39 protein-coding genes and 1 tRNA gene are annotated in these 42,537 nt (G+C 68.1%); 13 read left to right on the plus strand and 27 right to left on the minus strand.

Annotated elements, in window-relative coordinates; translation table 11 throughout:
• The first annotated feature begins 196 nt into the window (after positions 1-196).
• From tolB to AC07XP_RS26165, 5 genes are all read left to right on the plus strand, one after another.
• Positions 197-1,513, plus strand: coding sequence for a Tol-Pal system beta propeller repeat protein TolB (gene tolB, locus AC07XP_RS26145; protein ID WP_095745431.1), 1,317 nt, complete (start codon positions 197-199; stop codon positions 1,511-1,513).
• 36 nt (positions 1,514-1,549) lie between these two features.
• Positions 1,550-2,068 carry a peptidoglycan-associated lipoprotein Pal gene (gene pal, locus AC07XP_RS26150; protein WP_062470142.1) on the plus strand — a complete coding sequence of 173 codons (519 nt, stop codon included), beginning with the start codon at positions 1,550-1,552 and terminating at the stop codon, positions 2,066-2,068.
• Complete coding sequence (ybgF, locus tag AC07XP_RS26155; protein WP_062470144.1) at positions 2,068-2,820, plus strand: tol-pal system protein YbgF; 753 nt, start codon at positions 2,068-2,070, stop codon at positions 2,818-2,820. The genes pal and ybgF overlap by 1 nt, the downstream gene beginning before the upstream one ends.
• Before the next feature lie 80 nt (positions 2,821-2,900).
• Positions 2,901-3,719, plus strand: a complete 819-nt coding sequence (locus tag AC07XP_RS26160; protein ID WP_495266322.1) for a tRNA threonylcarbamoyladenosine dehydratase — start codon at positions 2,901-2,903, stop codon at positions 3,717-3,719.
• A gap of 51 nt (positions 3,720-3,770) precedes the next feature.
• Positions 3,771-3,846 (plus strand) — tRNA-Lys (locus AC07XP_RS26165).
• A gap of 78 nt (positions 3,847-3,924) precedes the next feature.
• Here the strand turns inward: AC07XP_RS26165 and AC07XP_RS26170 are convergent.
• Positions 3,925-4,791: a type 1 glutamine amidotransferase domain-containing protein gene (locus AC07XP_RS26170; RefSeq protein WP_495266323.1), complete on the minus strand. Its 867-nt coding sequence runs from the start codon at positions 4,789-4,791 to the stop codon at positions 3,925-3,927.
• Positions 4,792-4,806: 15 nt separating this feature from the next.
• Positions 4,807-5,514, minus strand: coding sequence for a type 1 glutamine amidotransferase domain-containing protein (locus tag AC07XP_RS26175; RefSeq protein ID WP_307635747.1), 708 nt, complete (start codon positions 5,512-5,514; stop codon positions 4,807-4,809).
• 121 nt (positions 5,515-5,635) lie between these two features.
• On the opposite strand from AC07XP_RS26175, the gene AC07XP_RS26180 reads away from it, so the two are divergent.
• Complete coding sequence (locus tag AC07XP_RS26180) at positions 5,636-6,538, plus strand: LysR family transcriptional regulator (protein WP_495266324.1); 903 nt, start codon at positions 5,636-5,638, stop codon at positions 6,536-6,538.
• A 15-nt stretch (positions 6,539-6,553) separates the two neighbouring features.
• Here AC07XP_RS26180 and AC07XP_RS26185 read toward each other — a convergent pair whose 3' ends face one another.
• The 3 genes from AC07XP_RS26185 to AC07XP_RS26195 all read right to left on the minus strand — a co-directional run bounded on the left by AC07XP_RS26185 (position 6,554) and on the right by AC07XP_RS26195 (position 9,221).
• The gene (locus tag AC07XP_RS26185) at positions 6,554-7,618 is read right to left on the minus strand and encodes an asparaginase (protein ID WP_495266325.1); all 1,065 of its coding nucleotides are present in this window, start codon (positions 7,616-7,618) and stop codon (positions 6,554-6,556) included.
• A gap of 102 nt (positions 7,619-7,720) precedes the next feature.
• Positions 7,721-7,954 carry a hypothetical protein gene (locus AC07XP_RS26190; RefSeq protein ID WP_070060799.1) on the minus strand — a complete coding sequence of 78 codons (234 nt, stop codon included), beginning with the start codon at positions 7,952-7,954 and terminating at the stop codon, positions 7,721-7,723.
• A gap of 541 nt (positions 7,955-8,495) precedes the next feature.
• Positions 8,496-9,221, minus strand: coding sequence for a helix-turn-helix domain-containing protein (locus AC07XP_RS26195; RefSeq protein ID WP_083259139.1), 726 nt, complete (start codon positions 9,219-9,221; stop codon positions 8,496-8,498).
• A 70-nt stretch (positions 9,222-9,291) separates the two neighbouring features.
• Between AC07XP_RS26195 and AC07XP_RS26200 the strand changes: the two genes are divergently transcribed.
• A complete protein-coding gene (locus tag AC07XP_RS26200; RefSeq protein WP_062470169.1) occupies positions 9,292-9,522 on the plus strand; it encodes a helix-turn-helix domain-containing protein in 231 nt (76 codons plus the stop codon).
• Positions 9,523-9,550: 28 nt separating this feature from the next.
• Here the strand turns inward: AC07XP_RS26200 and AC07XP_RS26205 are convergent, their stop codons facing one another.
• The 11 genes from AC07XP_RS26205 to AC07XP_RS26255 all read right to left on the minus strand — a co-directional run bounded on the left by AC07XP_RS26205 (position 9,551) and on the right by AC07XP_RS26255 (position 22,985).
• Positions 9,551-10,063 (minus strand): hypothetical protein, encoded by a 513-nt coding sequence (locus AC07XP_RS26205; RefSeq protein ID WP_139701662.1) that lies wholly within the window; start codon positions 10,061-10,063, stop codon positions 9,551-9,553.
• 89 nt (positions 10,064-10,152) lie between these two features.
• Positions 10,153-12,156 (minus strand): ABC-F family ATP-binding cassette domain-containing protein, encoded by a 2,004-nt coding sequence (locus tag AC07XP_RS26210; protein WP_495266326.1) that lies wholly within the window; start codon positions 12,154-12,156, stop codon positions 10,153-10,155.
• A gap of 141 nt (positions 12,157-12,297) precedes the next feature.
• Positions 12,298-13,179 (minus strand): 50S ribosomal protein L3 N(5)-glutamine methyltransferase, encoded by an 882-nt coding sequence (prmB, locus tag AC07XP_RS26215; protein ID WP_495266327.1) that lies wholly within the window; start codon positions 13,177-13,179, stop codon positions 12,298-12,300.
• Entirely contained in the window at positions 13,176-14,363 is a 1,188-nt protein-coding gene (dapE, locus tag AC07XP_RS26220) for a succinyl-diaminopimelate desuccinylase (protein ID WP_495266328.1), read from the minus strand. Before dapE ends, prmB begins: the two co-directional genes overlap by 4 nt.
• Positions 14,364-14,388: 25 nt before the next feature.
• Positions 14,389-15,537 carry a PilT/PilU family type 4a pilus ATPase gene (locus AC07XP_RS26225; protein ID WP_495266329.1) on the minus strand — a complete coding sequence of 383 codons (1,149 nt, stop codon included), beginning with the start codon at positions 15,535-15,537 and terminating at the stop codon, positions 14,389-14,391.
• Positions 15,538-15,625: 88 nt separating this feature from the next.
• Positions 15,626-16,459 (minus strand): 2,3,4,5-tetrahydropyridine-2,6-dicarboxylate N-succinyltransferase, encoded by an 834-nt coding sequence (dapD, locus tag AC07XP_RS26230; protein ID WP_062470187.1) that lies wholly within the window; start codon positions 16,457-16,459, stop codon positions 15,626-15,628.
• 49 nt (positions 16,460-16,508) lie between these two features.
• Positions 16,509-17,720 (minus strand): succinyldiaminopimelate transaminase, encoded by a 1,212-nt coding sequence (dapC, locus tag AC07XP_RS26235; protein WP_159271710.1) that lies wholly within the window; start codon positions 17,718-17,720, stop codon positions 16,509-16,511.
• Between the two features lie 58 nt (positions 17,721-17,778).
• Positions 17,779-18,774: a DUF3829 domain-containing protein gene (locus tag AC07XP_RS26240; protein WP_495266330.1), complete on the minus strand. Its 996-nt coding sequence runs from the start codon at positions 18,772-18,774 to the stop codon at positions 17,779-17,781.
• A gap of 120 nt (positions 18,775-18,894) precedes the next feature.
• Entirely contained in the window at positions 18,895-19,542 is a 648-nt protein-coding gene (locus AC07XP_RS26245) for a LysE family translocator (protein ID WP_095745417.1), read from the minus strand.
• A 31-nt stretch (positions 19,543-19,573) separates the two neighbouring features.
• Complete coding sequence (gene argA / locus AC07XP_RS26250) at positions 19,574-20,920, minus strand: amino-acid N-acetyltransferase (protein ID WP_062470199.1); 1,347 nt, start codon at positions 20,918-20,920, stop codon at positions 19,574-19,576.
• A gap of 43 nt (positions 20,921-20,963) precedes the next feature.
• A complete protein-coding gene (locus tag AC07XP_RS26255) occupies positions 20,964-22,985 on the minus strand; it encodes an AAA family ATPase (protein ID WP_495266331.1) in 2,022 nt (673 codons plus the stop codon).
• Positions 22,986-23,337: 352 nt separating this feature from the next.
• On the opposite strand from AC07XP_RS26255, the gene hrpA reads away from it, so the two are divergent.
• Entirely contained in the window at positions 23,338-27,303 is a 3,966-nt protein-coding gene (hrpA, locus tag AC07XP_RS26260) for an ATP-dependent RNA helicase HrpA (protein WP_495266339.1), read from the plus strand.
• 45 nt (positions 27,304-27,348) lie between these two features.
• Here the strand turns inward: hrpA and AC07XP_RS26265 are convergent, their stop codons facing one another.
• The 8 genes from AC07XP_RS26265 to lptF all read right to left on the minus strand — a co-directional run bounded on the left by AC07XP_RS26265 (position 27,349) and on the right by lptF (position 33,305).
• Entirely contained in the window at positions 27,349-27,507 is a 159-nt protein-coding gene (locus AC07XP_RS26265; protein ID WP_082817953.1) for a DUF3309 family protein, read from the minus strand.
• Positions 27,508-27,606: 99 nt separating this feature from the next.
• Positions 27,607-28,056 carry a DUF3592 domain-containing protein gene (locus AC07XP_RS26270; protein WP_307588468.1) on the minus strand — a complete coding sequence of 150 codons (450 nt, stop codon included), beginning with the start codon at positions 28,054-28,056 and terminating at the stop codon, positions 27,607-27,609.
• 11 nt (positions 28,057-28,067) lie between these two features.
• Positions 28,068-28,442, minus strand: coding sequence for a rard protein (locus tag AC07XP_RS26275; protein ID WP_495266332.1), 375 nt, complete (start codon positions 28,440-28,442; stop codon positions 28,068-28,070).
• A 28-nt stretch (positions 28,443-28,470) separates the two neighbouring features.
• A complete protein-coding gene (locus tag AC07XP_RS26280) occupies positions 28,471-29,652 on the minus strand; it encodes a pyridoxal phosphate-dependent aminotransferase (protein ID WP_495266333.1) in 1,182 nt (393 codons plus the stop codon).
• Between the two features lie 31 nt (positions 29,653-29,683).
• The gene (locus tag AC07XP_RS26285) at positions 29,684-30,625 is read right to left on the minus strand and encodes a CysB family HTH-type transcriptional regulator (protein ID WP_062470216.1); all 942 of its coding nucleotides are present in this window, start codon (positions 30,623-30,625) and stop codon (positions 29,684-29,686) included.
• Between the two features lie 63 nt (positions 30,626-30,688).
• Positions 30,689-31,060 carry a sirohydrochlorin chelatase gene (locus AC07XP_RS26290; RefSeq protein WP_495266334.1) on the minus strand — a complete coding sequence of 124 codons (372 nt, stop codon included), beginning with the start codon at positions 31,058-31,060 and terminating at the stop codon, positions 30,689-30,691.
• Positions 31,057-32,163: an LPS export ABC transporter permease LptG gene (lptG, locus tag AC07XP_RS26295; RefSeq protein WP_495266335.1), complete on the minus strand. Its 1,107-nt coding sequence runs from the start codon at positions 32,161-32,163 to the stop codon at positions 31,057-31,059. The genes AC07XP_RS26290 and lptG overlap by 4 nt, the downstream gene beginning before the upstream one ends.
• A complete protein-coding gene (lptF, locus tag AC07XP_RS26300; protein ID WP_062470224.1) occupies positions 32,160-33,305 on the minus strand; it encodes an LPS export ABC transporter permease LptF in 1,146 nt (381 codons plus the stop codon). The genes lptG and lptF overlap by 4 nt, the downstream gene beginning before the upstream one ends.
• A gap of 21 nt (positions 33,306-33,326) precedes the next feature.
• Here lptF and AC07XP_RS26305 point away from each other — a divergent pair, with 21 nt between their 5' ends.
• The 4 genes from AC07XP_RS26305 (at position 33,327) to AC07XP_RS26320 (ending at position 37,096) form a co-directional block, all read left to right on the plus strand.
• Positions 33,327-34,886, plus strand: coding sequence for a leucyl aminopeptidase (locus tag AC07XP_RS26305; RefSeq protein ID WP_495266336.1), 1,560 nt, complete (start codon positions 33,327-33,329; stop codon positions 34,884-34,886).
• A complete protein-coding gene (locus tag AC07XP_RS26310) occupies positions 34,883-35,326 on the plus strand; it encodes a DNA polymerase III subunit chi (protein ID WP_062470228.1) in 444 nt (147 codons plus the stop codon). The genes AC07XP_RS26305 and AC07XP_RS26310 overlap by 4 nt, the downstream gene beginning before the upstream one ends.
• Entirely contained in the window at positions 35,326-35,754 is a 429-nt protein-coding gene (locus AC07XP_RS26315; RefSeq protein ID WP_139701649.1) for a hypothetical protein, read from the plus strand. The genes AC07XP_RS26310 and AC07XP_RS26315 overlap by 1 nt, the downstream gene beginning before the upstream one ends.
• 136 nt (positions 35,755-35,890) lie before the next feature.
• Positions 35,891-37,096: a branched-chain amino acid ABC transporter substrate-binding protein gene (locus AC07XP_RS26320; protein ID WP_062470234.1), complete on the plus strand. Its 1,206-nt coding sequence runs from the start codon at positions 35,891-35,893 to the stop codon at positions 37,094-37,096.
• A 102-nt stretch (positions 37,097-37,198) separates the two neighbouring features.
• Here AC07XP_RS26320 and AC07XP_RS26325 read toward each other — a convergent pair whose 3' ends face one another.
• Positions 37,199-37,588: a response regulator gene (locus tag AC07XP_RS26325; RefSeq protein ID WP_070060783.1), complete on the minus strand. Its 390-nt coding sequence runs from the start codon at positions 37,586-37,588 to the stop codon at positions 37,199-37,201.
• 103 nt (positions 37,589-37,691) lie between these two features.
• Complete coding sequence (locus tag AC07XP_RS26330) at positions 37,692-38,057, minus strand: hypothetical protein (RefSeq protein WP_070060782.1); 366 nt, start codon at positions 38,055-38,057, stop codon at positions 37,692-37,694.
• A gap of 228 nt (positions 38,058-38,285) precedes the next feature.
• Here AC07XP_RS26330 and AC07XP_RS26335 point away from each other — a divergent pair, with 228 nt between their 5' ends.
• Positions 38,286-39,518: an EAL domain-containing response regulator gene (locus AC07XP_RS26335; RefSeq protein WP_495266337.1), complete on the plus strand. Its 1,233-nt coding sequence runs from the start codon at positions 38,286-38,288 to the stop codon at positions 39,516-39,518.
• Positions 39,519-39,536: 18 nt separating this feature from the next.
• Here AC07XP_RS26335 and AC07XP_RS26340 read toward each other — a convergent pair.
• Positions 39,537-42,537 (minus strand): ATP-binding protein (locus AC07XP_RS26340; RefSeq protein ID WP_495266338.1); only part of this gene is annotated, 3,001 nt, incomplete at its 5' end.

Genomic DNA, 42,537 nt, shown 5'->3' on the forward strand with positions numbered 1-42,537 from the left:
GGCGGGCGCTCTCGCTGCCGGGGGATGCTTGCATATGGCGGCGGATTTTACGGGGCGGCTCCGACCGCCTTTTGAGGGGCTGTAGGACCATTTCGCCGGATAAACGTTTTGTGACGGCGGGTTCAACCCAGTGTGTAACATGTGGCCCGTGAAACGCCGGGGAGAAACTTTTTACCCGGAAACCTCTCCGAACCGCATGAACAAGCCGTTGCCAGATCTTTCCCCAACTCCTTCTTCATCGTTGATTGCACGCCGCAGCCTCATCGCGGCCCTTGCTGCCTCTCCCATGCTTCCCGCCATGGCCCAGTTCCGGGTCGAGGTGTCGGGCGTGGGGCTGACGCAGTTGCCGATCGCGCTCGTGCCTTTCCGGGGGCAGGACGCCTCGCCCCAGAAGATTTCCGACATCGTCCAGGCCGACCTCGAACGCAGCGGCCAGTTCCGCGGCGTCGATGCCTCGGGCCAGGCGCTCGACGAGTCCTCGCGCCCCGACCTCGCCCTGTGGCGCCAGCGCACCGCCGACTCGCTCGTGGTGGGCAGCGTGAGCCGGCTGGGCGACGGCCGCTACGACGTGCGCTTCCGCCTGTGGGACGTCGTGAAAGACCGCGACCTCGGCGGCCAGAGCTACACCGTGCCGCAGGGCGACCTGCGCCTGGCGGCCCACCGCATCGCCGACTACGTGTATGAAAAGCTGACCGGCGAGAAGGGCATCTTCTCGACCCGCATCGCCTACGTCACCAAGGGCGGCAGCCGCTACTCGCTGTGGGTGGCCGACGCCGACGGCGAGAACGCACAGGCTGCGCTCGCCAGCCCCGAGCCGATCATCTCGCCCTGCTGGTCGTCCAACGGCCAGCAGCTGGCGTACGTGTCCTTCGAGTCGCGCAAGCCCGTGGTCTACGTGCACAACGTGGCGAGCGGCCAGCGCCGTCTGCTCGCCAACTTCAAGGGCTCCAACAGCGCCCCGGCCTGGGCACCCGACGGCGGTTCGCTGGCCGTCACGCTCAGCCGCGACGGCGGCTCGCAGCTGTACACCATCCCGGCCAGCGGCGGCGAACCGCGCCGCCTCACCCAGAGCTCGAGCATCGACACCGAGCCGGTGTACTCGGCCGACGGCAGCACGATCTACTTCGTGAGCGACCGTGGCGGCGCGCCCCAGATCTACAAGATGAGCGCCAGCGGCGGCAACCCGACGCGGGTCACCTTCAGCGGCACCTACAACATTTCTCCATCTGTCAGCGGCGATGGCCGGTGGTTGGCCTACATCTCGCGGGTCGGCGGTGCGTTCAAACTCCACGTGATGGAGTTGGCCAGCGGCAATGTCGCCGCGATCACCGACACCACGGCCGACGAGAGCCCGAGCTTCGCACCCAACAGCAAGCTGATCGTCTATGCCACGCACCTGCAGGGTCGCGAGGCGCTCATGACGACCACGCTGGACGGAAAGATCAAGGCCCGCCTCGCGGGCCAGGCGGGAGACATCCGTGAACCGGACTGGGGTCCGTTTCAAAAGCAATAAGCATTGACCAGATAAATTTACTTGAGGAGTTCGCAAATGTTGAAACGTACGATCTATTCGCTCGCCATCGTGGCGCTCATCGCCGGTTGCTCGTCGGGCACCAAGCTCAACGAAACGCCGGTCACCGACCGCAGCGGCACGGCCGGCGGCCAGCAAGGCGGCGCAACCGCCGTGGCCCCGGTGACCATCGACCCGAACGCCAACACGGCGCAAGGTCCGGTCGGCGTGGCACGCATCGTGTACTTCGACTACGACAGCTACACGGTCAAGCCCGAGTTCCAGTCGGTGATCGACGGCCATGCGCGCTTCCTCAAGGGCGCCACGCAACGTCGCATCTCGATCGAAGGCCACACCGACGAGCGCGGCGGCCGCGAGTACAACCTGGCCCTCGGCCAGAAGCGTTCCGAAGCCGTGCGCCGCGCGCTCACGCTGCTGGGCGTGAACGACAGCCAGATCGAAGCCGTGAGCTTCGGCAAGGAAAAGCCCGCAGCCCAAGGCTCGGGCGAAGAAGTGTGGGCGCAGAACCGCCGCGCTGAAATCCGCTACACCCGGTGATGCAACCACGTGCCCTGTGGCGAGGCGCGGCCCTCGCCGCCGCCTTGTTCTGCGCGTCGGCCGGCTCGCAGGCGGCGCTGTTCGAGGACGACGAGGCGCGCCGCGCCATCCTCGACCTGCGCCAGCGCGTCGAAGCCATGCGCCAGCAGACCGACCAGCGCCTGGCTGACGAAAACGGCCAGCTGCGTCGCAGCTTGCTCGACCTGCAAAGCCAGATCGAGCAGATGCGCGGCGAACTGGCACGCATGACCGGCCAGAACGAGCAGCTCACGCGCACGCTGAGCGAAATGCAGTCGCGCCAGACCACGATCGACGACAAGCTCAAGCAGAACGAGCCTTCCAAGGTCTCGATCGACGGCCGCGAGTTCAATGCCGATCCGAAGGAAAAGGCCGACTTCGAAGCAGCCCTGGGCGTCTTCCGCTCGGGTCAGTTCGCCCAGGCCCAGACCGCCTTCGCCGAGTTCGTGAAGCGCTACCCGCAAAGCGGCTACAACGCGTCCGCGCTGTTCTGGCTCGGCAATGCGCAGTACGCCACGCGCAACTACAACGAAGCCATCGCCAATTTCCGCTCGATGCTCTCGCTCGCGCCCGACCATGCCAAGGCGCCCGAAGCCGTGCTGTCGATCGCGAACTGCCAGATCGAACTGAAGGACACGCGCGCCGCACGCCGCACGCTGGAAGACCTGACCAAGGCCTACCCGCAGTCGGAAGCCGCACAGGCGGGCCGCGAGCGTCTGTCGCGCCTGCGTTGATGCAATGACCGTTTCGGCGGAGTGTTCCGCTTGAGAGTGCTTCGATGATGCCTTCGGCTGAAGAAGCCTCTTCCCTCCCCATGGCCGCCGCGGATGTCCTCACCGACACCGCGGCGCCTGACTTTGCGCGCCGCTTCGGCGGCCTCGAGCGCCTGTACGGCGTGGCCGGTGCCGCGCGCATCCGCCACGCGCATGTGCTCGTCGTCGGCATCGGTGGCGTGGGCTCGTGGGCCGTGGAGGCGCTGGCACGCAGTGGGGTGGGGCGCCTGACGCTCATCGATCTCGACCACGTGTCGGAGTCGAACATCAACCGCCAGATTCACGCGCTCGACTCGACCGTCGGGCAGGCCAAGGTCGAGGCCATGCGCGAGCGCATCGCGCAGATCAACCCCGACTGCCAGGTGCTCGCCATCGACGAGTTCGTCGAGCCCGACAACTGGGCATCGCTGCTTGAGACCGCACAGGCCGCCCACGGGCCGGTGCATGCGGTCATCGATGCCTGCGACCAGGTGAAGGCCAAGCTCGCCATGGCCGCCTGGGCACGCACCGTGTCGCGCTGCACCGCGTTCATCACGGTCGGTGCGGCGGGCGGCAAGCGGCAGGCGCACAAGGTCGACATCGACGACCTGTCGCTCGTCACCCACGACCCGCTGCTGGCCCAGCTTCGCCAGCGGCTGCGCAAACTGCACGGCGCACCGCGCGAAGGCCGCAAGATCGGCCTGGCCTGCGTGTTCAGTCGCGAGAGCGTGGCACCGCCCGATGCGTCCTGCCAGATCGATGCGGGCGACGGTTCGCTCAACTGCCACGGCTACGGATCGGTGGTCAGCGTGACCGCCACCTTCGGACAATGTGCGGCAGGGTGGGTGCTCGACGAAATTGCGAGAAACACCACGCTATAATCCAAGGCTTTGCTGGATTCAACGTCGGCAAGAAGCAAGAAAAATGGTTCCGGGACGTTAGCTCAGTTGGTAGAGCAGCGGACTTTTAATCCGTTGGTCACTGGTTCGAATCCAGTACGTCCTACCACCGAGCCATGCGAAATATGAAAAGCCAGCTGTCACCCGACAGCTGGCTTTTTTCTTGGGTCCGACGCCAGGCAGGCGGTCAGGACGCCGACTGTTGCCTGAGCCGCTTGAGCCGCTTGAGCAGCTCGCGGCCCACGCCAAGCGCAGACGCCGGGTTCTGCCCGGTGATGAGCTCGCGGTCCATCACCACGTTCGGCGTGAACGGCGCCTGGTTGCTGCTGTAGGCACCGCCGGCTTGCTGCAGCGCGGTCTGCGGGTAGAACTTCATCGTGCCGCCCTGCAGCGCCGCCTTCGCAAGCTCCTCTTCCTGGTTGCTGATCACGGTCATGCGGTAGCCGGCGTAGATCCAGTCGGGGCGTTGCTCGACCGTGCCGCCCGCCGCGAGCCGGTTCGTGAAGCCCTGTGCATCGGGCAAGGTCGAGAGCAGCGCGATCGGGCCGTGGCACACGAGGGCCGTGGTCTTGTGGCGTGCATGGAAGTCCGCGAGCAGCCGGCCCAGCGCGGGGCTGGTCAGCAGGTCCTGCATGGGCGCATGGCCGCCCGGCACGTAGACGGCATCGAAGCGGGCGTAGCCGATCTGCGCCACGCGCGACAGGCTGATCACCGGCGAGTCCGTGCGCGAGGTGAGCTTCAGTTTGTCGAGCAGCGCCTTGTGCCGCTTGAGGGCGGCTTCGTCGCCATCGAAATACATCTTGTCGACCGACGATGCGTCCACGGTGGGCGCGTTGCCCAGGGGCGTGGCGAAGGTCAGCTGGTGACCGGCGTCGAGCAGCAGCTTCACGGGCTGCATCAGCTCGTTCAGATAGAAGCCGGTGGCGAAGACCTTGCCGTCCTTCAGGTCGAGGTGGTCGGCATCCGACAGCACGACCAGCACGTTGGCAGCCTGCGCGCCGAGCGCGGCCATGCCGAGGGTCGCGACGGCGGCGAGTTTGTGGAGCGAGTTCATGGGCGTTCTTTCCTTTCAGTTCTGGCGCAGCAGCAGTTCGCGCATCGCCGCACCGACGCCCGCGGCCGACTGCGGGTTCTGCCCCGTGACGAGCCGGCCGTCGACCACGACCTGGGCGGTCCAGTCGGGCGCCGGGTGGTGGTGCGCACCGCGTTGCACGAGCGTGGTGGCGAGCAGGAAGGGCACGGTCTGCGCGAGGCCGACGGCGCGTTCTTCGTCGTCGGTGAAGGCGCTGAGGTTCTTGCCCGCGACCAGGTAGGCGCCGTTGCCCAGCGTCACGTTGACCAGCGCCGCCGGGCCGTGGCACACCGCGCCGACCACGCCGCCCGCTTCGTAGACCTCGCGGGTCACGCGCGCCGCGTCGGGGCTGGTCGGAAAGTCCCACATCGCGCCGTGTCCGCCGGCAAAGAAGATCGCGCTGTACTTCGACGCATCGACATCGCCCAGGCGCTGCGTGTGGCGCAGGGCCTCGCGAAAGGCGCTGTCGTTCCAGTAGCGCGCATTGACCGCATCGCCGAGGTCCAGGCCATCGACTGGCGGCTCGCCGCCCTGGATGGACGCGAGTTCGAAGGGGATGCCGGCCGCTTCGAGCTCGGCCAGCGGGTGGGTCAGTTCGCCGAGGTAGAAGCCCGTCGGCTCGCCGCCGGTGGCGCCCTTGGTGCCATGGCTGGTGAGCACCATGAGCACGGGGCGGATCGACGGGGCGGTGGTGGTGGAAGTCATCTGTAGCTCCTGGAGAAAGGTGAAGAGGCCGGGCCCTGTGGCCCTCGAGATCGAATGTATTGATTGCCTCTCCGGCGATAAACTGGCCAGTCAGGAAAACATTTGTTCTTCAGGAGACAAGATGAGCCGACGATTCGATCACCTCGGAGATGTGGAAACCTTCGTCACCGTGGTCGAGAAGGGCTCGATGACGGCCGGCGCCGTGGCGCTGGCGACGACGCCCTCGGTGCTCAGCCGCGCGATCACGCGCCTGGAGGCGCGGCTGGGCGTGCAGCTGCTGCGCCGCACGACGCGGCGCCTGAGCCTCACCGAGCAGGGGCGGCTGTACCTGGAGCAGTCGCGTGCGGCCTTCGCGCTCATCGACGATGCCGAGCGCGCGATACAGGGGCAGGGCGACGAGCTGACCGGCAGCGTGCGCTTGAGCGTGCCCACCACCTACGCCCATCACCGGTTGCCGGCGCTGTTGCAGCCTTTCTGCACCCGCCACCCGCAGGTGCGCGTCGAGCTGAACATCACCAACCGCAACGTCGACCTCGTGGCCGAGGGCTACGACCTCGCGATCCGCATGGGTCCGTTGCCCGACAGCGGCCTGGTCGGGCGTAAGCTCGAGGACGCGCCGATGTGCCTGCTGGCCGAGCCGGACTACATCGCGCGCGCAGGCATGCCGGCGCGCATCGGCGACCTCGCGCAGCACGCCTGCCTGCCTTTCGTGATGCCCAGCACCGGCCGCGTGGCGCCCTGGATTCTTCAGGAGGACGGGCGCGACGTGGACTGGACGCCGCACGGCAGCCTCCAGGTGTCGGACGATGTGCTGGGCGTGGTTGCGCTCGCGCTGAGCGGGCTCGGGATCTGCCAGACCTACGACTTCATCGCGCGCTCGCTGTTCGCGCAGGGCCGCGCGGTGGAGGTGCTGGCGCCGGCGTGCGGGCGTTCGCGGCCGGTGTCGGTGATCTATGCGCCGCACCGGCGGCTGTCGTCCGCCTCGCGCGCCCTGATCGATGCGTTGGCCGGCGCGCCGGCCTGACGCGATGCGCGGGGCTCAGCGGTCGAACGCGGCCTGCAGCTCGGCCTTTCCCGTGACGCCGCGTTGCAGCTGGAGCATGAGCAGCAGGCGCGCCTTCTGCGGGCTCAGGTCGCCCGCCATCACCGCGCCGGCCTCGTCGCTGGTCTTGCCGCCGCCCACGAAGCCGTAGACCGGGCGCGTGCGGCCGTTGTGCACGCGCGTGGAGACGACCACCGGCACGCCTTTCGACAGCGCGTACTTGAGCGCCTCGAACATCGAGACGTTCATGTTGCCCATGCCCACCGCCTGCACCACGATGCCCTTGGCACCCTGGTCGACGGCGTAGCGCATCAGCGAGCCATCGGCGCCGCCGAACATGGCGACGATTTCCACGCGCGGCATCTCGGCGGTGCCGATGTCGATGTGCTGGCGGCGCAGCGGCGCGCGCGTGAAGACGACCTTGTCGTCCCACACCTCGCCCAGGAAACCGAAGTCGCCCGAATTGAAGGTCTCGACGTTGGCGGTGTGCGTCTTGGTCACGTTGCGCGCCGCGTTGATCTGGTTGTTCATCGCCAGCATCACGCCCTTGCCGCGCGCTTCGGGCGTGGTGGCGATGCGGATGGCGTTGAGCAGGTTGCGCGGGCCGTCGAAGTCGGGCGACGAGGCGTTGCGCTGCGCGCCGATCAGGATCACCGGCTTGTCGGACTTGACGGTCAGGTCCAGCCAGTAGGCCGTTTCTTCCATGGTGTCGGTGCCGTGCGCGATGACGACGCCGGCCACCTCGGGGCGTGCGAGCGCGTCGTCGACGGCCTTGGTCAGGCGCGTCCACCACTTCGCCTCGATGTAGTTGGACGACATGGCCGAGAAGTTGTTGACCTCGATGGTGGCGTACTTGCCGGCATCGGGCACCGTCTGCATCAGGTCGTCGCCCGAGATCGCGGGCACCACGCCCTTGGTGACGGGGTCGATCTTCATCGCGATGGTGCCGCCCGTGGCGATGAACTGCACGACGGGTCGCGCTTGCGTCTGTGCCTGCGCCGACGTGGCCACGGCTGCCAGGCCGATCGTCGCAAGTGCGAGTGTCCTCTTCAGAGTCTTCATGGGTTTCCTTGGCGGTGTGAGGGTGCGCGCCGATGCTACGCGACGGCTGCGCCACACCGTGGACGCCCAGGAAGATGTGCCCCATGGGGCACGCAGACAGGGCTACGCCGGGGCGTGCCAGTCTTGCGTGGTCTGCGGCGAGAGGTTCACGGCGCCTTCGTGGCAGGGCTGAACCTCCAGCGGATCGCACGGGCTGCTGATCTGGCGCCCGTCGAACTTGATGCGGATGTGCGAATTGCTCGCGCCGGCGACGGTGCCGAGCCGGCCGCCGCAGATGACGCGGGCTCCTCTTTCGAAGCTGACGCCGTAGCGTTCGCGGATGTCCCTGAGGCTCATGTGATTCCCTTTGTTCCCTGTGCTGACAGTGAACGAATCGTCTCTTGGGCCCGCGTGGTACTGCGTAGGTCGCATTCCGTTACACCGTGTAGGAAAGAAGAGGGGTTGACGGAAGGCGGAGGCCTTGGGGGCGCCAGCGCGCAGAAATGAAAAAGCCCTCGCGAGGAGGGCTTTTGTCGGAATGTGGTCGTGAACTCTTACGCGGTCCACGCTACGGCAAAGATTCGTTTGCGGAAGTCATTGTTGTTTTTCTCGTCGCTATGACTTCGACGCGCTGGTATGAGATTCAGCTTGCCTGGCCAGGCAAATGCCCGATCATTTCGGGCAACCGCGAATTATATACCAGAAAGAATCGGCCCCATCAAAAGCCTCTGCCCGGCGCGCAGCGGTGCAGGCAAAAAAAACAGCCCGCACGAGGGCGGGCTGGAAGGTGACTTGCTGGAGGAGGGAGGATCAGAGGTGCAAGCCACCGGGAGAAACCTCACTGTGCCCGGCGAATCTGTACGCAACCTGACCTCGCGAAAAGAGGCCCTTTGGGCCATCAGTCTTCGTCTTCCCACTTGCCGATCACGGTGCCCAGCACGGTGAAGGGCACGCGCACGGCCTCGTGCGCGGGGTTCAGCGGCAGCAGCCAGCGGCGGCCGGCGTCTTCCTTGTAGACCTTGAAGGTGACTTCGCCACGGATGTCGTCGTCCAGCTTGGCGACCACGCGCTCGCCGTCGTCGGGCGTGGTGTGCTGCGGGTCGACGAAGACGATCGATCCGGCCGGGTAGCTCTTCAGGTGCCCGTGCGGCGAGGTCATGCTGTCGCCGCGCACGCGCAGCGCGTAGGTGCCGGCGCTGTGGTGCGCGATGCAGGGAATCCAGCGTTCGGCCAGCGTGGGCCGGGGCGGCGATTCGGCGCCGCGCCATTCGCCGGCCTGCTCCCACGAGATCAGCGGCACCGTGCCGGGCGTCTGGGGCGCGAAGGCCGGGCCGACGGGCGCGATGCGGGTGACGCGATAGGGGCCGGGCGGCTCGTGGGCGTTGTCGCGTGCCAGGCGGATCTGCACCTCGTCCCACGGGGCGGGGCCGTCGCCGGTGTCGAGCCAGTTGGGGTCGGCGCGGTAGGCGCGTGCCAGGGCGAGCACGCTCATCGACCGGCTGGTGTCGCCACGCTCGATCTTCGAGATGCTCGACTGCTTGACGCCCGAAGCGGCCTCGGCCTGCTTCTGCGTCATCTTGGCGAATTTGCGTGCGGCCAGGGCACGTGAAGCAATAGTCTCCATGGGGTGGAGATTCAAGCGCAGATGAATATTCGTATTGGACTCTAAAATAGGAAAAAAAGGGAGGATCGATATGAAGCCACGCGAATTGGTGCAGGCGCTGCGGGCGCTCGGATTGACGCAAAAGCAGATCCAGGAACGCACGGGCATTCCGCAGCCCACGGTCAGCAAGATCGGGCTGGGGCGGGTGAGCGACGTGATGTCGCGCCACTACGTCGCGCTGCTGGCCGCCTACGAGCAGCGCATGAAGGAAGAGGCGCTGCGGCCGGCCCCGCACTACGGACCGCCGCCAGCCGGCGACTGAGCCGGCAATCGAGCCGGAAGTGGCCGGATCAGGCCGGCTTGAGCCGTTCGGCGGGCTCGGGCGGCGTCAGGGCCAGCGTGGTGCTCACGCGCACGCAGTCCTTGATGTGCTGTTCGCCCAGCGCGCGCAGCGCGGCATAGCCGAGCGCGGCCGACACGACCTGCCCGGCGATGGGCACGTACTTGGTGGCCTGCTTGGCGGTGAGGCGGATGCCGGCGTGCCGGGCCAGCTTCATGAGCAGCTCGCGCGTGACGAGCCGCCCCACGAGCAGGGCGCCCAGCGTGGTCGCGGCCTTCTGGATGCGCTCGCGCTGGTGCGGCGCAAGCTTTTCGACCTGGGTGACCGAGAGGCCGAACTCGGCGCTGATCTGCGGCACGAGGCGCGACAGCAGCGCCGCGTCGGCCATCCAGTCGACGCCGGGCAGCGGCACGGCGCTGGCGGCGGCGGCCATGAGGGCCTTGCGGCCGATCAGGCGCCGGCTGCGGTGGATGGCCGCGATGAGTTTTTCATCGCCCCGGGCGAGTTCGATCGAAGAAGGCATGCAGCGTGGCTCCTTGGCGGGTTCCCTGAGCGTGCCATGCTACCCGGCCGCGCCGGTGGAGACCGGCCGGGCCGTGCGGACGGCAGGGGTTATGCCGCCAGCGCTTCGAGCAGGTCGGACAGCGCCAGCCAGCGCTCCTCGAGCTGCGCGATCTCGTCGTTGAGCGCCTTCAGCCGCTTGCCGGCGTCGGCGATCTCGGCGGGCGGCAGCGGTTCGGCCAGCCGGGCCTCGAGCGTGCTGCGCTCGGTGCTGGCCGCGGCCATGCGCTCGTCGATCTTCGCGATCTCCTTCTTCAGCGGCTTGGCCTGCTCGCTGCGCTGCTGGCGCTCCTGGGCGTCCTGCTTGCGCTGCTCGGGGGTGTTGCTGCTCTTCACTGGCGCTGCAGCTGCGGCGGCCGCAGCAGCCGCCGCCACGGCGTCCGCTTCGCGCACGGCCACCTTGGCCTCTTCGCGCAGGCGCTTGGATTCGTCGAGCAGGTAGCGCTGGTAGTCGTCCAGGTCGCCGTCGAAGTCGGTGACGACGCCGCGGCCAACGAGCCAGAACTCGTCGCACACCGAACGCAGTAGCGCACGGTCGTGGCTCACCAGCATCAGCGTGCCTTCGAACTCGTTGAGCGCCACGGCCAGGGCTTCGCGGGTGGCCAGGTCCAGGTGGTTGGTGGGCTCGTCCAGCAGCAGCAGGTTGGGGCGCTGCCAGACCATCATCGCGAGCACGAGGCGGGCCTTTTCGCCGCCGCTCATGGTGCCCACGGGCTGCTTGACCATGTCGCCGCTGAAGTTGAAGCTGCCCAGGAAGCCGCGCAGGGCCTGCTCGCCGGTGGCTTCCTTGGCATTGCTGCCCAGCTCGCGCGCCATGCGCACCATGTGCTCCAGCGGGTTGTCCTGCGGGCGCAGCACGTCGAGTTCCTGCTGCGCGAAGTAGCCGATGTTCAGGCCCTTGCCTTCGGTGACCTGGCCGGCCAGCGCGCCCATTTCGCGCGCGATGGTCTTCACCAGCGTCGACTTGCCCTGGCCGTTGGCGCCCAGGATGCCGATGCGCTGGCCCGCCAGCACCGAGCGGCTCACGCCGCGCAGGATGGTCTTGGGCGCTTCGCCTTCAACCTCGTAGCCGAAGCTGGCGTTGTCGATCGACAGCATCGGGTTCGGGATGTTGCCCGGCTCCTTGAACTCGAAGGTGAAGTCGGCCTCGGCCAGCAGCGGCGCCACTTTTTCCATGCGCTCCAGCGCCTTGACGCGGCTTTGCGCCTGCTTGGCCTTGCTGGCCTTGGCCTTGAAGCGGTCGATGAACTTCTGCAGGTGGGCGATCTTGTCCTGCTGCTTGCTGAAGGCCACCTGCTGCTGCTCCATCTGCAGCGCGCGCATGTCCTCGAACTTGCTGTAGTTGCCGCCGTAGCGCGTGAGCTGGGCGTTGGCGATGTGCAGCGTGACGTCGGTCACGGCGTCGAGAAACTCGCGGTCGTGGCTGATGACGATCATGGTGCCGGCGTACTTCTGCAGCCAGGCTTCGAGCCAGACGAGCGCGTCCAAGTCCAGGTGGTTGGTCGGTTCGTCGAGCAGCAGCAGGTCGCTCGGGCACATCAGCGCGCGGGCCAGCTGCAGGCGCATGCGCCAGCCGCCCGAGAAGCTGTTGACGGGCTCGTCGAGCTCGTGCGACTTGAAGCCCAGGCCCAGCACCAGCGCCTGCGCGCGCGGCACGGCGTCGTGCTCGCCGGCATCGGCCAGGTCGGTGTAGGCGTGGGCCAGCTCCATGCCGATGTCGGCGTCGTCGGGGTTCTCGGCGTAGGCGGCCTCGATGGCGGCCAGCGTGGCGCGCAGCTCGGTCAGGCGGGTGTCGCCGCCGACCACGAAGTCGGTGGCCGACTCCTCGGTCTCGGGCATGTCCTGCGCGACCTGGGCCATGCGCCACTGCTTGGGAATGTAGAAATCGCCGCCGTCTTCGTGCAGCGTGCCGTTGAACAGCGCGAACAGCGACGACTTGCCGGCGCCGTTTCGTCCCACCAGGCCGACCTTTTCGCCGGGGTTGAGATTGACGGTGGCGCCGTCGAGCAGTTTCTTGGCGCTGCGGCGAAGAATGACGTTTTTGAGAGTGATCATGAGTGAGGAACCGTAGGGGCGATTATCCCGCCCGGCCTTCGGCGACCCGGCGCGAAGGGGCAAAGGCGGACATCGCCCGATGAAAGGGGGCGCAGCCCGGAGGCTGCGTGCAAGGCGGTGAAGCGGGGGCGGCGGGCGTCGCTAACGCACGCCGGCGCCGGCCAGTAGCGCCGTCCGGGTGACCAGCAGCACCTGGTCTTCGCCGGCCGAGGTTTCGAGCCAGACCACCTCGAGCTGCGGAAACGCCGCTTCGAAGTAATCGCGCTCGTTGCCGATTTCCAGCACCAGCACGGCCTGCTCGCTCATGCGGGCGGGCGCGTCGGCGAACAGCTGGCGCACGAAATCCATGCCGTCGGCGCCGCCGGCCAGCGCCAGTTCGGGCTCGGCGCGGTATTCGGCGGGCAGCGCGGCCATGCTGGCACTGTTCACGTAGGGCGGGTTGCACAGCACGAGGTCGTACGTGCCGGGCACGTTCTTCAGGCCGTCCGATTCGATCAGCGTGACGCGGGCGTCGAGCGCGTGGCGCGTGACGTTGATGGCGGCCACTTCGAGCGCTTCGGTCGACAAGTCGGCGGCATCGACCGTCACATCCGGGTAGGTGAGGGCCGCGAGCACTGCGAGGCTGCCGTTGCCGGTGCACAGGTCGAGCACGCGCTGCGTGTGTTCGCCCAGCCAGTAGTCGATGCTGCCGTCGGCGATGAGCTCGGCAATGAAGCTGCGCGGCACGATGGCGCGCTCGTCCACGTAGAAGGGCACGCCCTGCAGCCACGCTTCTTTCGTGAGGTAAGCGGCGGGCTTGCGCGTGGCGATGCGCTCGTCGATGAGCGCGGTCACCTTGGCGGCGTCGGCCGGCGACACGGAGGTGTCGGCCACGGCGTCGAGGTCGTCCAGTGGCTGCTTCAGGCGCCACAGCACGAGCCAGGCGGCTTCGTCGAAGGCGTTGGCGGTGCCGTGGCCGAAGGCCACGCCGGCGTCTTCGAGCCGCTTCGCGCCGGCTTCGATGAGTTCGATGACGGTGCTCATCGGGCGCCTTGCGCAAGCGCCGCGTCGAGCCCGCGCAGCGTGCGCAGGTAGATGTTCTTCAGCGTCTCGATCTCGGCAACGTCGATGTGCTCGTCGATCTTGTGGATGCTGGCGTTCACCGGGCCGCACTCGACCACCTGCTTGCAGATCTTGGCGATGAAGCGCGCGTCGCTGGTGCCGCCATTGGTCGACAGCTCGGTGTCCAGGCCGGTTTCTTCGCGGATCGCGGCCTGCACGGCCGTGACGAGCTCGCCCGGCGTGGTCAGGAAGGGCAGGCCGCCGACGGTCCAGGTCAACGTGTAGTCGACGCCGTGCGCGTCGAGCACGGCGTGCACGCGCTGCTGCAGCGATTCAGGCGTCGATTCGGTCGAGAAGCGGAAATTGAAGTCGATCACCGCGCTGCCCGGAATGACGTTGCTCGCGCCGGTGCCCGCATGGAAATTGCTGATCTGCCAGCTGGTGGGCTGGAAGTAGGGGTTGCTTTGTGCGTCCCAGCCGCCGGCGGCATTGATCGCCACCAGCTCGGCCAGCGCGGGCGCCACGGCGTGCACCGGGTTCTTCGCCAGGTGCGGGTAGGCGATGTGGCCCTGCACGCCGTTCACCGTGAGCTTGCCGCTCATGGTGCCGCGGCGGCCGTTCTTGATCATGTCGCCGCAGCGCGCGACCGAGGTGGGCTCGCCGACGATGCAGTAGTCGATGGTTTCACCGCGTGCGGCCAGCGCGTTGCAGACGATCACGGTGCCGTCGACGCCGGGGCCTTCCTCGTCGCTGGTCAGCAGCAGGGCCAGTGTGAGCGCCGGGTCGGGCTCGCCCTGCAGGAATTCTTCGATGGAGGTCACGAAGGCCGCGACCGAGGTCTTCATGTCGCAGGCGCCGCGGCCATAGAGCTTGCCGTCGCGGTGCGTGGGCGTGAACGGGTGGCTGCTCCACTGGTCGAGCGGGCCGGTGGGCACCACGTCGGTGTGGCCGGCGAAGACCAGCGTCTTGGTCGCCTTGCCGTTGGTGGGGCGGCGCACGGCCCAGAGGTTGGTGACCCGGAAATCGGCCGGGCCGCTCTCGATGGTTTCCAGCGTGAAGCCCAGCGCGGCGAGGCGTTCGCCCAGGATCTGTTGGCAACCCGCGTCGTCGGGGGTGACGGAAGGGCGCGAGATCAGTTGTTCGGCGAGCTGGAGCGTACGGGACATCGAGGGAGCGGGGATTAAGGGGCGGTCAGAACTTCACGTCTAGCGTGATGTCGGTGAAAGTCGGTTCGTCGAGCTGGTCGGTCAGGTCGCGATCCTCGGCCTGCTTCTTGGGCGCGTCGCGGTTCTGCAGGCGCCACATCAGGTTGGTGGGCGAGTCGGCGTTGGCCAGGCCTTCTTCGCGGGTCACGCGCTCCTCGGTGATGAGGCGGGCGATGTCTTCCTCGAAGGTCTGCGAGCCTTCGGCCATCGACTGCTCCATGGCCTCCTTGACGCCGGAGAAGTCGCCCTTTTCGATCAGGTCGGCCACCAGCGCGGTGTTGAGCATCACTTCGAGCGCGGGCACACGCCCGCCGGCCGGCGTGCGCAGCAGGCGCTGCGACACCACGGCGCGCAGCGCCGAGCCCAGGTCGCCCAGCAGGGTGGGGCGCACCTCGACCGGGAAGAAGCTCAGGATGCGGTTCAGCGCGCGGTAGCTGTTGTTGGCGTGCAGCGTGGCCACGCACAGGTGGCCCGACTGCGCGTAGGCGATGGCGGCCGTCATGGTGTCGCGGTCGCGGATTTCGCCGATCTGGATCACGTCGGGCGCCTGGCGCAGTGCGTTCTTCAGGGCCACCTGCAGCGAGGTGGTGTCGCTGCCCACGTCGCGCTGGTTCACCAGCGATTTCTTGTTGGTGTAGGTGAACTCGATCGGCTCTTCGACCGTGAGGATGTGGCCGCTGGCGTGCTCGTTGCGGTAGTCGAGCATCGAGGCCAGCGTGGTCGTCTTGCCCGCGCCGGTGGCGCCCACCATCAGGATCAGCCCGCGCTTTTCCATGATGAGCGACTTCAGGATGTCGGGCAGGTTCAGCTCGTCGAAGCTGGGGATGACCGAGGCGATGTGCCGCACCACCACCGCGTAGCTGCCGCGCTGGCGCATGGCGCTGATGCGGTAGTTGCCGGCGCCTTCGAGGGCGACGGCCATGTTGAGTTCGCCCGTGTTTTCCAGTTCCTGGATGCGGGCTTCGGGCACCACTTCCGACAGCAGCGCCAGCGGCGCGGTCGGCGGCAGCACCTGCGCATTGATGGGCAGGCAGTTGCCGTTGATGCGGATCATCACCGGGGAGTGGGCCGAGAGGTAGATGTCGGAGGCCTTGCGCTCGGCCATCAAACGAAGAATCCGTTCCATCATGTTCATCGGTCTCTCTCCTCGGTGCTGTTTTTTTCTCAGGGAAGAAGCGAACCGGCCGCGCGCGTTGAAGCAGGCGGCCGGTGGTGGGTGCGTTTTAGTCGCGCAGCAGGTCGTTCAGGCTGGTCTTCGAACGCGTCTGCGCGTCGACCGTCTTGACGATGACCGCGGCGTAGGTGCTGTAGTCCTGGCCCGACTTGGTCTTCTTGGGCAGGCTGCCGCTGATGACCACGCTGCCGGCGGGCACGCGGCCGTACGAGATCTCGCCGGTGTCGCGGTTGAAGATCGGGGTGCTCTGGCCCAGGTACACGCCCATGCCCAGCACCGAGTTCTCTTCGACGATCACGCCTTCGACGACTTCGGAGCGCGCGCCGATGAAGCAGTTGTCTTCGATGATGGTCGGGTTGGCTTGCAGCGGCTCGAGCACGCCGCCCAGGCCCACGCCGCCCGACAGGTGCACGTTGGCACCGACCTGCGCGCACGAACCGACGGTGGCCCAGGTGTCGACCATGGAGCCTTCGCCCACGTAGGCGCCGATGTTCACGTACGAGGGCATCAGGATCGCGCCCTTGGCGATGAAGCTGCCGCGGCGGGCCACGGCCGGGGGCACGATGCGCACGCCCGATTCCTTCAGCTCGGCGGCCGACAGGTGCGAGAACTTGGTCGGCACCTTGTCGTAGAAGCCCAGCGAGCCGGCCTGGATCTGCTCGTTGTCCTTCAGGCGGAACGACAGCAGCACGGCCTTCTTGATCCACTGGTGCACGGTCCACTGGCCCACGCCCTGGCGGGTGGCGACGCGCAGCTTGCCGTTGTTCAGCTCGGTGATCACGTGCTCGACGGCATCGCGCACTTCGGCGGGGGCGGCGTTGATCGAGATGTTGGCGCGGTCTTCCCACGCGGCGTCGATGATTTGTTGCAGTTGCTGTGTCATGGAGAGAGTCTCGGGTGAAAAAGGGGCAGGGAAGCGGGGCGACAGGGGGTCAGCGGCGGCCGTCTTTGACGAACCGGACGATGCGCTGGGCGGCCTCGACGCACTCGGCCGTTTCGGCCACCAGCGCCATGCGGATGCGACCGCGGCCCGGGTTGGCGCTGTGGTCGGTGTCGCGCGCCAGATAGCTCCCCGGCAGAACCGTGACATTGTATTGAGCGTAGAGCGCGCGGGCGAAGGCTTCGTCGTCGCCAGCCCACACTTCGGGCACGCCGGCCCAGAGGTAGAAGCTGGCGTCGGGCAGGCGCACGTCGAGCACGGGTTCGAGCAGCGGGGTGACGGCGGCGAACTTGGCGCGGTATTGGGCGCGGTTGTCGACCACGTGCGACTCGTCGCCCCAGGCCGCGATGCTGGCGGCGGCCACGGCGCCGCTCATGGCGCTGCCGTGGTAGGTGCGGTAGAGCAAAAAGCCCTTGATGAGCGCCGCGTCGCCGGCCACGAAGCCGCTGCGCAGGCCGGGCACGTTGCTGCGCTTCGAAAGCGAGGTGAGCGCGATCAGGTTCTTGAAGTCGGGGCGACCGAGCTTCATCGAGGCTTCCAGGCCGCTCAGCGGGGGCTCGTCGCGGAAGTAGATCTCGCTGTAGCACTCGTCGGCGGCGATCACGAAGCCGTGGCGGTCGGACAGCGCGAAGAGCTTCTTCCACTCGTCCAGAGACATCACCGCGCCCGTGGGATTGCCCGGCGAGCAGACGAACACGAGCTGGGTGCGGGCCCAGACCTCGTCGGGCACGCTGTCCCAGTCGACGGCGAAGTTGCGCGCGGGCACGCTGGGCACGTAGTACGGCTCGGCGCCTGAGAGCAGCGCCGCGCCCTCGTAGATTTGATAGAACGGGTTGGGCGACATCACCACCGGCTTGGTGCTGCCGCTGGCGTCGACCACGGTCTGGGCGAGCGAGAACAGCGCCTCGCGCGAGCCGTTGACCGGCAGCACCTGGGTGGCCGGGTCGAGCGTCAGGCTGTAGCGGCGATGCAGCCAATGGGTGAAGGCGGTGCGCAGTTTCAGCTCGCCGGCGGTGGCCGGGTAGGCGGCGAGGGCGCCGAGGCCGGCGCTCAGGGCGTCCTTGATGAAGGCCGGCGTGGCGTGCTTGGGCTCGCCGATGCCCAGGCTGATGGGGGCGAATTCGGGGGCGGGCGTGACGCCCGCGAACAGCTGCTTCAGCCGCTCGAACGGGTACGGCTGCAATTTGGCAAGCAAGGGATTCATGCCCCGGATTATCGGCGACGGGGCGGGCGGCCCGCACGCCCCGCGCCCCTTGGCCCGCTCAGCAAAGCGGGCGGTTGAACTGGCCGATCATGTTGGCGAAATTCTGGTTGTAGCGGTTGGCCGCGTCGACGATGGCCGAGCGGCCCATGCGGGCCATCGCACCGCTCTCCTTGCGCTTGAACACGCCGTCTTTGGCGTCCTTGATCACCGAGCGCGATTGGCCGATGAACTCGTTGATCTGCAGCATGCCGCCGCTGCAGCTCTTGCCGTTCTGGGTCGACTGCTCGGCGGTCTTCTTGCTCCAACCTGCGGCCGAGTCGGCCACCAGCGCCAGCGAGGCCTCGAAGGCGGCCAGCGCCTGCGGGTCGTTGGGCGCGGCGAACAGCGCCATGGCGTCGGCGTGGTTGAGCTTGCCGTGGTAGATCAGGCCGGCGCGGTAGTAGGCGGCGGTGTCCTTGGGCGCCTTCTCGAAGGCTTCCCTGGTGAGCGCCCGGTCGCGGGCGCTCAGGCCCTTGTCGAAGGCCGCTTCGGCCTGCGCGACAGAGGTGAGCGCGGCCAGGTAGTCGGCGCTCATCTGGCGGGCCTTGTCGCCGTTGTCGGCGAGGTAACCCTTGGAGTTGGCGTAGTCGTTCAGCTCGCGGCTCAGGGGCGACAGCACCTTGAGCGCGGCCGAGAAGGCCTTGGCCGATTCGTCGATCTCGGGCAGCGGCGCGGCGATGGCGGCGGCGGCATCGAGCTTCCTGGCCGAGCGGTCGACCAGGATGTCGTTCTGGATGCGCAGGCTGGTGAGCGGCGCCTTGGCCTGCAGCAGCGGCACCTGGCCGGTCACGTAGCTTTCGCGGGCTTCCTGGAACGAGGTGCGCAGGTTGTTCGAGACGTCGACGTAGAGGTTGTACTTCTCGACGAGCTGCTGCTGGTCGTTGCCGGCCGGGGCGGCGGGCTTGGCTTCGGCGGAAGCGGGCGGGGCGGCCTTGTCCGCCTTGTCGCCGCAGCCCGCGACGAGCGCCGAGACGGCGACGAGGGTGGCACCCAGCAGGGCTTGGTAGTTCTTCATTCTTTCATTTCCTCCGTTGAAAAAAGCAGCACGGGCAGGCCGCGGGACGGCGGCTTGCCGGAAAAACATCGTGGGGAGGAGCGCCGCTGCCTGAGGACAGCGGTCGAGGGGCGGGATGGGTCAGACGGCGGTGGCCGCGCTGCGCCGGTAGAAGGCGAGCGAGCCCGCCAGCGCCAGCAGCATGCCGCCGCAGGCGCGGTCGATCCAGCGCGTGGCCGACACCGTGAGCAGCCGGATCGCGCGCGCGCCGACGAAGGCGTAGGCCAGCATCACCGCCATGTCCAGCCCCGCGAAGATCAGCGCAATGATCAGGTACTGCGGCGCCTGCGCGGCGGCCGGGTCGATGAACTGCGGCAGCAGCGCCGAGCAGAAGATGTAGCCCTTGGGGTTGGTCACCGCCACCAGGAACGACTTGAAGAAGATGCGCCGGCTTTCAACCGCCGTGACGGTGGCCGCGGCGTCCGCGCTCGGCAGCTGGAAACCGCCCTGGGAGCGCAGCATGCGCAGCCCGAGCCAGGCCAGGTAGACCGCGCCCACCCACTTCAGCATCGAGAACCAGAACTCCGAAGCCGCAAGCAGCGCGCCCAGGCCGAGTGCCACGGCGCCGACCAGCACGAAGTCGGACAGCACCGCGCCGAGCATGCCCGGCAGCGCCCGTCGCACGCCGTGGCGCGAGCCGTTGCTCAGGGCCAGCAGCACCGTGGGGCCGGGCGTGGCGATGGCGGCGAAGGCCACGATGGCGAACAGCAGGGCGGTGGCGAGCGTCATCGGGGCGTCTTTCTTCGGATGGGTTTCTTCTTCAGATCTTCTTGACCAGCACCTGGCTCTTGCGGTCCCAGTTGTACTTGCGCTTGCGCGCCTCGGGCAGCCAGTCGGGGTTGACCTGCTGGAAGCCGCGCTTGAGGAACCAGTGCATCGTGACCGTGGTGAGCACGAAGATGCTTTCCAGGCCCATGGCCTTGGCGCGGTGCTCGATGCGCTTGAGGATGCGTTCGCCGTCGCCCTGCGACTGCGATTGCGGCGACACCGTGAGCGCGGCCATCTCGGCGGTCTTCGCCTCGGGGTACGGGTACAGCGCCGCGCAGCCGAAGATCACGCCGTCGTGCTCGATGACCGTGTAGTGGCCCACGTCGCGCTCGATCTCGGTGCGGTCGCGCTTGACCAGCGTGCCGTCGCGCTCGAAGGGCTCGATGAGCTGCAGGATGCCGCCGATGTCGTCCACCGTGGCTTCGCGCAGGCTCTCGAGCTTTTCGTCGATGACCATGGTGCCGACGCCGTCGTGCACGTAGATCTCGAGCAGCAGCGAGCCGTCGAGCGCGAACGGCAGGATGTGGTTGCGCTCCACGCCGCCCTTGCAGGCCTTCACGCAGTGCTGCAGGTAGAAGGCGGTGTCGGTCGGCTTCTGCGCGGGCGGCAGCGAGGCCAGCAGCTTCTCGGCGGCGGCCAGCGGCAGTTCGGTGTCGATCGGGTTGTCTTCGCTCTCGGGCAGTTCGCTATCCACGCGGATGCCCGGCACTTCGGTCAGGAAGATCAGCTTGTCGGCCTGGATCGAGATGGCCACGCTGGTCGCCACTTCTTCCATCGTCAGGTTGAAGGCCTCGCCGGTCGGCGAGAAGCCGAAGGGCGACATCAGCACCATCGCGCCGAAGTCGAGCGTGCGGCGGATGCCGGCCGCGTCCACCTTGCGCACCAGGCCCGAATGCTTGAAGTCCACCCCGTCGACCACGCCCACGGGGCGCGCGGTGATGAAGTTGCCCGAGATCACGCGCACCGTCGAGCCGGCCATGGGCGTGTTCGGCAGGCCCTGGCTGAAGGCGGCCTCGATCTCGTAGCGCAGCTGGCCCGCGGCCTCCTGCGCCGAGTCGAGCGCCACGGCGTCGGTGATGCGGATGCCGTGCGAGTACTTCGCCTCGTGGCCCTTGGCCGCCAGCTGCTCGTTGACCTGCGGGCGAAAGCCATGCACCAGCACGATCTTGACGCCCATGCTCTGGATCAGGGCCAGGTCCTGCGCGATGTTCTGCAGCTTGCCCGCCGCGATGGCCTCACCCGCGAGCGCGACCACGAAGGTCTTGCCGCGGTGCGTGTGGATGTAGGGCGCGACCGAGCGGAACCAGGGCACGAAGGTGAAATTGAAGACGGTGGACATGGGGCGTGATTGTGCATTCTTGGCAAGGTTTTGGTGCAGCGCGTCATGCCAGGGCGCGCAGCAGCCGGCCGGCCCCGGCCGCGGCGGGCGTGCCGCGGGCCTTGAAGGCCTCGAGCTGGTCGGCGTAGGCGTCCAGCGGCTCCACCGCCGCCTCGGCCGCACCCGCCGGCGCGGCCGGTGCCAGCGGCAGGCCGAGCAGCCCGGCGAGCTCGTCCGGCGCGATCGAACCCTGCGCCATCAGCGCATCGACCACCGCCATGAAGGCGGTCGCGTGCGCTTCGAGCAGGCCGAGCGCGCGGGTGTGTTCGCGCGCCAGGATGGCCTCGATCTCGCGGTTGGTGGCGGCCACGTCGGTGTTGAGGTTGTCGTTCGAATCGGTCGTCACGTCGGTGCGGCTCCAGCGGGTGCCGAAGCCCAGGTGGCGCACGTGGCGCGCCGCCGTCGCGGTCGCCTGCATCAGGTCGCGCTCGGCGCCGGTGGTGCAGCCCGATTCGCCGAACACCAGCCGCTCGGCCGCGCGGCCCGCCAGGCTCACGCAGACGCTGTCCAGCAGGTTGCGCTTGGACCACGCCTTGCGCTTCACGTAGCTGTTGTAGCCGCCCTCGAACGAGGCCACGTTGATGCGGATCTCCTGCGGCGCGCGGCCGAAGAGCAGGGCGTACACCAGGCCGTGGCCGGCCTCGTGCACCGCGAGCAGCGCGCGGAAGTCGGCGTTGGCGCGCTGCTTGAGCCGGTTCAGCTCCAGCGCCACCGGGAACTCGCGCCGTGCCAGCCGGAAGCGCGCGACCAGGCGCGGGCCGCCGGGCGTGACCTCGCCGGGGTCGAGCATCAGCCACACGGGCTCGCTGCCGTGCGCGCCCTGTTCGAGCGCCCACAGCGCGGCGTTGACCAGCGTCGCGCTCAGGATCGCGTGGATCGATGAGAACAGCGGCCGCGTGCCCTGCGCCGGGAACACGGCGTTGGCGTAGATCTGCTCGTACACGCTCGCGTCGAGTACGAAGCGCACGCCCGAGCTTTCCTGGATCTCGCTCACGTAGCGGTCGCAGATCGACAGGATCAGGCGCACGTAGGTGGCGCGGCTGAACGAGGGGTAGATCACGTGGTTGTTGCCCAGCCGCGCCACCTGCTCGGGCTTGAAGCGTTCGGCCAGCGCCTTCTTCACGTCGATGAGCGAGAGCTTCTTCGTCAGCGCGTGGAAGATGTCGGCGTCGGTGTCGCAGTCTTCCACCCGCTTGGCGGTCTCGGCGTACATCTCGTCGAGGTTGCCCGAGACGAAGACCAGCAGCTTGGAGTAGTCGGTTTCCCAGTTGTCCTGCGAGGCGCGGAAGGCGCGCAGCCGCGCCTGGATCTCGTCGGGCTTCCAGGTCATGATTTCTAGCAGCGACTCGCGCAGCTTCAGGCAGCGCTTGAACTCCTGCGCTTCCCAGGGCGAGAGCTGCAGGCGGCGCTTGCGCTTGGTCTTGCCAGCCTTGGCGCCGTCGTCCTCTTCGTCTTCCTCGTCGTCATCGGTGCGGCGGTCCTGGTCGTACTCGGCCCAGGCCAGCGACGACTCGATCTCGCTGAGCACCGACAGCGACGGCGGCAGGCGGCCGTCCGAAAGCAGCGCCCACACGTCCTGGTAGCGCTCCACGCGCGCTTCCTTGCCGCTGGCGTCCACGGTGCGAAAGCGCTGGAACTCGTCGAGCACGAGGATGCCGGGCGCGCCCTCGGCGATGCCCGACTCGGCCAGCATGGCCGAGATCGAGCCGGCGGTGCGGTGGCCCGAACCGTGGCTGAAGCCGTCCATCTGCACTTCGATGAAGCGGTCGTAAAAGCCCAGGTGCTGCGCCAGGCGCCGCACGAGCTGCGTCTTGCCGGTGCCGGTCAGGCCCCACAGGCAGATGACGACCGGGCGGCTGATGAGCTGCGGCAGCACGTACCAGGCGCGCAGCGAATCGATCACGCGATCGATGATCTCGTCGATGCCGAACAGCTCGGCCTTCAGCGAATGGGCAATGGCCTGCAGGTGGCGCGTGCGCTCGGCCAGCGTGGTGTGCAGGTCGCGGGAAATGTCTGGATGCGACATGAGGTTCTTTTTTTCTTCGAATGATTCGGGACACGGAAACAGGAATGCGGCCGCTTCTCCACGCGAGATGCGGGGAGGGCGGTGGTGCAGGCGCTGTGCGGGTCAGGCTGGCGCGCTTCGACCGAAGTGAAGCGCGAGCGATGGGCGTTCAGTTCCGCGAAGGAAGCTGAAGCCGGCGCGCGGGCTTCGTCAGGCCGGGCGGGTCGCCTTGACCCCGCCGCGTGCAAGGACGCGGCTTGCGCAGCGGATGCGCATCGAGAGGGGGGCAAGGAAGGAGGTCATGGCCGCGATCGTAGCGGCGGCATGCGGTAGAGTAAAGAGTCTTTACGAAATTTTCTGCGCCACCTGCTGCATGCGGCCTCGCTGTGGATGCCATGCAACAGCGCCGGGGCCCCGCGATAATTGGCGGTTTGCCCGCCTGCCGCCGCGCGCAACGACCGACGACTGCCTTGCCTTGACGACCCTCACACCTCCCGCCCCCCTGCGCATCGAGTTTCCCGAATCGCTCCCGGTCTCCGGCCGGCGCGAGGAGATCATGGCCGCCATTGCGGCGCACCAGGTCGTGATCGTCTGCGGCGAAACGGGCTCGGGCAAGACCACGCAGCTGCCGAAGATCGCGCTGGCGCTCGGGCGCGGCAAGCTCAACGCCGAGCCCGGCAAGGGCCGCCTCATCGGCCACACGCAGCCGCGACGCATTGCCGCCAGCTCGGTCGCCAAGCGCATCGCCGAAGAGCTGAAGACGCCGCTGGGCGACGTGGTCGGCTTCAAGGTGCGCTTTCAGGACCGCCTGAGCCGCGATGCCTCGGTCAAGCTGATGACCGACGGCATTCTGCTGGCCGAGACGCAGACCGATCCGCTGCTCAAGGCCTACGACACGCTCATCATCGACGAGGCCCACGAGCGCTCGCTGAACATCGACTTCCTCTTGGGCTACCTGCGCGAGATTCTTCCGCGTCGGCCCGACCTGAAGGTGATCGTCACCTCGGCCACCATCGATGCCGACCGCTTCGCACAGCACTTCGCTTCGGCCAAAGGGCCCGCGCCGACGATCATGGTGTCGGGCCGCACCTTCCCGGTCGAGCAGCGCTACCGGCCGTTCGAGGAGTCGCGCGAGCACGACCTGAACGACGCCATCGCGGATGCGGTCGACGAGCTCTGGCGCGACCCGCACAACGCGGGCGACATCCTGATCTTCCTGCCCGGCGAACGCGAAATCCGAGAGGCGGCCGATCACCTGCGCCGCCACGTCAGCCACCAGCCGCTGTTTCGCAGCGCCGAGGTGCTGCCGCTGTTCGCGCGGCTCTCGGGCCCCGAGCAGGACCGCATCTTCGAAAGCCACCACGGCCGCCGCATCGTGCTGGCCACCAACGTGGCCGAGACCTCGCTCACCGTGCCGGGCATCCGCTACGTGATCGACACCGGCACGGCGCGCGTCAAGCGCTACAGCTTCCGCAGCAAGGTCGAGCAGTTGCTGGTCGAGCCGATCAGCCAGGCCGCGGCCAACCAGCGCGCGGGCCGATGCGGCCGCGTGGCGAACGGCATCTGCATCCGCCTGTACGACGAGAAGGACTTTGCGGGCCGCCCGCGCTTCACCGACCCGGAAATCCTGCGCTCGTCGCTCGCGGGCGTGATCCTGCGCATGAAGTCGCTGCGGCTGGGCGACGTGGCGCGCTTCCCGTTCCTCGAAGCGCCGTCGCCGCGCGCGATTGCCGATGGCTACCAGCTGCTGAACGAACTGGGTGCGGTGGACGACGCCAACGAGCTCACCGCCACCGGCGCCGAGCTGGCGAAGCTGCCGCTCGATCCGCGCGTGGGCCGCATGATTCTCGAAGCGCGCACGCGCGGTGCGCTCGAAGAAGTGCTCATCATCGCCTCGGCGCTCAGCGTGCAGGACGTGCGCGACCGCCCGATGGACGCACAGCAGCAGGCCGACCAGGCGCACTCGAAATTCGACGACGAGAAAAGCGAGTTCAGCGGCTACCTGCGCCTGTGGAAATGGATCTCCGACGCGCGCGGCGGCCACGGCGACACGCACAAGCTCAGCAACCGCCAGTACGAGCAGCTGCTGCGCCAGAATTTCATCAACATCCGCCGTGTGCGTGAATGGCGCGACATCCATTCGCAGCTGCTCACGGTCGTCACCGAGCACAAGTGGCGCATCAACGCCACGCCGGCCGGCTACGAGCCGCTGCACCTGTCGATGCTCGCGGGCCTGCTCGGCAACGTGGGCTGGAAGCTGGAAGACGACGAGGCGTATCTCGGCGCGCGCGGCATCAAGTTCTACAAGCACCCCGGCGCGCACCTGAAGAAGAAGCCCGGGCGCTGGATCGTCGCGGCCGAACTGGTCGAGACCACGCGCCTGTTCGGGCGCGGCATCGCCAACATCGAGCCGCAATGGCTCGAGCAGGTGGCGGGGCACCTGCTGAAGAAGCAGCTGCTCGATCCGCACTGGGAGAAGAAGGGCGCGCAGGTCTCGGCGCTGGAGCGCGCGACGTTGTACGGCCTCGTGGTGTACAGCGGGCGGCGCGTCGATTTCACCAAGGTCGATCCGGTGTCGGCGCGCGAGATCTTCATCCGCGAAGCGCTGGTCGGCGGGCAGTGGGAAAGCAAGTTCCCGTTCCTCACGGCCAACCGCAAGTTGGTGCGCGAGGTCGAAGGGCTGGAGCACAAGGCGCGCCGGCAGGACGTGCTGGTCGACGACGAGCTGATCTTCGCCTTCTACGACGCGCAACTGCCGGCCGACGTGGCCAGCGGCATCACCTTCGAGAACTGGTACCGCCACGCCGCGAAGGACCAGCCGCGCCTGCTGTACCTCACGCGCGACGAGCTCATGCGCCACCAGGCCGCCGGCATCACGACGCAGTCGTTCCCGCCCACGCTGCGCCTGGGCGGTGTCGATTGCGCCGCGAGCTACCTGCACGAACCGGGCGACGCGAAAGACGGCCTCACGGTCAGCGTGCCGCTGTTCGTGCTCAACCAGGTGAACGAGGAGCGTTGCGAGTGGCTGGTGACCGGCATGCTCAAGGACAAGATCCAGGCGCTGCTCAAGAGCCTGCCGCAGCGCCCGCGCTCGCGGCTGGTGCCGCTGCCCGAGTCGGCCACGAAGCTGGCGGAGGAGCTGTCGGCGCCCGAACTCTTCGGTACCGGCTCGCTCACCGACGTGCTGCTCAAGCGTGTGCGCGATCTCACGAGCATCGACGTGAAGCGCGCCGACTTCAAGCTCGACATGCTCGCGCCGCACCTGTTCATGAACCTGCGCATCGTCGACGAGCACGGACGCCAGCTGGGCATGGGTCGCAACCTCGGCGCACTGAAGGCGGAACTGGGCGCGCAGGCGCGCGGTGCCTTCCAGGCGCTCGCGGGGCTCAACGTGAAGGCGTCGCCGGCGCCCAAGGCCGCGCCTGCGACCGGGGGGCAGGCCCCGGCGAAGAGCGCTGCGCCCGAGAAGGCCGCACCCACGCTGCCCGCCGGCCAGCGCTACACGAGCTGGACCTTCGGCGAGCTGCCCGAGCTGATGGAAGTGCGGCGCGGTTCGCAGTCGCTCATCGGCTTCCCGGCGCTGCGCGACGAAGGCGATGCCGTGACCATCGAGGTGTTCGACGAGCCCGCCGTGGCGGCCGCGAAGCACCGCGCCGGCCTGCGTCGCCTGTTCGCGCTGCAGCTGAAGGACGCGCTGAAGTACCTCGAGAAGAACATCCCCGACCTGCAGAAGATGTCGGTCGCCTACATGCCGCTGGGCACGTCGGAAGAACTGCGCACGCAGATCATCGACGTGGCGATCGACCGCGCGTTCCTGCAAGAGCCGCTGCCGACCGACGAGTTCGCCTTCAAGAAGCGGCTCGAAGAAGGGCGCGGGCGGCTCACGCTGATCGCCAACGAAGTGGCGCGGCTCGCGGGCGTCATCCTTGTCGAATACGCAGCCGCCGCGCGCAAGATCAAGGACACGAAGGTCCAGCCCGAGGCGGTGCAGGACGCGGCGCAGCAGCTGCAGAAGCTGGTGGGCAAGCGCTTCATCGCCGACGCGCCGTGGACGCAGCTGCAGCACTTCGCGCGCTACCTCAAGGCCATCGTGCTGCGCCTGGACAAGCTGCGCGCCGACCCCGCGCGCGACACGGCCAAGCTGGCCGAGCTGAAGCCGCAGGAGCAGCGCTACTGGCGCCTCGTGGCCGAGCGCAAGGGCGTGGTGGACGAGCGCATGCTCGAATTCCGCTGGCTGCTCGAGGAGCTGCGCGTGAGCTTCTTCGCGCAGGAGCTGCGCACGCCGCAGCCGGTGAGCGTGAAGCGGCTCGACAAGGCCTGGGCGCAGCTTCAGGCGTAAAAAAAGCCCGCGGCGACGCGGGCTTTTTTCATGATGGCGCGGGCGCTATATGCGGCCCATGAGCACGAGGATCACCAGGACCAGCACCACGAGCCCGAGGCCGCCGCTGGGCCCGTAGCCCCAGGACCGGCTGTAACCCCAGCTCGGCAGCGCGCCGATCAGCAGCAGGATCAGGACGATCAGCAGAATGAACGAGAGGGACATGTTTTTTCTCCTGGGACGTTGTTGTCACGAGCCTCCATGCTCGTCGTCCCGGGGCGCCGCGAGCGCCGGAGAGCCGCCCCTGACGCGGTCAGGACTGTCCTACCGTGGGCGTCGGCGCTTTACCGGTGCGCCTGCCAGCAGGAAGTGCATGGCCACGCCCACGGCCAGGAAGATGGCGCCCAGCCCGCCGACGATGGCGGCGCCGCCCCACAGGTCGAAGAAGCCGTCGAGCCGGGCGTCCTGCGGGTTCGCGGGGTTGAAGAACACGCCGACGACTTCGCCCTTGTCGTACGCAGGCGGGTTGCTGCTGCTCGACGGCGAGAACTCGACGATCGCGCCCGACGGCAGGGTGAAGCGCACCAGCGGGCGCCACGTCGGCGAATTGCTGCGGCTCGAACTTCCCGCGGACTGCAGCGCGATCACCTCGCCCTGCGCCTTGCCGGCCGATGCGATGAACTTCGTGGTGTTCTGGTAGAGCAGCCAGCCGCCGAGGAGCATGAGCGCGCCGACGAGCGTGAAGATGCGCGTGATGAGGCGGGTGGGGTTCATTCGGGCGGCTTTCAGTTGCGCATCCACTCGGCCGACAAGGTGCCCACGGCGGCCAGAACGAGGCTCGACACCAGGAAGGCCGCGGCCCCCAGCGTGGCCAGCAAGGCCCGTCGCCAGGGGCGCGTGCGAAAGAGATAGACCGGAATGCCCAGCAGCGGAAAGATGCCTGCGAGCAGCGCCGAGCGACCAGGCGCGGGCACGCCGCGCGCGAGGCCGTCGGCCCGGCACCACGTGTAGCACAGCGCCGAGATGAGGAACACATGCGCCACGTCCAGCGCGGTGTAGTCCTTGCCGCGCAGCGGCGGCAGGAACGCGTCGGCGATGCCCACCACGAGGAACGAGAGGGCCAGGGCCAGCAGGATCCAGCGCGGCCGGTTCATCGTCATCGCTGCACCCGGAGCGTGGCCGCCGGCGTCAGAGCTTCGCGAGGCGGTCGAGCGCGGCGAGCAGCGTCTCGTCCTTCTTGGCGAAGCAGAAGCGCACCACGCGCTGGTCGAAGCCGTCGCCGTAGAAGGCCGACAGCGGGATCGCCGCCACGCCGATCTCGCGCGTGAGCCAGAGGCAGAAGTCGGCCTCCGACAGGTCGCTCACGGCCGAGATGTCCACGCACTGGAAGTAGCTGCCTTCGCTGCGCAGTAGCTTGAAGCGGGTCTTCTCGGCCAGGCCGGCCGCGAACAGGTCGCGCTTGCGCTGGTAGAAGGCCGGCAGCTCCAGGTAGGGCTCGGGCCGCGCCATGTACTGCGCGAGTGCGTGCTGCATCGGCGTGTTCACCGTGAACACGTTGAACTGGTGCACCTTGCGGAACTCGGCCATCAGCGGCGCGGGCGCGGCCACGAAGCCGACCTTCCAGCCGGTGACGTGGTAGGTCTTGCCGAAGCTGCTGACGATGAAGCTGCGCGCCGCCAGGCCGGGGAAGCGCGCCACGCTTTCATGGCGTGCGTCGTCGAACACCATGTGTTCGTAGACCTCGTCGCTGATCACGAACACGTCGGTGGGCGCAAGCAGCTCTTCGAGCTGTCGCATCTCGGCCTCGGTCCAGACTGTGGCGCTCGGGTTGTGCGGCGTGTTGATGATGATGGCGCGCGTCTTCGGCGTGAGCGCGGCGGCGATCTTGTCGAAGTCGGGGCGGAAGGTGCCGGGCACGAGCGGCACGCGCACGACCTTGCCACCGGCCAGGTCGATGTTGGGCACGTAGCTGTCGTAGCAGGGCTCCAGCACGATCACTTCGTCGCCGGGGCGCACGATGGCCAGGATGGCGGTGATGATCGCCTGCGTGGCGCCGGCCGTGACCGTGATCTCGGTCGCGGCGCTGTAGCTGCGGCCGTAGAGCGCCTCGATCTTGGCGGCGATGGCGTCGCGCAGCGACGGAATGCCCGGCATCGGCGGGTACTGGTTGTGGCCGGCCGCCATGGCGGCGGTCACGTCTTCGAGCAGCTTCGGATCGCAGTGGAAATCGGGGAAGCCCTGGCCGAGGTTCACGGCGTTCTTCTCGGCCGCGAGCGTGGACATCACGGTGAAGATGGTGGTGCCGACAGCCGGCAGCTTGGTGGCGATCTCGGGCGTGCGGGGAGAAGACGAAGGGGTGGCGGTGCTCATGGTCGGTCGTCGCGGGGAAAGATGCAGGGGATCAGAGTTCGTAGTCTTGTTGATGGCCGCTCAGGGCCTTCGCGATCAGGTTGCGGTCGAGGCGGTCGCTCAGCAGCTCGGCGAACTTGAAGACGAAGTTGCGCAGGTAGGCGCTGCGCTTGAAGGCGACGCGCGCGATGTTCTGGCCGAACACGTGGCCCATCGGGCGCACCACGAGGTCGGCGTTCGACTCGTCGCGCACGGCCATCTCGGCCACGATGCCCACGCCCAGGCCCAGGCGCACGTAGGTCTTGATCACGTCGGAGTCGATGGCTTCGAGCGCGATGCGCGGCGTGAGCTTCTTCTGCGCAAACGCATGGTCGATGCGCGTGCGGCCGGTGAACGACGGGTGGTACGTGATGATCGGCTCGCTCGCGAGGTCTTCGAGCGACACGCGTTCCTTGGCCGCCAGCGGGTGGTCCTTGGGCAGCACCAGCACGTGCTGCCACTCGTAGCAGGGCAGCGTGACCAGCTCGGCATAGCCGTCGAGCGATTCGGTGGCGATGCCGATCTCGGCGATCTCGTCGATCACCATGCGCGCCACCTGGTCGGGCGAGCCCTGGTGCAGGCTCACGTTGACCTTCGGGTAGGCCTCGCGCAGGTTGGCCACGGGCACCGGCAGCACGTAGCGCGCCTGGGTGTGGGTGGTGGCGATGGAGAGGGTGCCGCTGTCCTGCGCGCTGAACTGTTCGCCGATGCGTTTGAGGTTGCCCACCTCGCGCATGATGAGCTCGATGCTCGCGATGACGTGCTGGCCGGGTTCGGTGATGCGCTTCAGGCGCTTGCCGTGGCGGGCGAAGATCTCGACGCCGAGCTCTTCCTCGAGTTCGATGATCGCCTTGGAGACGCCGGGCTGCGAGGTGTGGAGCGCCTTGGCCGCCTCGGTGAGGTTCAGGTTGCGCCGCACGGCTTCCTGAACAAACTTGAACTGGTGCAGATTCATATCAAATTCCGTCTTATTGCGGAATTCATTATGCCTTTGAAGTCTATAAAAATGACCGGGACTTCAGGATTTGATGGCAATCCGGGCCAGCAAAGCGACCAGTTCGGGCGATTCGCCCACGATCGGGGCCAGCGAGAAGGCCACGTCGGGCCAGCGCAGACGCAGGGCGTCCAGTTGCAGCGGCAGGTCTTCGCGGGCGTGCTTGCCCATGCCCAGGAAGAGCGGCACCACATGCACCGCGGTGGCGCCGTCGGCAATCAGCGCAGCGGCGGCCGTGGGCAGGTCGGGGGCGGCCAGTTCCATGTAGGCGCAGCTGACGCGCACCGTGGGGTCGTTTTCGCGCATGCGGGCGGCGACCGCCTCGATGGGCTCGCGCCAGCGCGCATCGCGCGAGCCGTGCGCGAGCAGCACCGTGCCCGGCACTTGCGTGGTCATCGTCTCAGGACCAGCCAGCTGAAGGCGGTCAGCGACAGCACCGAATAGATCATTCCCGGCGCCGCCGCCGTGAGCCAGGGCGACCAGTTGCTCAGGTTGCCGAGGTAGCCGAACACGTTGTTCAGCAGGAAGAAGCTGATGCCGATCATCACGCCGCCGAACACGTAGGTCGTGATGCCGGCCTGGCGGAAGTGCAGGTAGGCGAAGGGCAGGGCGAGCACCACCATCACCAGGCACGACAGCGGGTAGAACACCTTGCGCCAGAACTCGATCTCGTAGCGCTGCGCGGTCTGGCCGTTGGCGTTCAGGTGCCGGATGTAGTCGAACAGGTCGATGGTGCTCATGCGGTCGGGCCGCAGCAGCGCGACCGACACCATTTCCGCGGTGAGCGAGGTGGGCCAGTCCATCTTCTCGACATGGGTGGTCGTGATGCGGGCCTTGTCGGCGCTGCGGGTTTCGTAGTCCTGCTGCTCGACCTCGGAGAGCACCCACTTGTCGTCGAGGATGCGGGCCGACTTGGCCATGAGCTGCTTGCTCACGTAGCCGTTGCCGTCGAACTCGAAGATGCGCGTGTTCTGCAGCGAGCCGTCGCGCGAGATCGAGAGCACATTGACCGCATACGACGTGTCGCCGCGCTTTTCCTTCAGCCAGGCGCCGGTGTTGCCCACGAGCGAATAGGTGCCCTGGTAGCGCGACTTGAGCAGCTGGCCGGTGCGTCCCGACAGCGGCGCGATGTAGTCGCCGATGGCAAAGGTGAGCACGACGAAGCCCAGCCCCAGCAGCAGCAGCGTGCGCAGCGCACGCCACGGGCCCAGGCCGCTGGTGCGCAGGATGGTGTATTCGGAGCTTTGCGCCAGCCGCGCCATCACGAAGATGCAGCCGATCAGCACCGTGATCGGCAGCAGTTCGTACAGGTGGCTGGGCACCAGCAGCAGCACGTAGATCAGCGCCTGCACCGGCCCGTAGGCCAGGCTTTCGGGCTTGCCCACGGACTGCAGCTCGTCGACGAAGTCGAAGAAGAAGAACAGGCTCAGGAAGCCGAGCGTCACGAAGGCCACGGCCTTCAGTGCCTCGACGTAGATCAGTCGGCGGATGGTTTTCACGAGGTCGGGTCGATCCGGGAAGGCGGTACGGCCGGCAGGGCGCCGGCCGTGGCGGCGCTGGCGCGGGCCTGGCGGCGGGCCGACCAGTTGTTGTTGCGCAGGGTGAGCCAGGCCGTGGCGAAGAGGAAGACGCCGCCGTGCAGCAGCAGCATGAAGGAGCCCATGCCGTAGCGGCCCGAGCTGATCCAGCTCTGGCCCAGGTTCAGCAGGTTGTAGTAGACGACGAAGGCGAACAGCGCAAATACGAGGTTGCCGCTGCGTCCCACGCGCGGGTTGACGCTGGACACCGTCAGCGCCAGCAGCACGAAGTTGATGGCAGCCAGCAGCATGCCGAAGCGCCAGCCCAGCTCGCCCAGGCTGGCATCGCTGCGGTCGCGCAGCAGCGAGAGCGTGGAGCGGGCGCGCGTGGGCGTGCTGTCGCCGGTGGCGTTCGAGCTGCCGCCGGCGCGCGTGCCATAGGTCTTGAACTCGCTGATCTTCAGGCCCGATTCGGTGAACAGCGGGCGCTCCAGGCGCTGGCCGTTGCTCAGCAGCAGGAAGCGGTGGTTGTCGATGTCCTCGATGCGGCCGCTGCGCGCCGACGTGGTGATCTGCAGCCCACGCTCGACGGCCCAGATGAACACGTTGGTGGCGGTGGCGCCGTCGGGCGTGTCCTTGTCGATGAAGAACACGCGCAGCCGGCCCGAGGACTCGCGGAACTCACCGGGCGTGACGCGCTCGATGTCGCTGCGCTGCTCGTACTGCTGGCGCATGCCGATGGTCTGCGAGTTGGCCCAGGGCCAGCCCACCAGCGCCATGGCGGCGATGAGCAGCAGCACCGGCCAGGCGAATCGGAACAGCGGCTGGACGAAATCGGCCAGGCCGCGCCCGCTGGAGAACCAGATCACCATTTCGCTGTCGCGGTACATGCGCGAGAGCGTGCCGACGATGGCGATGAACAGGCTCAGGCTCAGGATGGTCGGCATGTAGCCGAGCACCGTGTACGCCATCACGAGGAAGACCTCCTGCGGGTTCACGCTGCCCTTGGACGCCAGCCCGAGCGTACGGATGAGCATCATGGTCATCACGATGGTGACCAGGACGACGAGGGTCGCTCCGAAGCTGCGCGACAGCTCCTTGCGTAGGGAAGAATGGAATAACATCGTTCGAGGAAAAAAAGGATTATGGACTTTCAACTCAAGACCCTCACCGTCGCCCAGGCCGCCGCCGAGAAATCCGACCTCCTCATCGTGCTCGTCGGCAGCGCTCTCCCCACAGCCAAAGACCCCGTTTCCGTGCTCGCCGCCAGCGCCCGCAAGGCCGGCGACCTGCCCGACAAGGCCGGCAAGCTGCTCGCGCTGTACCGCCCCGAGACCGTGGTGCCCTCGCGCGTGCTGCTGGCCGCCATCGGCGACGGCAAGGCCGCCTCGGTGCGCAGCGCCGTGAGTGCGGCGGTTGCCGCCGCCAAGGCCAACGGCCCCAAGCGCGTCGTGATCGTCTTCGCGCAGCCGGCCGACGCCGCCGCGGTGGCCGCCGCCGTCACGGCCGCGGCCGATGCCAGCTATGTCTACACCACGACCAAGTCGAAGGCCGAGCCGCGCAGCATTCGCCACCTGACGCTGGGCGTGGCCGAGGCCGCCAGCCCCGCCGTCACCAAGGCCTTCGACGACGCCCGCGCCACGGTCGCCGGCATCGAGCTGGCCAAGGAGTGGGGCAACCGTCCCGCCAACCATGCCACGCCCACGCTGCTGGCCGAAGCCGCCAAGGGGCTGGCGAAGCTGCCGCGCATCAAGTGCGAAGTGCTGGGCCCGAAGGAAGTCGAGAAGCTCGGCATGGGCGCGTTCGCCGCCGTGGCCCAGGGCTCGGCCGAACCGCTGCGCTTCATCGTGCTGCGCTACCAGGGCGGTGCCAAGGACGAGGCCCCCGTGGTGCTCGTCGGCAAGGGCATCACCTTCGACACCGGCGGCGTCTCGCTCAAGCCCGCGGCCGAGATGGACGAGATGAAGTTCGACATGTGCGGCGCCGCCAGCGTGCTCGGCACCTTCCGCGCGCTCGGCGCGATCCAGCCGGCGATCAACGTGGTCGGCCTGATTCCTTCGTGCGAGAACATGAACGACGGCAAGGCCGTCAAGCCCGGCGACGTGGTCACCAGCATGAGCGGGCAGACCATCGAGATCCTGAACACCGACGCTGAAGGCCGTCTCATCCTGTGCGACGCGCTCACGTACGCCAAGCGCTTCGACCCGGCTGCCGTGATCGACATCGCGACGCTCACAGGCGCCTGCGTGGTGGCTTTGGGCGGCGTGCGCAGCGGCCTGTTCGCGAGCGACGAGTCACTGGCCTCCGCGCTCGAATCGGCCGGCGAGGCCTCGCAAGACCGCTGCTGGCGCCTGCCGCTGGACGACGACTACGCCGAAGGCCTCAAGAGCAACTTCGCCGACGTGGCCAACATCGCCGGGCGTGCCGGCGGCGCGATCACCGCGGCCAAGTTTTTGCAGCGCTTCACGGCCGACTACGCCTGGGCGCACCTGGACATCGCAGGCACGGCCTGGAAGAGCGGGGCGGCCAAGGGCTCGACCGGCCGGCCCGTCGGCCTGCTGGTCTCGTACCTGACGAACCGTGCGGGCAACAGCAACGCCGCTGCCGCCGTGCCGAAGGCCGGGAAGGCCGCCAAGCCTGCAAAGAAGGCCGCGTCGCCCAAGACCCCGGCCAAGCCGGCCCGAAAGGCCCGGTCCGCGCAGTGACCGACATCGGCTTTCACTACAACGCGCCCGACAAGCTCACCTACGCTTGCCGGCTGGTTCGCAAGGCCGTGAACACACGCGGCCTGCGCGTGGTGGTGGTGGGCGATGCGCGCGCGCTCGACACGGTCGACGCTGCGCTCTGGCAGCTGTCGCCGGTCGACTTCGTCGCGCACTGCCGCGCCGATGCGCCGGCCCATGTGGTGGCGCGTTCGCCCGTCATCCTGTGCGCCGAAGGCGGGGACGCGGCCTCGCTGCCGCACCGCGAGATGCTGGTCAACCTGGGGCTCGAGGTGCCGGCCGGCTTCGAGCGCTTCGAACGCATGATCGACATCGTGAGCGACGAGGCCAACGACCGGCAGGTCGGCCGCACCCGCTGGCGCCACTACGCCGACCGGGGCTACACGATCCAGCCGCACGATTTCGCAAGGAGCGCTTCCTGATGGCCAGCACGCTGCGCACGCCGCCCCGGTTCGTCCCGACGCTGACGACCGTGCTCGAGATTCCGGCCGAGCCCGTGCCGGTCGCCGAGACGGTGCGACCCACGGGTGCGCCGGTGTCGCAGCCCCCGCCGCCGGACCCCGCGAGCGCCGTGGCGTTGCCGCCGTCGGTGTCGCTCACGCCGGCCGAAATCGTCAGCCTCGAAGAGCAATTGCTGCACCGCGTGCTGCAGCGCGTCGACCTGTCGCTGGAAGAGCGATTGAGCGACGCCGTGTCAGCTGCCGTTCAGCATCAGCTCGACGAAATGGTGCCGCGTCTGCGCGGCGAAATCGAGGCCGTGTTGCGCGCGCTCGTCATCGAATCCATGGCCGCTGAACTCTGTGAAAACACAGGGGAAAACACAGGGTCTACGCCAACTTCCGGCGCATAAATCCTCGGCTAAACTGCGCCGCAGGTCGGAATGGCGTGAGGGTGCCGCTGGTCTGCGGCGCGAAACTTGCGAGGTCTGAACGCCCGGATCGAACGACCGGTTTTTATATCTTTTCATCCAAGTTCTGGAGGTTCTCATGCAATTGAAATGGACTGCGGTCGCACTGGCTGCACTCACGCTCGTGGCTTGCGGCAAGAAGGAAGAAGCTGCTGCTCCGGCGGCACCGGCACCCACGGCTGCGGCTCCGGCCCCTGCTGCGCCTCCGGCTGATGCCCTAGTCGTCAAGATCGGCCACGTCGGCCCGACCAGCGGTCCCATTGCCCACCTCGGCAAGGACAACGAGCTCGGTGCCAAGATGGCCATCGAAGACCTGAATGCAAAGGGCTTCAAGATCGGCGACAAGGTTGCCAAGTTCGTGCTGGTTCCCGAAGACGACGCTGGCGATCCGAAGCAAGGCACGGCCGTCGCCCAGAAGCTGGTCGATGAAAAGGTCAACGGCATCGTCGGTCACCTGAACTCGGGCACCACGATCCCCGCTTCCAAGCTGTACAGCGACGCCGGCATTCCGCAGGTCTCGCCGTCGGCCACCAACCCCAAGTACACCCGCCAGGGCTTCAAGACCACGTTCCGCGTGGTGGCTGACGACACGCAGCTGGGCGGCACGCTCGGCAAGTACGCCGTCGAAACGCTCAAGGGCAAGAACATCGCCGTGATCGACGACCGCACGGCCTACGGCCAGGGCGTTGCCGAAGAGTTCGAGAAGGCAGCCAAGGCGGCAGGCGCGACCATCGTGGGCCACGAGTTCACGACCGACAAGTCGACCGACTTCAACGCCATCCTGACCAAGCTGAAGGCTGCCAAGCCCGACGTGCTGTTCTTCGGCGGCATGGACGCCGTGGGCGGCCCGATGCTCAAGCAGGTCAAGCAGCTCGGCCTGAACGTCAAGTTCATGGGCGGCGACGGCCTGTGCACCGGCGAACTGCCGAAGCTGGCAGGCGACGCCATCGGTGAAGACATGGTGGTCTGCGCCGAAGCCGGCGGTGTCGACGGCGACTTCAAGCAGCCGCTGGAAGACTTCAAGGCCAAGTTCAAGACCAAGAACGGCGTCGAAGTGCAGATCTACGCACCGTACGTGTACGACGCGGTCAACGTGCTGGCCGAAGCCATGGCCAAGGCCGGCTCGTCCGACCCGGAAAAGTACCTGGCTGAAGTCGGCAAGGTGCAATACAAGGGCGTGACCGGCCCGATCGCCTTCGACGAAAAGGGCGACATCAAGAACGGCGCCCTGACGCTCTTCACCTACAAGGGTGGCGTGCGCACGCAGATCGCCGTGGTGCGCTGATCGCATTGCAGCCAACGACCCTTCACCGGGTCGTTCCATGACAAAAGGGCCTTCGGGCCCTTTTTTCATTCAGGGGTGCGCAGCCGTTGCGCGGGCCTGCCTTCAGAGCGCGGCCATGCCCGAGGGGCGGTCGGCGTTGCAGTACTCGATGAAGGCGTCCAGGTCGCGCGACTTGTCGAACACCGCGTCGGCGCCCAGGGCCTGGCAGCGCGTGCGGATGTCGGGGGTGACGTAGTTGCTCAGCACCACGACGCGCTGGTGCGGGCCACGTTCGCGGCAGCCCGACAGCACGCCTAGGCCGGAGCCTTCCTTGAGGAACAGGTCGACGATGAGCAGTTGCCAGGCATCGGGGTGGGCGGCGAGCCAGGCGAGGGCGCCCGATTCGGTTTCGGCATAGCCGACGACATGGCCGTTGACGAGGTCCTCGAGGGCCGGGACCAGGTTGTCCCTGATGGTCTTGTTGTCCTCGACGAGGAACGTGATGAGGGCCATGCCGCGGTTTTGATGTGTGAACCAATAGCGTAGCGTGGCGCAAGCGGTCTCCGCGTAGGAGAAGGGAGAACGACGCACGCAAACCGTGCGGAAACAACGGCGATCAGCGCTTGTCCGACGTCGCCTGCGTGCGGATGCGCGCCTTGAGCTGCTCGGCCAGCGCCTGGCTCTCGTCGCGCTCGGCGGTCACTTCGAGGCGCTTCTCGATTTCCTCGCTCAGCGCCGCATTCACTTCGGCCAGCTTCTCGGCCGACTGGGCGAGTTTTTCCTCGAGCTGGCTGGTGTGCTCGATGGCCTGCGCTACCTCGCCGACCTGGACCTCGTCCGGCAGTTCCTGTTCCAGCACGGTGCTCACGACGGCGAGGTTGTCCGAGGCGCGCTGCACATCGGCGGCCACCTGTTCGCTCTTTTTCAGGGTCTTGTCCAGCGAGGTGGTGCCGCGCGTCAAGGTGGGGGAAGGTCCGGCCATCGAGGCTCCTTTGCGGCAGGCGAAGTGGGGTGGAATGTCGATCGATTCGATTCCGCGCATCGTACCGCCAGACGCGGCCTTGCTCAGGACTGGCAACAGTTGCTGCGTGGCAACAGGGGTCAGCCGAAGTCCTACGGAATCGGCCGCGAGTTTCGGACTGGGCCGATGGGGGATTTTTGCCGCCCCCGGGAAGATGCAGAACATCCTCTTCTCCCTCCAAGGCTCGCCATGATCAGACACGCACTCGTGATCGACCAGGTCGAACGCACCGGCCTCGCGCTGGCCACCTTCATGCGCCACGCCGGCATTCCCCGCGTGGACGTCACGCGCAGCGGCCATGGCTTTGTCGAGGCAGTACAGCACCGGCGCCACGACCTGCTGGTGGTGGACATCGACACGCCCGAAGTCACGGGCCTGCAGATGATCGATGCCGTGGTCGAGGCCGGCAGCCCCGCCGCGCTGGTGCTCATGAGCGCCCAGCCGCCGCGCATCCTGCAGGCCGCAGAAGACTATGCCCGGGCCCGTGGCGCGCGTGTGCTCTCGGCCATCGCCAAGCCGCACACCATGGTCACGATGGCGTCGGCGGCGCAGGCCATGGCGCGCGAACGGCGCCACCGGGCCGGGCTGCGGCGCGGAAGCGCCCCACCTGCGAACGACACACCGGCGTTCACGGCTGCGGTCCTGCGCGAGGCGCTGGCCACGCGCCAGATCACCGCCCACTTCCAGCCCCGGCATTGCGCGCGCACCGGCGTGTTGCACGGCGCCGAACTGCAGCCGGGCTGGTACCGGCCCGACGACACCTGGCTGCCCGCGGCCGACTTCCTGCCTGCCATCGCGCAGGTCGGCCTGCACGAGGCGCTGGTGCAGCGCATGCTCGAGTGCGCCTTCGAACTGCTCGGCTACATGCACAAGGACCACGGCCTGCGCCTGGGCGTGCGCGTGCCGGCGTCGGTGGCCGCCTCGGTGTCCTGGGCGCAGGGCGTGGCCGAGCAGGCCGAACGCGCCGGCATCGCCGCCGACCAGCTCGTGCTGGAGATCGCCGAAGACGGCGGCGCGCGCTGCAACGAGGTGCTGGCCGGTGCGGTCGCGCACCTGCGGCTGCGCGGGTTCCACTGCGCCATCGACCGCTTCGGCCAGGGCGACTCGACCCTGAGCCGCTGGTTCAAGGTGCCGTTCAGCGAGCTCCAGATCGACGCGCGCCAGCTGGCACAGGCGCGCGAGAACCCGCATGCCCGCCACATCCTGGCGAGCGTGATCGCGATGGCGCGCGAACAGCATGCGACGCTGCTCGTGAAGGGCGTCGACGGCGAGCGTGACCTCGCGTTGGCCCGCAGTCTCGGGTGCCACTTCACGCAGGGCGCGCAGCACGCCGCGCCGATGGCCGAGCCGGCCTTCGTGCAGTACGCGGCGCTGCTGCGGTATGCGGCAGGGCGCCCGCAGGCGCCGCGGAACGCCGATTGACGATCGGGCGACGCGCGCTCAGGCGGCGCGCCGTGCCAGCACCGCTTCGGCGGCTGCCTGCAGTTCCATCCAATCGGGGGCGATCACCGCCATCGCCTCTTGCTTCACCAGGACGCCGAGCCGGCCGCACATCGCGGCGATGGCCGGCTCGCCGATCATGGCGAAGGCACCGCGCACCGCATGCAACTGGTCGCCGATCGCGCGCCGGTCGCCGGTCGCCAGGGCCTCGCGGACCTGCTGCGCGGAAGACGCCAGCGACGAGACCATCGCGTCGTGCAGGCGCGCGTCGAGTGGCGCTTGCGCGGGCGCGATCGGGGCGCTGGCCACCCGTGGTGGCGCAGCAGCGCCCAGCGTCTTGAGGATCGCCTGCTCCAGCGCCGGCAACAGCACCGGCTTGAGCAGCACCCCCGCGAAACCCGCCAGCGAGCATTGCTGGTAGCCCTCCTGCTCCAGGTGCGCCGTGATGGCGACGAGCGGGATCGACGGGCTGCGCTCGCGCAGCCGGCGGGCCAGCGTGTAGCCGTCCATGCCGGGCATGTTCAGGTCGGTCAGCACGAGGTCGTAGCGCTGCGCGGCGAACAGGGCCAGCGCGGCGTTGCCGTCGGGTGCCACGTCGGCGGCGACGCCAAGCGCGTCGAGCTGGTCGCTGATGAGGGCACGGTTGGCCGGATGGTCGTCCACGACCAGCAGGCGCACGGGACGCAAGGGCAGAGCCGCGTGGGCAGCGTTGGTGCCCGACGGCGCGACGACCTCGGGCGCCAGCGCCACCAGCGGCAAGGTCACCGTGAAGCACGAGCCCGCGCCCGACTGGCTGCTCACGGCGATCGTGCCGCCCATCTTGCGCGCCAGCCGCTGGCAGATCGACAGCCCCAGCCCCGAGCCGCCGAACTCGCGCGCGGTCGAGGGCGAGGCCTGCATGTAGATGTCGAACAGCCGGGGAATCTGCTCGGGCGGCACGCCCATGCCGGTGTCGGTCACGCGGATCGCGACCGGCGAGGCCTGCCCCGGCGACAGCGGCCCGACCTCCAGCGTCACCGTGCCCGAGGCCGTGAACTTGATCGCGTTGCTCAGCAGGTTCACGACGATCTGGCGGATGCGCGTCGGATCGCCTTCGTAGCCGGCGGCCAGGCCCGGGTGCACCACGCAGTCCAGCCGCAGCCCCTTGGCATGCGCCGAGGGCTCGAACATCTCCACGCAGGTGCGCACGAGGTCGGGCAGCGCCATGCGCGTGGCCTCGAGCTTGAGGTGGCCCGACTCCATCTTCGACAGGTCGAGGATGTTGTTGACGATCTCGAGCAGGGTGCGCGAGGCCTGGCGCACCGACTGCAGGCGCCGGGCCTGCACCTCGGGCGGCGCGCCCTGGCCGAGCAGCTCGAGGTTGCCCAGCACCGCGTTCAGCGGCGTGCGGATCTCGTGGCTCATGGTCGCGATGAACACCGACTTGGCGCGGTTGGCCGCCTCGGCTGCCTCGCGGGCTTCTTCGCGCTTCTTGTCGAGTTCGTTGCGCTCGGTGGTGTCGGAGAAGCTGCACAGCAGGGCGTCTGCGCCCTGGTAGCGCGTGCGCGTGCATTGCAGCAGCAGCTCGCAGGCCTGGCCGTTCTTCAGGGCCAGCGGCATGCTGGCGTCATGCAGCGTGCCGCCCTGGGCGCATTCGCGGTAGAGCGCGGCCATCTGGCGGTGCAGCGGCTCGGGCGGTGCGGTGGCCGCCGCGTAGTGTTCCATCAGGGTGTTCTGCAGCAGCACGCGCTCGTCGTCGAGCGCGATGAGGCAGACGCCGAACGACGAGGTGGCGATGATCGCGCGGTTGAGCTGCTCGCTCTCGAACACCCGCTTCGAGCGACGGTAGGCGGGCTCCAGCAGCTTGCGCCTGAAGAGCAGCAGCAGGCCCCAGAGCGTGCCCAGCACCACCAGCGTGGCGCCGCCGTAGCGCAGCAGCTGCGGCTTCAGCGTGGCGAAGACCGTGCGCCACGAGTAGGCGTACACCAGCGACCAGCCGGTGCCGGCCAGCGGCGTCGAGAGGCTGAACACGCCCGCGCGGTAGGTTTCGCGCGGCAGCGCGGGGCTGGCCTCGCGCAGGCTGTGGGCCAGCGCGGTGGCCATCAGCGCGCCGCCGTCGATGGCGTCGCCCGTGCGGTCGGCCGAGAGCAGCACCCGGCCCTGCGTGTCGACCAGCAGGGCGGCCGTGTCTTGCGGCGTGTGGCGCAGGCGGCCGTGCAGCACGCCCGAGGGCAGGTTGCTCACGAACACCATGAAAGGAAGACCCTGGGCGTCGAACCCGGGCTGCACCAGCTTGAAGGGCGAGGCCCCCGGTGCCAGCAGGTCAGGCGCCGGCGGCTGCCAGGCCACGCGCCGCTGCGTGCGCCACTGCGCGGCGAGGGCCGGGTTGCCGGCGAGATCGCCGATGTCGTAGCTCAGGCGCGCGATGAGCGCGGCGGTGTCCGGCAGGCCGGTGCGAGCCAGCGCGCCCTGCAGGCCGCCTTCGGGCGCGGGCATCAGCGTGAGCAGGCGGTGGTCGGGGGTGTAGGCGTAGGCGCCCAGCGGCGAATTGCGCAGCTGCGCGACGGCGGTGACGCTGTAGGCCTGCATTTCGAGCATGCCCAGATAGGGCGCGAACTCGTGCAGGTCGGGGGTGCTCGTGGGGTCGACGGCGGCGATGGCGGGTGTCAGCTGCGCCCCGGCCTGCAGGACCACATGCCCCCCGTCGCGCACGAAGGCCTCCAGCGTGCCCGCGGCCGGCGGCGTCTGGCTGTTCCAGAGCAGCTCGGCATTCACCACGCCGCGGCGCATCGCTGCCTGCTTTTCCTCGATGTCGAGCTGCATCTGCGCGCTGTGCGCGGCCAGCGTGGTGCGCAGGTTCGCAAGCGCATTGGCGGCGGCGTTGTACAGCACGAGGCCCGCGGCCAGCACGATGAGTAGCGACAGCAGCGCGCCGCCGCCATAGAGCAGGGCGTGCTGGTAGCGGCGCAGCAGGTCCAGCTCCTGCGCCTGCCGGGCAGGCGTCGGGGCAGGGGGGGCGCTG

Source organism: Variovorax sp. GW531-E2, assembly GCF_059423125.1.

Bases quoted from the DNA above. Each gene is read 5' to 3' on its own strand.
- AC07XP_RS26185 (WP_495266325.1), bottom strand. From the start codon at position 7,618: ATGAAGACTCTGAAGAGGACACTCGCACTTGCGACGATCGGCCTGGCA.
- AC07XP_RS26190 (WP_070060799.1), bottom strand. From the start codon at position 7,954: ATGAGCCTCAGGGACATCCGCGAACGCTACGGCGTCAGCTTCGAAAGA.
- AC07XP_RS26240 (WP_495266330.1), bottom strand. From the start codon at position 18,774: ATGAAGAACTACCAAGCCCTGCTGGGTGCCACCCTCGTCGCCGTCTCG.
- AC07XP_RS26245 (WP_095745417.1), bottom strand. From the start codon at position 19,542: ATGACGCTCGCCACCGCCCTGCTGTTCGCCATCGTGGCCTTCGCCGCC.
- AC07XP_RS26315 (WP_139701649.1), top strand. From the start codon at position 35,326: ATGGCCAGCACGCTGCGCACGCCGCCCCGGTTCGTCCCGACGCTGACG.
- AC07XP_RS26330 (WP_070060782.1), bottom strand. From the start codon at position 38,057: ATGGCCGGACCTTCCCCCACCTTGACGCGCGGCACCACCTCGCTGGAC.
- AC07XP_RS26180 (WP_495266324.1), top strand. From the start codon at position 5,636: ATGAGCCGACGATTCGATCACCTCGGAGATGTGGAAACCTTCGTCACC.
- pal (WP_062470142.1), top strand. From the start codon at position 1,550: ATGTTGAAACGTACGATCTATTCGCTCGCCATCGTGGCGCTCATCGCC.
- dapD (WP_062470187.1), bottom strand. From the start codon at position 16,459: ATGACACAGCAACTGCAACAAATCATCGACGCCGCGTGGGAAGACCGC.
- lptF (WP_062470224.1), bottom strand. From the start codon at position 33,305: ATGTTATTCCATTCTTCCCTACGCAAGGAGCTGTCGCGCAGCTTCGGA.
- dapC (WP_159271710.1), bottom strand. From the start codon at position 17,720: ATGAATCCCTTGCTTGCCAAATTGCAGCCGTACCCGTTCGAGCGGCTG.
- AC07XP_RS26175 (WP_307635747.1), bottom strand. From the start codon at position 5,514: ATGACTTCCACCACCACCGCCCCGTCGATCCGCCCCGTGCTCATGGTG.
- AC07XP_RS26225 (WP_495266329.1), bottom strand. From the start codon at position 15,537: ATGAACATGATGGAACGGATTCTTCGTTTGATGGCCGAGCGCAAGGCC.
- AC07XP_RS26270 (WP_307588468.1), bottom strand. From the start codon at position 28,056: ATGAACCCCACCCGCCTCATCACGCGCATCTTCACGCTCGTCGGCGCG.
- dapE (WP_495266328.1), bottom strand. From the start codon at position 14,363: ATGTCCCGTACGCTCCAGCTCGCCGAACAACTGATCTCGCGCCCTTCC.
- AC07XP_RS26290 (WP_495266334.1), bottom strand. From the start codon at position 31,060: ATGACCACGCAAGTGCCGGGCACGGTGCTGCTCGCGCACGGCTCGCGC.
- AC07XP_RS26320 (WP_062470234.1), top strand. From the start codon at position 35,891: ATGCAATTGAAATGGACTGCGGTCGCACTGGCTGCACTCACGCTCGTG.
- AC07XP_RS26280 (WP_495266333.1), bottom strand. From the start codon at position 29,652: ATGAGCACCGCCACCCCTTCGTCTTCTCCCCGCACGCCCGAGATCGCC.
- AC07XP_RS26200 (WP_062470169.1), top strand. From the start codon at position 9,292: ATGAAGCCACGCGAATTGGTGCAGGCGCTGCGGGCGCTCGGATTGACG.
- hrpA (WP_495266339.1), top strand. From the start codon at position 23,338: ATGCGGCCTCGCTGTGGATGCCATGCAACAGCGCCGGGGCCCCGCGAT.
- AC07XP_RS26255 (WP_495266331.1), bottom strand. From the start codon at position 22,985: ATGTCGCATCCAGACATTTCCCGCGACCTGCACACCACGCTGGCCGAG.
- tolB (WP_095745431.1), top strand. From the start codon at position 197: ATGAACAAGCCGTTGCCAGATCTTTCCCCAACTCCTTCTTCATCGTTG.
- AC07XP_RS26205 (WP_139701662.1), bottom strand. From the start codon at position 10,063: ATGCCTTCTTCGATCGAACTCGCCCGGGGCGATGAAAAACTCATCGCG.
- AC07XP_RS26210 (WP_495266326.1), bottom strand. From the start codon at position 12,156: ATGATCACTCTCAAAAACGTCATTCTTCGCCGCAGCGCCAAGAAACTG.
- AC07XP_RS26160 (WP_495266322.1), top strand. From the start codon at position 2,901: ATGGCCGCCGCGGATGTCCTCACCGACACCGCGGCGCCTGACTTTGCG.
- AC07XP_RS26305 (WP_495266336.1), top strand. From the start codon at position 33,327: ATGGACTTTCAACTCAAGACCCTCACCGTCGCCCAGGCCGCCGCCGAG.
- prmB (WP_495266327.1), bottom strand. From the start codon at position 13,179: ATGAGCACCGTCATCGAACTCATCGAAGCCGGCGCGAAGCGGCTCGAA.
- AC07XP_RS26335 (WP_495266337.1), top strand. From the start codon at position 38,286: ATGATCAGACACGCACTCGTGATCGACCAGGTCGAACGCACCGGCCTC.
- AC07XP_RS26170 (WP_495266323.1), bottom strand. From the start codon at position 4,791: ATGAACTCGCTCCACAAACTCGCCGCCGTCGCGACCCTCGGCATGGCC.
- AC07XP_RS26265 (WP_082817953.1), bottom strand. From the start codon at position 27,507: ATGTCCCTCTCGTTCATTCTGCTGATCGTCCTGATCCTGCTGCTGATC.
- AC07XP_RS26275 (WP_495266332.1), bottom strand. From the start codon at position 28,442: ATGACGATGAACCGGCCGCGCTGGATCCTGCTGGCCCTGGCCCTCTCG.
- AC07XP_RS26325 (WP_070060783.1), bottom strand. From the start codon at position 37,588: ATGGCCCTCATCACGTTCCTCGTCGAGGACAACAAGACCATCAGGGAC.
- AC07XP_RS26195 (WP_083259139.1), bottom strand. From the start codon at position 9,221: ATGGAGACTATTGCTTCACGTGCCCTGGCCGCACGCAAATTCGCCAAG.
- ybgF (WP_062470144.1), top strand. From the start codon at position 2,068: ATGCAACCACGTGCCCTGTGGCGAGGCGCGGCCCTCGCCGCCGCCTTG.
- argA (WP_062470199.1), bottom strand. From the start codon at position 20,920: ATGTCCACCGTCTTCAATTTCACCTTCGTGCCCTGGTTCCGCTCGGTC.
- AC07XP_RS26285 (WP_062470216.1), bottom strand. From the start codon at position 30,625: ATGAATCTGCACCAGTTCAAGTTTGTTCAGGAAGCCGTGCGGCGCAAC.